This is a genomic window from Streptomyces sp. NPDC101166 (genome assembly GCF_044768125.1).
GTDB lineage: Bacteria > Actinomycetota > Actinomycetes > Streptomycetales > Streptomycetaceae > Streptomyces.
This window is the reverse complement of sequence record NZ_JBIWPF010000005.1, coordinates 282,095-339,244: the sequence shown is the minus strand read 5'-3', so window position 1 is coordinate 339,244 and position 57,150 is coordinate 282,095. Positions and strand designations below refer to the sequence as shown.

Sequence of the window (57,150 nt, the reverse complement as noted above, 5' to 3'; positions counted from 1 at the left end):
GCGGCCCGGCCGATGCGCGCGGGCGCGAAGGACATGCGGTCGGCGACCTGGGCCCAGTCCAGCAGGCCCGTCTCCACCATCGTCTCCTGGACCACCGACAACGCGGTCTCCAGGCCGACCATGCCCATGGCGGCCGCGGCCCACTCGCAGTCCTTGTCCTCGTGCGGGTGCGGGGCGTGGTCGGTGGCGACGATGTCGATGGTGCCGTCGGCGAGCGCCTCGCGCAGGGCGTGCACGTCACGCTCGGTGCGCAGCGGCGGGTTGACCTTGTAGACGGGGTTGTAGGAGCGCACCAGCTCATCCGTGAGGAGGAGGTGGTGCGGAGTGACCTCGGCGGTGACGTCGATGCCGCGGGACTTGGCCCAGCGGACGATCTCGACCGAGCCGGCGGTGGACAGGTGGCAGATGTGGACGCGGGAGCCGACGTGCTCGGCGAGCAGGACGTCCCGAGCGATGATCGACTCCTCGGCCACCGCGGGCCAGCCGCCGAGTCCGAGCTCGGCGGAGACGATGCCCTCGTTCATCTGGGCGCCCTCGGTCAGCCGCGGTTCCTGCGCGTGCTGGGCGACGACCCCGCCGAACGCCTTCACGTACTCCAGGGCGCGCCGCATGATCACGGCGTCGTCGACGCACTTGCCGTCGTCGGAGAACACGGTGACCCCGGCCGCCGACTCGTGCATGGCGCCCAGCTCGGCGAGCTTCCTGCCCTCCAGGCCGACGGTGACGGCGCCGATGGGCTGCACATCGCAGTAGCCGTGCTCCTGCCCGAGCCGGTAGACCTGCTCGACCACGCCGGCGGTGTCGGCGACGGGGAAGGTGTTGGCCATGGCGAACACGGCGGTGTAGCCGCCGCTCGCGGCCGCACGCGTGCCGGTCAGGACGGTCTCGGAGTCCTCACGGCCGGGCTCGCGCAGATGGGTGTGCAGGTCGACCAGGCCCGGCAGCAGGACCTTGCCCGCCGCCTCGACGACCTCCGCGCCCTCGGCGTCGAGGCCGGTGCCGACCGCCGCGACGACCTCGCCGTCGATCATCACGTCCTGCGGCTCGCCGCCGAGCACCTTCGCACCACGGATCAGGATCTTGCTCATGGTCGCTTACTTCTCCTCGGTGGAAGCGGTGGTACGGGCGTGGCTGACGGCGGGTTCGTTGCCGCCCAGGAGCAGGTACAGGACGGCCATGCGGATGGACACCCCGTTGGCGACCTGTTCGACGACGGTGCACCGGTCGGAGTCGGCGACCTCGGCGGTGATCTCCATGCCCCGGACCATCGGGCCGGGGTGCATCACGATGGAGTGCTCGGGCATCCGGGCCATGCGGTCGCCGTCGAGCCCGTAGCGGCGGGAGTACTCGCGCTCGGTCGGGAAGAACGCCGCGTTCATCCGCTCGCGCTGGACGCGCAGCATCATCACCGCGTCGGACTTGGGCAGCGTGCTGTCGAGGTCGTAGGAGACCTCGCAGGGCCAGGTCTCCACGCCGACGGGCACCAGGGTGGGCGGGGCGACGAGGGTGACCTCGGCGCCGAGGGTGTGCAGCAGGTCGACGTTGGAGCGGGCGACGCGGCTGTGCAGGACGTCGCCGACGAGGGTGATGCGCCGGCCGGACAGGTCCTGCCCGAGCCCGGCGTCCCGTCCGACGAGCCGGCGGCGCATGGTGAAGGCGTCCAGCAGGGCCTGCGTGGGGTGCTGGTGGGTGCCGTCGCCGGCGTTGATGACGGCCGCGTCGATCCAGCCGGAGTTGGCCAGGCGGTAGGGGGCTCCGGACGCGCCGTGCCGGATGACGACGGCGTCGACGCCCATGGCCTCCAGCGTCTGGGCGGTGTCCTTCAGGGACTCGCCCTTGGAGACGCTGGAGCCCTTGGCGGTGAAGTTGATGACGTCGGCGGAGAGGCGCTTCTCGGCGGCCTCGAAGGAGATCCGGGTGCGGGTGGAGTCCTCGAAGAAGAGGTTGACCACGGTGCGGCCGCGCAGGGTCGGCAGCTTCTTGATCGGCCGGTCGGCGACCCGGGCCATCTCCTCGGCGGTGTCGAGGATGTGGACGGCGTCGTCGCGGGTGAGGTCGGCGGCCGAGATGAGATGACGCTGCATCTGTCAGGCTCCGTTGAAGACAAGTGAAGACAAGTGAGACAGGGCGGACTTTTCGGGCGCACGGGCGCGCGCAGGCGCGCACGCGGGCCGTACGCCGGACAGCTACTGCTGCGCGCCCGGGGCGGTCTGCTTCGCACCGAGCAGCACGGTGTCGCGACCGTCCTCCTCGGCGAGCTGGACCTTGACCGTCTCCCGCAGCGACGTGGGGAGGTTCTTGCCGACGTAGTCGGCGCGGATGGGCAGTTCGCGGTGGCCGCGGTCGACCAGGACCGCGAGCTGCACCGCGCGCGGGCGCCCGATGTCGTTCAGGGCGTCGAGGGCGGCGCGGATGGTGCGGCCGGAGAAGAGCACGTCGTCGACGAGGACGACCAGCTTGCCGTCGATGCCGTCACCGGGGATCTCGGTGCGGGCCAGCGCGCGCGGCGGATGCATGCGCAGGTCGTCCCGGTACATGGTGATGTCGAGCGAGCCGACCGGAATCTTCCGTTCGGTGATCTGCTCCAGCTTGGCGGCGAGCCGCCGGCCGAGGAAGACACCCCGGGTCGGGATGCCGAGGAGCACCACGTCGTCGGCGCCCTTGGCGCGCTCCACGATCTCGTGGGCGATACGGGTCAGCACCCGTGCGATGTCAGGGCCTTCGAGGACGGGCCTCGCCTCTGACGCTTGCGTGTCCTGCTGCTTGTCCATACGAAACGGACCTCCTTCTCCGCCTCACGGGACGGACCTTAAAGGACGTCGGATTTGCGCCATCCACCGTAGCAGGCCCCGGGGACGCCCCCGATCACCCCCTTGGCCTAATCGGCCATCGATACCACGGAAGCGTCGGGGTGGACCATTCGGCTTGACGCAGAAGAATCACGCTGCGTAACCTCACAGTGAGTTACCAACCGCGCGGCATGGAAACCAAGCCCAGTCGCGTCGACCCAGTGCCGGGAGCCATATGTCCAGCGAATACGCCAAACAGCTCGGGGCCAAGCTCCGGGCGATCCGCACCCAGCAGGGCCTTTCCCTCCACGGTGTCGAGGAGAAGTCCCAGGGACGCTGGAAGGCGGTCGTGGTCGGGTCCTACGAGCGCGGCGACCGCGCCGTGACCGTGCAGCGGCTCGCGGAGCTGGCCGATTTCTACGGCGTCCCCGTGCAGGAGCTCCTGCCCGGCACCACCCCGGGCGGCGCGGCGGAGCCCCCGCCGAAGCTGGTCCTGGACCTGGAGCGGCTGGCCCACGTGCCGGTGGAGAAGGCCGGCCCCCTTCAGCGGTACGCGGCGACGATCCAGTCCCAGCGCGGTGACTACAACGGCAAGGTGCTCTCGATCCGCCAGGACGACCTGCGCACGCTCGCCGTCATCTACGACCAGTCGCCCTCGGTCCTCACCGAGCAGCTGATCAGCTGGGGCGTCCTGGACGCGGACGCGCGTCGCGCCGTCTCCCACGAGGAGGGCTGAGCCCCAGCGGGCCCAGCAGAAACGTACCGCCGGGGTGGCCGGAACCTTATGGTTCCCGCCACCCCGGCGGTTTTCGTGCGGGTCGCCACTCTCTCGCGCGAGCTGCGGGCCGTGTGGGGCCGAGCGCGCGGTTGCCCACGCCTCTTCCAGGGCGCGCCTACTCCCGGCGCAGCGAGGGCTTGAGCTCCTTCAGACGGCCGAGGAGGCCGTTGACGAACGAGGGGGACTCGTCCGTGGAGAACTCCTTCGCCAGCTGCACCATCTCGTCGAGGACGACGGCGTCCGGCGTCTCGTCGACCCAGACCAGCTCGTAGGCGCCGAGCCGCAGGATGTTGCGGTCGACGACCGGCATCCGGTCCAGCGTCCAGCCGACCGAGTACTGGGCGATCAGCTCGTCGATGCGCTTGGCCTGCTCGGCGTAGCCCTCGACCAGCTGCATCGTGTACTCGCTCACCGGTGGCTGCCGGGTGTCGGCCCGGGAGAGCCGGATCCAGTCCGCGAGGACGGTCAGGACGTCGACGCCACGCTGGTCGCCCTCGAAGAGGATCTGGAAGGCGCGCTTGCGGGCCGTGTTGCGGGCGGCCACGGTTAGCTGTTCACCCGGCCGAGGTAGTCGCTCGTGCGGGTGTCGACCTTGATCTTCTCACCGGTGGTGATGAAGAGCGGGACCTGGATCTGGTGGCCGGTCTCCAGGGTGGCGGGCTTGGTGCCGCCGGTGGAGCGGTCGCCCTGGACGCCCGGCTCGGTCTCCTGCACGACCAGCTCGACGGCGGCCGGCAGCTCGACGAAGAGCACCTCGCCCTCGTGCTGGGCGACGGTGGCGGTGAAGCCCTCGATCAGGAAGTTGGCGGCGTCGCCGACGGCCTTGCGGTCGACCATCAGCTGGTCGTAGGTCTCCATGTCCATGAAGACGAAGTACTCGCCGTCCATGTACGAGAACTGCATGTCGCGCTTGTCGACAGTGGCCGTCTCGACCTTGACGCCGGCGTTGAACGTCTTGTCGACGACCTTGCCGGAGAGCACGTTCTTGAGCTTGGTGCGCACGAAGGCCGGGCCCTTGCCGGGCTTGACGTGCTGGAACTCGACGACGGACCAGAGCTGGCCGCCTTCGAGCTTGAGCACCAGGCCGTTCTTGAGGTCGTTCGTGGAAGCCACGGTTGCGGAATCTCCTGGACTGACGTGGACGACCCCGGGCCACGCGTCCAGCCGATGAGCTAGAGCGCGAGCAGCTCCTTGGTCGTGATGGTGAGTAGCTCGGGTCCGCCGTCCGCCTCTGGGCGCACGACGAGCGTGTCATCGATCCGGACGCCGCCCCGCCCCGGGAGGTGGACCCCGGGTTCGACGGTGACCGGCACGCAAGCGTCCAGTTTACCCATGGCCGCGGGAGCCAACTGCGGGTCCTCGTCGATTTCGAGTCCGACCCCGTGCCCGGTGAGCGCCGGGAGGCGTTCCGAGTAGCCCGCGCAGTCGAGGACCTGGCGTGCGGCGCGGTCCACGTCCCGGTGCGCGGTGCCCGGCACCAGGCTCTCACGGCCGGCCCGCTGGGCGGCGAAGACCAGGTCGTACAGCTCGATCTGCCAGTCCGCGGGAGAGGTGCCGATGACGAAGGTGCGGCCGATCTCGCAGCGGTAGCCGCGGTAGGCGGCGCCGAGACAGACGGAGAGGAAGTCGCCCTCCTCCACCCGCCGGTCGGTGGGCCGGTGCCCGCGCCGCCCGGAGTTCGGTCCTGTGCCCACGGACGTGGGGAAGGCGGGCCCGTCGGCGCCGTGGTCGACGAGGCGGCGCTCCAGTTCGAGGGCGAGGTGGCGTTCGGTGCGGCCGACGAGGATCGACTCCAGCAGTTCCCCCAGTGCCTGGTCGGCGATCTCGGCGCCGATGCGCAGGCAGGAGATCTCCTCCTCGTCCTTCACCACCCTGAGCTGTTCGACCGCGCCGCCCAGGTCGGCGAGCCGGATCCGGGGGGCGACGGAGCGCAGGGCGCGGTGCCGGGTCACCGTCAGGTGGTGCTCCTCGACGGCGAGGCAGTCGCCGCCGGCGCCGCCGGCCGCGAGGAGGCCCACGGCGGCCACGGCGGGGTCGCCGCCGGCGCCGGGAAGGGTGTGCGCCTTCAGGCTGTCGTCCGGCCGGGCCTCGGCGGGGCGGTCGTCCGGCGGGCCGGTGCACACGAGGAGGTCCTCGTCACCGCCCAGGAGCAGGACGGCTCCCTGCGGGGCCGCGCCGGCGAGGTACCTGACGTTGGCGGGGCGGGAGATCAGCGCTGCCGTGTTGCCGGACGCGTGGCAGCGTTCTTTCAGTCGTGTGCGACGGGTCGCGTACACCTCTGACATGTGTCGAGCCTAGGAGCGGTGGCCGGAAACCGCCGGTCGGGCTGCGCCGAGCGGGGAGCGGCGGCACGTCCTACCACTTCGGAGGGCTGGCGATCGCCCTCGCCAGCACGTCGTCCAGGACCCTCGCCGTGGTGGGCACGTCGAGCTGGGAGTTGTCGATGATCGGCAGCCCGGAGCCGTACCAGCCGGCCATCCGGCCGTGGATGCGGGCCACCTCCTCGTCGGTGAGGCGGCGGTTGCCGGAGCGTTCGGCGTTGCGCTCCAGGACCACCTCCAGGCCGGGGAGGAGGACGACCGGCAGCAGCCCGGGGCCGACGTGCCGCTTCCAGCCGCCGAGGCCGACGGCGGGGCGGTCGGGGAAGATCGCGTCGTCGAGGACGCAGGAGATCCCGTTGGCGAGGAAGTTCCGCGCGGCGAAGCCGCAGGTGCGGCGGGCCAGGCGGTACTGGGCCTCGGAGTGGTCGTTCCAGCCCGACTGGGGGTCGGCGAAGCCGGAGCGGACCCACTCGCGGACGTCGTCGAGGCTGATGTGGGCGGTGGGCACCCGGCGGTGGTCCGCCCAGTACTTGGCGACGCTGGTCTTCCCCGCGCCGGCGGGCCCGATGAGGAGCACCGCGAGGGTGGTCGCCGCCGGATCGGGGGCGGCCGCGGCGGGCGGCACGCTGGGCATGGGCACGGGCCCGCCCGGCGGCAGGGGCACATGCCCGGTGACGTCGCCGCCCTGCGCGACGGTCACGTGCGGCGGCACGGACGGCTGTGCGGGGCCCGGCTGCGGCGCGGGCGCCTGCGGCATGGGCGGCTGCGGCATGGGCGTGTGCGGCACAGGCGGCACGGAGGGCTGCGGCTGGGGCATCGGCGGCACGGAGGCCTGAGCGGCGGTGGGGGCGCCGCCGAAGACCGGCCCCCCGGCGAAGCAGGGGCCGGGCGGAACCGTCGGCGGCACGAAGGCGCCGGGCTGAGACGCGGTCACGTCCGGCTGGTGTCCGTCGACCGGCGGGGCGGCCGGTGGGGGCGGCGTGGGTGGGGGCCAGGTGGGGGCTGGTCCGTGCCCCGGCTGGTGGGGCGGCGGCAGCGGAGAACCCACTGCGTGCTGCATCCGGTGCCACTCCGTCTCGTACAGGCAATGGGCGCTGGCGTAGGGCAAGGACCCCTCGGGGGGGGCGGAACCCCCGCTTCGCTCCGAACGGTACCGCCCCTGGCCTTCGTTTGGTGAACGGCCGGGGGCGGTCCGAAGTGCCCGTCGCGCACAGCGAATCGGGCGTAAGCGGATCGCTCGGACTACTCGCCCACTTCACCGTAGGCGGCGAGCAGGATCGCCGGGTCGGGGCCCTCCAGTACGGTCGGCTTGGCGAGACCGTCGAGGACGATGAAACGCAGCAGGTTGCCGCGCGACTTCTTGTCGACCTTCATCGTCTCCAGCAACTTCGGCCACTGGTCGTAGCGGTAGTGCAGCGGGAGGCCCACCGACTCCAGCACCGTGCGGTGCCGGTCGGCCGTGGCGTCGTCCAACCGGCCCGCGAGACGGCCCAGTTCGGCGGCGAAGTGCATGCCGACGGAGACGGCCGCGCCGTGCCGCCACTTGTAGCGCTCGTTCTTCTCGATGGCGTGGGCGAGCGTGTGCCCGTAGTTGAGGATCTCCCGCAGGCCCGACTCCTTCAGGTCGGAGGAGACGACCTCCGCCTTGACCCTGATGGAGCGTTCGATGAGCTCGGCGGTGTGCGGACCGGCCGGGGTGCGGGCGGCCTCGGGGTCGGACTCGACGAGGTCGAGGATCACCGGGTCGGCGATGAAGCCGGCCTTGATGACCTCCGCGAGCCCGGAGACGTAGTCGTTGACCGGGAGGGAGTCCAGCGCGGCCAGGTCGCACAGGACGCCGGCCGGCGGGTGGAAGGCGCCGACGAGGTTCTTGCCCTCGGCGGTGTTGATGCCGGTCTTGCCGCCGACGGCCGCGTCGACCATGGCGAGCACGGTGGTCGGGACGGCGATCCAGCGCACCCCGCGCAGCCAGGTCGCGGCGACGAACCCGGCGAGGTCGGTGGTGGCGCCGCCGCCGACGCCCACGACGACGTCGGTGCGGGTGAACCCGGACTGGCCGAGGGCCTTCCAGCAGTAGGCGGCGACCTCTGCGGTCTTGGCCTCCTCGGCGTTGGGCACCTGGATGGCGACGGCCTCGTAGCCCTGCTCGGCCAGATCGGCGCGGAGCGCCTCACCGGTCTCGGCGAGGGCCTCGGGGTGGATCACGGCGACCCGCCTGGCCTTCTCGCCGATCAGCCCGGCGAGTTCGCCGAGCAGCTGACGGCCGACCAGGACGTCGTACGCCTCGGAGCCCGCGCTCGCGCCGACCCGGATCCGCGTCACTGACTCGCTCATGCTTCTTTCAACTCCAGTGCGTCCAGGGCGGCTTGCGTGACCTCTTCGGGCGTGCGGCCGTCCGTCGGCAGGACGGCCGTGGCGACCTCCTCGTACAGGTGCCGCCGTGCCTCCATCAGCTCGCGCCACTGCTTGCGCGGGTTGACGGCGAGCAGCGGGCGGGCCGTGTTGAGGCCGGTGCGCTTGACGGCCTCCTCGACGTCCATCGACAGGTACAGCACGCGCTGCCCGGCCAGCAGGCCGCGCGTGTCCTCGTCGAGGATCGCGCCGCCGCCGAGCGAGAGGACGCCGTCGTGCTCGGCGAGGGCGCGGCGCACGGCCCGCTTCTCGGCGGCACGGAAGGCGGCCTCGCCCTCCTCGACGAAGATGTCGGCGATGGCGCGGCCCTGCTCCGCGACGATGTCGGCGTCGGTGTCCCGGTAGCCGGCCCCGAGCCGTTCGGCCAGCATCAGCCCGACGGTGGACTTGCCGACGCCCATCGGCCCGACCAGGACGACCAGCGGCCCGCTCATCGGATGTGCAGGTTGTCGAGGTACGAGCGCACGTTGCGGCGGGTCTCGGGCACGCTGTCGCCGCCGAACTTCTCCGCCACGGCGTCCGCGAGGACCAGTGCGACCATGGCCTCGGCGACGATGCCGGCGGCCGGCACCGCGCACACGTCGGAGCGCTGGTGGTGGGCCTGGGAGGCCTCGCCGGTGGACACGTCGACGGTCCGCAGGGCCCGGGGCACGGTGGCGATGGGCTTCATCGCGGCGCGCACCCGCAGCAGTTCGCCGGTGGTCAGGCCGCCCTCGGTGCCGCCGGAGCGGCCGGTGGCGCGCTTGATGCCCTCGTCCGTGGTGACGATCTCGTCGTGGGCCTTCGAACCGGGCACGCGCGCGAGGTCGAAGCCGTCGCCGACCTCGACGCCCTTGATGGCCTGGATGCCCATGAGGGCGGCGGCGAGCCGGGCGTCGAGCCTGCGGTCCCAGTGCACGTGCGAGCCGAGGCCCACGGGCACGTCGTAGGCGAGCACCTCGACGACGCCGCCGAGGGTGTCGCCGTCCTTGTGGGCCTGGTCGATCTCCGCGACCATCGCCTTCGAGGCGTCGGCGTCCAGGCAGCGCACCGGGTCGGCGTCGAGCTTCTCGACGTCGGCGGGGGTCGGGTAGACGCCATAGGGCGCCTTGGCCGCGGCCAGCTCGACGACGTGGGAGACGATCTCGATGCCGGCCGTCTCCTTCAGGTACGACCGGGCGACGGCGCCGAGCGCGACGCGGGCGGCGGTCTCGCGCGCGGAGGCGCGCTCCAGGATCGGGCGGGCCTCGTCGAACCCGTACTTCTGCATGCCGGCCAGGTCGGCGTGGCCGGGGCGGGGGCGGGTCAGCGGCGCGTTGCGGGCGAGTCCGGCGAGCACCTCGGGGTCGACCGGGTCGGCCGCCATGACCTGCTCCCACTTGGGCCACTCCGTGTTGCCCACCATGATGGCGATCGGGGAGCCGAGGGAGAGTCCGTGCCGGACGCCGCCGAGGAAGGTGATCTCGTCCTGCTCGAACTTCATCCGCGCACCGCGCCCATACCCGAGCCGGCGCCTCGCCAGATGGTCGGCGACCATCTCCGTGGTGATCGGCACGCCGGCGGGAAGGCCCTCCAGCGTCGCCACGAGTGCGGGACCGTGGGACTCCCCCGCGGTCAGCCAGCGCAACCTGCTCAACGGTGCTCCTCAGTGCTCGCGCCTGGTACTGCCCTGCGTACGCGGATACTCGCGTACGGCAACGGCGGGACCGGGTGCGCGACCCTGGTCCGCCACCTACGATCCTCCCACGTCCGCGGCCCCGTCCCGGCCGCCGGTCCATCAGGCGGACGGCGGCCCGGCCGGGCCGGGTTCACCGCGCGTCGTCGCGCCGGTTCTGCGGGGCGTACGCGCCGAGGAAGTCCGCGCCGCTCGGGCCGTTCGCGGCCGCCGGCTGGGGGGCGGGGGCCGCCTGGTTCTGCTGGGCCTGCTGGTTCTGCGGGGCGTACGCACCCAGGAAGTCCGCGCCGCTCGGGCCGTTCGCGGCCGGCGGCTGCGGGGCGGGGCCCTGCTGGTTCTGCGGGGCGTACGCGCCAAGGAAGTCCGCGCCGCTGCGCTGTCGCTGCTGGGCGGCGACGTGCACGGCGACGCCGGCCCGCACCGCGCGCCGGTGGTCGATCTTGCGCTTCAGCTTCAGGATCCACGAGGCGACCACGATGAGCAGGATCAGTCCGATCACGGCGATCTGCGCCCACTCGGGCAGGAACCGCAGGAAGAACTCGAAGATCTCGCCCTTGACGGACGCCAGAGGCACCCCGCTGGACACGTTGGTCATGTACCTGACTCCCCCTTGACCGCGCTCCGCCCCCTGCGGAACTCAGCGGATCCTAGCGGGTGGAGAGCGCCTGCTCCCCCGCTTTTCGCATCGCCTCCAGCGGAGCCTGCGCCCGCCCGGTCATCTGCTCCACCTGGAGCACCGCCTGGTGCACGAGCAGGTCCAGCCCGCTGACGACCGCGCCGCCGAACATCGACCAGCGGGCGGCCAGTTCGGTGGGCCACGGCTCGTACAGCACGTCGAAGAGGGTGGCGGGCCGCTCGGGAACCGAGGCGGCGAGCGCGTCCGTGGTCCCCGCCGGAGTGGTGGCGACGACGAGTGGGAAGGCGAGCGCCTCGGCCGCGTCCGCCCAGTCGGCGGTGCGGACCTCGACGTCGAGGCGCTCGCCCCACTCACGCATCTCGGCGGCCCGTGCCTCGCTGCGCACATAGGCGACGACCTCGCCGGAGCAGACGCGGGACAGGGCGGCCAGGGCGGAGGAGGCGGTGGCTCCGGCGCCGAGGACCGCGGCCGAGTCGACCCGCTCGACACCGTGCTCGCGCAGCGCGGCGACCATGCCGGGGATGTCGGTGTTGTCGCCGACGCGGCGGCCGTCCTCGGTGAACACCAGGGTGTTGACCGCCTCCACGGCGGCCGCGGTCTCGCTGACCTCGTCGAGCAGCGGGATGACCGCCCGCTTGAGCGGCATGGTCAGCGACAGTCCCGCCCACTCGGCGTCGAGGCCGTCGAGGAAGGCGGGCAGCGCCGCCTCGTCGACCTCGAAGCGCTCGTACGTCCACTCCGTGAGCTCCAGCGCCCGGTAGGCGGCGCGGTGCAGCACCGGGGACAGGGAGTGGGCGATGGGACTGCCCAGCACCGCGGCCCGGTGCCGGCGGGCGTGCTGCGTCCTGGCTGCGTCGCTCATGGCCTCAGTTCTTCTTGGCGCTTTCGTTGAACTTGTCCTTCAGCCGCTCGAATTCCGCGTAGGTCTTGGCGAATTCGGTCTTGTTCTGGCCGTCGGTAGCCACGAAGTAGATCCAGCCGTCGCTCGTCGGATTCAGCGCCGCCGCGAGTGCGTCCGCCCCGGGATTCCCGATCGGCCCCGGCGGCAGGCCCCGCTGCGTGTACGTGTTGTACGCGTCCTGGTTGCTGTTGATCTCGGACTCGCTGATGTGGATGTTGCTCTCGTTCTTCAGGTAGTTGAAGGTCGAGTCGAACTGCAGCTTCTGGTTGGTCTCGGTGTTCGTGGGCTTGAGACGGTTGTAGACGACCTCGGCCATCTTGCGGAAGTCGTCGTCGGTCTTGCCCTCGGCCTGGACGAGGCTGGCGACTGTGATGACCTGCAGCGGGTTCTCCAGGTCGAGCGCCGCGGCCTTGGCCTGGAGGTCGAACTTGCCGTAGGCGGCGTCGGCCCGCCCGATCATCTCCTTGAGCACCACCGCGGGCTTCATGCCCTTCGCCGCGGCATAGGTGCCCGGGCAGAGGAAGCCCTCCAGCGGGTCCTTGATGTCCTTGTCGCTGTTCGCCCACTCGGGCAGTCCGAGATTCTTGTACTCCTTCTCCGCCACCTTTCGCGTGGTGCCGGAGGCGAGACCGAGTTTCTGGTCGATCACCTTGTAGATCTGAATGTTGCGCTGGCCGGGCGCGACGATCATATTGGCCTGACTCTTCGGGTCGAGCATCATTTCCACGGCGCTCTTCGCGGACATCTGCTTCTTCAGGATGTACGCGCCGGCCTGGATGTTCCCGCCGTCGGGATTCTGCGTCATCGCGGAGACGAACGCGTCCACGCTCTTGACGACACCCGCGTCCTTCAGCCGGCGGCCGATGTCGGCGCCGCCCGCACCCTTGGGGATCTCGATGCTCACGGCCTGCCCGGTGCCCTCGCCCGTGTAGTCCGGGGCCGTGCCGTAACGATTCTGGTAGAACTGGTAGCCGAAGTATCCGACGCCGCCGATACCGCCGCCGAACACGAGCACGACGAACAGGCAGGCGAATCCATTGCGGCGCTTCTTGCCCTGGGGATCCTTGCCCTTGCCCGCCACGCCGCCGCGGCCCCGGCCGCGCCCGCCCCGGCCGCCCGGCTCGTCGTCGTCCTCGTCGGCATCGCCGCCCGGGTCGCCCTGCTCGCCGCGACCGGGCGGGCCGGCCGTCTGCGCCGTGCCCGGCCCGTCGCCCGCGAAGAAGGGGTGCGCGTCCTCCTCCGGGCCGGACGCGAACTCCGACTGCTCCTCGGGGCCTGGCTCGGCCCGCCGGCGTGCGGGCGGCTCAGGTGGCGGATAGGCGTCCGGTGTGCCGTAGAGGTCCGGCTGCTCGGCGCCGTAAGCGGTTGCCTGCTGGCCGTACGGATCCCCGGGATCGGCCGCGTAGGGCACGTGCGCGTGCGTGCCGGTGCCGTCCCAGCCGCCCTCCTGGTACGCCTGCGGTCCGCCGTGCTGGGCGAACTGCTGGTTCTGGTCCGGGTATTGACCCGGCCCGGGGTACTGCTGCTGGCCCTGACCGGCGTAGTGCTGAGGGTCGTAGGGCTGCTGGTGCTGCTGACCGTACGCATGCTGGTCGTACTGCTGCGCCTGTCCGTCGCCCCAGTCGCCGTATCCCGGCTGCTGCGGCTGCTGCGGCTGCTGCGGGTAGTGCTGCGGCTGGCCGCCGTAGGCAGGCTGATGGCCGGCGTGGGCCTGCTGCCCTTCCCATCCGCCGTCCCCGTACAACGGGTCCTCGGGATGCCACGGTTCGGAGCCTGGGCCCCGGCCATACTCAGTCATCGATCCCCTAGAGCCGCGAGGCGGCGGTCGCGCGGCTTGTGGACCGGGCAGCCGTTCCGCCTCTCTTTGTGCGGCGGCTGTTCGAACACCGCCGCATCGCGCGGAACGTTACCGTATCGCGATCAGATGACCACTTCGACGCCCTCACCCGGTGCTGTACCTGACACCCGTTCGGATTCGAGCGCCTGTTGGAGGATGATCACAGCGGCTGCCTGGTCGACGACGGAGCGTCCCTTCTTGGACTTCACCCCGGCGGCGCGCAGTCCCTGACTGGCCGTCACGGTCGTCATCCGCTCGTCCACGAGCCGGACCGGCACCGGTGCGATCCCCTTCGCCAACTCCTGTGCGAACGCACGGACCTTGACCGCGGCCGGGCCCTCGCCCCCCTTGAGGGAGCGGGGCAGACCGACGACGACCTCGATCGGCTCGTACTCCTCGACCAGTTGCCGCAGCCGCCGGTGAGCGGCCGGCACATCCCGGCCGGGGACCGTCTCGACCGGGGTGGCGAGGATCCCGTCGGGGTCGCAGGAGGCGACGCCGATCCGGGCGTCCCCGACGTCGATCGCGAGGCGACGGCCGCGGCGCATGCCCCGGCCGTCCCCGCTCGTCATCGTGACGTCGCTCACTTGGCAGTTTCCGCCACGAGGCGCTCGACGGCGTCGACGGCGTCGACGACGGCCGCCGGGTTCTGACCGCCGCCCTGGGCGACGTCCGGCTTGCCGCCACCGCCTCCGCCGAGCGTCTTGGCGGCGGCCCGCACGAGATCGCCGGCCTTCAGACCGCGCTCGCGGGCGGCCTCGTTGGTGGCGATGACCGTGAGCGGCTTGCCGCCCGCGACGGTGAACAGGGCCACGACGGCGGCCCGCCCGCCCTGGATGCGACCGCGCACGTCCAGGACCAGCTTGCGCAGGTCGTCGGCGGTCGTGCCGTCGGGCACCTGTCCGGCCACCAGAGCGACGCCACGTACGTCCTTGGCGGAACCGGCGAGACCGGCGGCGGCCTGGAGGACCTTCTCGGCGCGGAACTTCTCGATCTCCTTCTCGGCGTCCTTCAGCTTGCCGAGCATGGCCGAGACCTTCTCCGGGAGCTCCTCCGGACGGCCCTTGATCAGCTCCTGGAGCTGGGCCACGACGGTGTGCTCACGGGCCAGGAAGTTGTAGGCGTCGACGCCGACGAGAGCCTCGATACGGCGCACGCCCGAGCCGATCGACGACTCGCCGAGCAGCTTCACCAGGCCCAGCTGGGCGGTGTTGTGCACGTGCGTGCCGCCGCACAGCTCCTTGGAGAAGTCGCCGATGGTGACGACACGGACCCGCTCGCCGTACTTCTCGCCGAACTCGGCGATGGCGCCCTGCTTCTTGGCCTCGTCGATGCCCATGACCTCGGCCTGGACGTCCAGGTCGCGGGCGAGCACCTCGTTGATCTTCTGCTCGACGTCGGTCATCACGGCCGTCGGAACGGCGGACGGCGAGCCGAAGTCGAAGCGGAAGCGGCCGGGCTGGTTCTCCGAACCGGCCTGGGCGGCCGTCGGGCCGAGCGCGTCGCGCAGGGCCTGGTGGGTGAGGTGCGTGGCCGAGTGGGCGCGGGCGATGGCCGTACGGCGGCGGCCGTCGATCGAGGCCAGGGCCTTGGCGCCGACGGTCACCTCACCGAACTGCACGACCCCCTTGTGGACGTACACGCCGGGGACCGGCTTCTGGCAGTCGCGGATCTCGATGACCGCGCCGGAGTCCACCTTGATCTTGCCGGTGTCGCCGATCTGGCCGCCGCCCTCGGCGTAGAACGGGGTGCGGTCCAGGACGATCTCGACCTCGTCGCCCTCGGTGGCGGCCGGCGAGGAGACGCCGTCGACGAGGATGCCGACGACGGTGGACTCGCTCTCGGTGTCGGTGTAGCCGATGAAGTCGGTGGCGCCGGCCTGGTCGGCGATCTCGCGGTAGGCGCCGGTGCCGGCATGCCCGGTCTTCTTGGCCTGGGCGTCGGCCTTGGCGCGCTCCCGCTGCTCCTTCATCAGGCGCCGGAAGCCGTCCTCGTCCACGGAGAGGCCCTGCTCGGCGGCCATCTCCAGGGTGAGGTCGATCGGGAAGCCCCAGGTGTCGTGGAGCAGGAAGGCCTTGTCGCCGGGCAGGACCGTGCCGCCGCCGGCCTTGGTGTCCGTGACGGCCGTGTCGAGGATGTTGGTGCCGGCCTTCAGCGTCTTGAGGAAGGCGTTCTCCTCGGCGAGGGCGACCTTCTCGATGCGCTCGCGGTCGGTGATGAGCTCGGGGTACTGCTGGCCCATCATGCCGATCACGGTGTCGATCAGGTCCTTGACGACCGGGCCGGTGGCGCCGAGCAGGCGCATGTTGCGGATGGCGCGGCGCATGATGCGGCGCAGCACGTAGCCGCGGCCCTCGTTGCCGGGGGTGACGCCGTCGCCGATGAGCATCACGGAGGTGCGCATGTGGTCGGTGACCACACGCAGGGAGACGTCCGAGTCGTGGGCGTCGCCGTAGCGGACACCGGTCAGCTCGGTGGCCTTGGCGATGACGGCCATCGAGGTGTCGATCTCGTACATGTTCTGCACGCCCTGCAGAATCATGGCGAGGCGCTCGAGACCGAGGCCGGTGTCGATGTTCTTGCTCGGCAGCTCTCCGAGGATCTCGAAGTTGTCCTTGCCGATGCCCTCGCCCCGCTCGTACTGCATGAAGACGAGGTTCCAGATCTCCACGTACCGCTCGTCGTTGACGGCGGGGCCGCCCTCGACGCCGAACTCGGGGCCGCGGTCGTAGTTGATCTCGGAACAGGGGCCGCAGGGACCGGGGACGCCCATGGACCAGTAGTTGTCCTTCATGCCCAGGCGCTGGATGCGCTCCTTGGGCACGCCGACGACCTCGTGCCAGATGCGCTCGGCCTCGTCGTCGTCCTTGTAGACGGTGATCCACAGGCGCTCGGGGTCGAGCCCGTAACCGCCCTTGTCCTGGGGCGTGGTGAGCAGCTCCCAGGCGTACTCGATGGCGCCCTGCTTGAAGTAGTCGCCGAAGGAGAAGTTGCCGCACATCTGGAAGAACGTGCCGTGCCGGGTGGTCTTGCCGACCTCTTCGATGTCGGGGGTGCGCACGCACTTCTGCACACTGGTGGCGCGCGCCCACGGCGGCTTGACCTCGCCGAGGAAGTACGGCTTGAAGGGGACCATGCCGGCGGGGACGAGGAGCAGAGTCGGGTCGTCCGCGATGAGCGACGCCGAAGGCACGACGGTGTGCCCGCGCTCCTCGTAGAAGCTCAGCCAGCGGCGGCGAATCTCGGCCGACTCCATCAGTGGTCCTCATTCCGGTTGTACGAGTGCTTCGTCTGCGAGGGCGTCGGGGCGCCGACGCGCTTGGGGTGACTGCGGTCGTGCTCGATGGCGGCGAGCCGCCGGGGCGCGGGGAGTTCGGGGTCCTCGTGGATGCCGAGGGCCTCCTCCAGCTCGGCCTCCCGCTGGGCCATGTTGTCGCGGACGTCGAGCGCGAAGCCCACCGCGCGGTCCTTGAGGCGCGCTCCCGTCTCGAGTGCCTTGTTCGCCGCGGTCGCGGCGAGGCTCTCGGGGGTCAGCTGCCTCAGCTTGCGGTTGACCTTGGTGGTGGCCCACACGCCGGCGGCGACGCCGGAGGTGAACCAGAACGTACGACGGAACATCGCGGGGTCTCAGTCCCTACTTTCCACGGAGGTTCCACCGGCCGCGCCGCGACGCCGGGACGGTCCGGCCCACGATCACGGTCCGGCGGGACTCCTTGGCGGGTACGTCGTCCTTGCGGCCGCCGAGAGCACGGCGCACGCCGTAGCCGAAGGCGGCGACCTTCACCAAGGGGCCGCCGAAGGTGGAGGCGACCGTGGTGGACAGGGCGTGGGCGTTCGACGTGACTTCCTGGACGTCGGAGGCGATCGCGTCGACCCGGTCGATCTGGGTCTGCGCGGAGCGCACCGCCGAGGAGGCCTCCGCCAGCAGCGGGACGGCCTGGTCGGTCACGTCGGCGACCAGTTTGGTGGTAGCCCTGAGCGTCTGGGCCAGCCTCGCCAGCGCGAGCGCGAGGAAGGAGACCAGAATCGCCCAGAACACGGCCACCAGGATCCCGGCCACCTCACCACCGGACACCGCGCACCTGCTTCCGCTCTCGGCGACAATCAACGACATCGATCAGGGTTCCGAGCCTATCGCGCCGACGCCGCCGTTCCGTACTGGATAAGGGGGCCCTCGTAGTGTGCGCGCCCCGGGGTGCGCGAAGGCCCGCCGCCTCGCCCGCCCCGAGGGGCAGGGAGACGACGGGCCAGGGCGCGGAGGTCCTACGGCCTGCTGGGGATCAGCGGGCGTAGTACTCGACGACGAGCTGCTCGTCGCAGATGACCGGGATCTCCTTGCGGTTCGGCTCGCGGTCCAGGCGGAACGCCAGGGCCTTGAGGTTCACCTGGAGGTAGCGCGGGGTCTCGCCCTCGGGGGCGAAGCCGCCCTCACGGGCGATGGAGAAGAGGGTCTTCTCGCGGCTGCGCTCGCGGACCATCACGACGTCGTCGGGACGGACGCGGAACGAGGGCTTGTCGACCTTCTGGCCGTTGACCTCGATGTGGCCGTGGACGACCATCTGGCGGGCCTGGTAGATCGTGCGGGCGATGCCCGAACGCAGGACGAGGGCGTCGAGACGACGCTCCAGCTCGATGATCAGGGCCTCACCGGTCTTGCCCTGGACCTTGGAGGCACGCTCGTAGGCGCGGACGAGCTGGCGCTCGGACACGTCGTACTGCGCGCGCAGACGCTGCTTCTCGAGCAGACGGACCTTGTAGTCCGAGTTCTGCTTGCGGCCGCGGCCGTGCTCGCCCGGCGGGTAGGGGCGGGCCTCGAAGTACTTGACGGCCTTCGGGGTCAGCGCGATGCCGAGGGCACGCGACTTCTTGACCTTGGGGCGGGACTGGTTCGCCACGATCTCTCATTTCTCAGTGTTCGGCTCGTCAGGGTTGAGGGAGGTCGCATCCGCAGCCGGGGAAACCCTTCGCGCCCTGGTGGACGCGTTGGGCAGCCGCTCCCTGGTCTGGGCACATACGTGCAGCACGCGAGTGGCCCACCTACCGTGAAGGTGGTGGGCTGCCCGCGACACCATTCGAACGGTGCGCGACGCTCCTGGAACCCGCTGGGGGTTCCGGCTGGCCGTCCCGTTCTGACAGCACGGGACACAGCACTTCCGGAGAGTTTACAGGGTGGTCAGGACCGCTTCCGACCGAGGTGCTTCCTGGTCCACTCCACGGCGTCCGCGTACCGGGCCTCCGAGCCGTGCCGAGTCGGGGCGTAGTACTCGCGGTCCTTGATCTCGTCCGGCGCGTACTGCTGCGCCGCGATGCCCTCGGGCAGGTCGTGCGGGTAGACGTAGCCCTGGGCGTGCCCCAGTTTGGCGGCGCCCTTGTAGTGCCCGTCCCGCAGATGCGGCGGCACCGGACCGGCCAGGCCCTTGCGCACGTCGTCCAGGGCGGCGCCGATCGCGGTGGTCGCGGAGTTCGACTTGGGGGCCAGGGCGAGCGCGATGGTGGCGTGGCTGAGGGTGAGCGCGGCCTCGGGGAAGCCGATCATGGCGACGGCCTGGGCGGCGGCGACCGCGATGGGCAGGGCGTTCGGGTCGGCGAGGCCGATGTCCTCGCTGGCGGAGATCATCAGGCGGCGGGCGATGAACCGGGGGTCCTCGCCGGCCTCGATCATGCGGGCCAGGTAGTGCAGGGCGGCGTCGACGTCGGAGCCGCGGATGGCTTTGATGAGGGCGCTGGCGACGTCGTAGTGCTGGTCGCCGGCGCGGTCGTACTTCACCGCGGCCCGGTCGACCGTCTCCTCCAGCGTGGCGAGGGCGATCCCTGTCTCGCCCTTGTCGAGGGCGGCCCCGGCCGCCGCTTCCAGGGCGGTGAGGGCGCGCCGGGCGTCGCCGCCGGCGATCCGCAACAGATGCTCCTCGGTGTCCTCGGGGAGGGTGACGGCGCCCCCGAGACCGCGTTCGTCGGTGAGGGCGCGCCGCAGCAGACCGCGCACGTCGTCGTCGGTGAGGGGTTCCAGGGTGAGCAGCAGCGAGCGGGAGAGCAGCGGGGAGATGACCGAGAAGTACGGGTTCTCGGTGGTCGCCGCGATCAGCGTCACCCAGCGGTTCTCGACCGCAGGCAGCAGGGAGTCCTGCTGGGCCTTGCTGAAGCGGTGGATCTCGTCGAGGAAGAGGACGGTCTCCTTGCCGTAGGCCCCGGTGGCGCGGCGGGCGCCGTCGATGACCGCGCGGACCTCCTTGACGCCGGCGGTGATCGCGGAGAGCTCGACGAAGCGCTTGTCGGTGGCCTTGGAGACGACGTACGCCAAGGTGGTCTTGCCGGTGCCGGGCGGGCCCCAGAGGATCACCGAGGAGGGCCCGGCGGGGCCGCCCGCGCCCTCGCCGACGAGGCGGCGCAGGGGTGAGCCGGGTTTGAGCAGATGCTGCTGGCCCACGACCTCGTCGAGGGTGCGCGGACGCATCCGCACCGCCAGGGGGCTGCCGGCGGGCTCCTTCTCCTGGCGGTCTTCTGCTGCGGCGGTGAACAGGTCGGGCTCCACGCTGAAACCCTAAAACACCGCACTGACAATCCCTCCGGGACGGTCAGCTGGTCCAGAAGTCCCACCAGCGGGTGAGGACCAGCATGCCGATGATGCCGATGTGCAGTACCGGCAGGACCCAGGTGAACTCGCCGAAGAAGCCCTTCAGCCAGCGCGGGGCCGGGAGGAAGTCGTTGCGGATGTTGAACGAGGTCACGTACCAGAACATGATGATCGTCGCGACCCAGGCCAGTGAGCACCACAGGCACAGCGCGTTGATCCGGTACAGCGACTGGAACATCAGCCAGGCGCAGAAGGAGACGCCGAACAGGGTGCCCGCGTTGAAGGTCAGCCAGTACCAGCGGGGGAAGCGGGCCCGGGCGAGCAGGCTGATGCCGACGCAGACGACGATGCCGTAGGCGACGAGGCCGAGCATCGGGTTGGGGAAGCCGAAGACGGACGCCTGCTTGCTCTCCATGACGCTGCCGCAGGAGACCACGGGGTTCAGGCTGCAACCCGGCGTGAACGTCTCGCCTGCGACCTTGGCCTCGAGCAGCTTGAACTTGTCGATCGTGATGACCCACGCGGCGAGCAGACCGGCCGCGCCGGTGATCATCAGCAGCAGGGCGAACGCGCGGCTGCCGCCGGCCGTGCCCGGCGCGGTCGCCTCGGCGCGCTCCGGCTCGGGTTCGGTGTCCACGGCTTTCACTGTCGTCTTGCTCATCACGCCGATTCCGTCACTTGAGAGTTGGACGTTCCTCTGACAGGGCTCATTGTGCCGCACCCGGGCGTGAGTCCACCGTTCGGTGGACATAAAGAGGGATCGTCCGACGGGATGAATTCGCGCCCGCCGAGTTGACGTGGGAAGGGGCGCGCGGGGGCCAGGACTCCCCCGCGCGCCCGTCCCCTCAGCCCAGCCTCGACTCCAGCTCGGCCACGATCTCGTTCACGCCGACCGCCGTCTGCTCCCCGGACTCCATGTCCTTCAACTGCACGACACCCTCGGCGAGATCCCGCTCCCCGGCGACGATCGCGTAGCGCGCCCCGCTCCGGTTGGCGTTCTTCATCGCCCCCTTGAGTCCCTTCGCACCGTAGGAGAAGTCGGCCGCGACACCGAGCTTGCGCAGTTCGGTGACCTTGGCGAACAGCACCCGGCGGGCCTCCTCGCCGAGCGGCACCGCGAACACGCTGGTGGACGCGGGGAGTTCGAGCTCGACGCCCTCCGCCTCCAGGGCGAGGACCGTGCGGTCGACGCCGAGCGCCCAGCCCACGGACGGCAGCGCGGGACCGCCGATCATCTCCGACAGCCCGTCGTAGCGGCCGCCGCCGCCCACCGCGGACTGGGAGCCCAGACCGTCGTGGACGAACTCGAAGGTCGTACGGGTGTAGTAGTCCAGGCCGCGGACCAGCTTGGGGTCGTCCTCGAAGGAGACGCCCGCCGCGGTGATCAGCTCGCGGACCTCCTCGTGGTAGGCCTTGCACGCGTCGCACAGGTAGTCACGCAGCAGCGGGGCGTCCGTCAGCTGCTTCTGGACGTCCGGACGCTTGTCGTCGAGGACGCGCAGCGGGTTGATGTCGGCCCGGCGCAGCGTGTCCTCGTCGAGGTCCAGTCCGCGCAGGAAGTCCTGGAGCGCGGCCCGGTACACCGGCCGGCACTCCTTGTCGCCGAGGCTGTTGAGCAGGATGCGGAAGTCGCGCAGGCCCAGCGAGCGGTACGCCTGGTCGGCCAGGATGATCAGCTCGGCGTCGAGGGCGGGGTCCTCCGCGCCGATCGCCTCGGCGCCGACCTGGGAGAAGTGGCGGTAACGCCCCTTCTGCGGGCGCTCGTAGCGGTAGTACGAGCCGGAGTACCAGAGCTTGACCGGGAGGTTGCCGGCCTTGTGGAGGTTGGCCTCCAGCGCGGCGCGCAGCACGGAGGCGGTGCCCTCGGGGCGCAGGGCGAGCTTGGTGCCGCCCTTGGTCTCGAAGGCGTACATCTCCTTGGTCACGATGTCGGTGGACTCGCCGACTCCGCGCGCGAAGAGTTCCACGTTCTCGAAGCCGGGCGTCTCGATGTAGCCGTATCCGGAGTTGCGCAGCGGCGCGGCGATCGCCTCACGGACGGCGAGGTACTGGGCGGAGTCGGGCGGCAGAAGGTCGTACGTGCCCTTGGGGGCCTGAAAGGTGCTCACGGAAGGTCTCTCGTCACATTCCTCGTCGGGGAGCCCGAGGTGCTCCCTGGCCGTCGGCCGCCACCTGCCGCAGATACGGGTTGGCGGCGCGCTCCTGGCCGATGGTCGTCTGGGGGCCGTGGCCGGACAGCACCACGGTCGAGTCGTCGAGCGGCAGGCACACGCGTGCCAGCGAGTCGAGCATCTCGGCCATGTCGCCGCCGGGCAGGTCGGTGCGTCCGATGGAGCCGGCGAACAGCAGGTCGCCCGAGAAGAACACGGACGGGATGTCCGCGGTCTCGGGCATCCGGAAGGTCACCGACCCCTTGGTATGGCCCGGCGCGTGCGCGACGGACAGCTCCAGGCCCGCCAGCTCCAGCTTCGCGCCGTCGGACAGCTCCCGGACGTCGTCCGGCTCCCCCACCGTCAGCTCGCCCATCAGCGGCATTCCGATGGACCGCCCGAGCGCCTTCTCGGGGTCGCTCATCATGAACCGGTCCTCGGGGTGGATCCAGGCGGGCACGTCGTGCGCGCCGCACACGGGGACGACCGAGGCCACGTGGTCGATGTGGCCGTGGGTGAGGACGACGGCGACGGGCTTGAGCCGATGCTTTCTGATCGCTTCCTCGACTCCGGGGGCCGCCTGATGGCCCGGGTCGATGATCACGCACTCCTCACCGGCGGCGGGGGCGACGAGATAACAGTTCGTCCCCCAGGCCCCGGCGGGGAACCCGGCAATGAGCACGATCGTCCTTCGTTTGTATCGGTACGGGTGGCTTGCGAGCGACTGCGCCCGTCGTCAGAGCCTACCGGCGCTGCCGTTTCCTCAGCGAACCCATATACGGTACGGGGCACACGCAGGCGGACGGCTCACAAGACGCACGCGTACCCGTCGATGTACGAGACGCATGAGGAGAGAACCCGGTGGTCACCCAGGAACAGCGCAAGCGGCAGCTCGCCCGGGAGAAGTTCTTGCGGCAGCAGCAGCGCCGCACGGCCGCGCGGCGCAAGGCGCGTGTGCGCAACTCGGTGATCGCGTCCGTGCTCGGCGTGATCGTGGTGGGCAGCCTGACGCTCTACACCACGGGCGTCCTCAAGGACGACGACAAGACGAAGGCCAGCTCCGAGGCCAGCCCCGCCCCCTCGCCCAGCAAGGCCAAGGACCCGTGCGCGAAGCCGGCCGCCGGCTCCGTCAAGAAGGAGACCTGGAAGAAGGAGCCGGCGGTCACCGTCGACAAGTCGGCGAAGTACACGATGAAGCTGGACACGACCTGCGGCGCGATAGACATCGCGCTGAAGGCCTCGGCGGCCCCGCACACCGTGAACTCCTTCGACTTCCTGGCCTCCAAGGGGTACTTCGACCACACCAAGTGCCACCGGCTGACCACCAACGGGATCTACGTCCTGCAGTGCGGCGACCCGACGGGCAGCGGCAGCGGCGGTCCGGGCTACACCATCCCGGACGAGAACCTGAAGGACGCGAGCCTGAAGAACAACGTCTATCCGGCGGGCACGGTCGCGATGGCGAACACCTCGCAGCCCCACACGGGCGGCAGCCAGTTCTTCCTCGTCTACCAGGACAGTCCGCTGCCGCCCAGCTACACACCGTTCGGTACGGTGTCCGAATCGGGCATGGCGGTGCTGAAGAAGATCGCCGCCGCGGGTGAGAACACGGGAGCCGGTGACGGCGCCCCGAACGCGACGGTCGTGATCGACAAGGCGACGGTCTCGAAGTCCTGACGTCAAGCGTGCCGACCGGGCAATTTCGGTGGCGCTGGATGCGGACAGGCGGCCCGCCGGTCGCCTATGTTGGCCGTGACGAAACTGTGGACGATGCCCGGGGGCTCGAAAGCCCCTCGTCGGCATCATGTGGAGGAGGCGCTGTGAGCAGCGACCCGTGGGGCCGCGTCGACGAGACGGGGACCGTGTACGTGCGTACGGCCGACGGCGAGCAGGTCGTCGGTTCCTGGCAGGCGGGCTCCCCCGAGGAGGCACTTGCCTACTTCGAGCGCAAGTATGAGGGCCTGGTTGTCGAGATCGGCCTCCTCGAGAAGCGAGTCCAGACCACCGACCTGTCGGCGAAGGACGCCCAGGTCGCCATCGACCACATTCGCGAGCAGGTCGACGCGCATCACGCGGTCGGCGACCTGGACGCGCTGCGGACACGGCTGGACAAGCTGGTGGCAACGGTGGACGCGCGCCGCGAGGAGCGCAAACAGCAGCGCGCCAAGCAGTCCGACGAGGCCCGCAAGGCCAAGGAGGACCTGGTCACGGAGGCGGAGCAGCTGGCGCAGTCCGACCAGTGGCGGGCGGCCGGTGAGCGGCTGCGGGCCCTGGTGGACACCTGGAAGGGGTTGCCGAGGCTCGACCGCAAGTCGGACGACGAGCTGTGGCACCGGTTCTCGCACGCCCGCTCGGCGTTCTCCAAGCGGCGCAAGGCCCACTTCGCGCAGCTCGACGCGCAGCGCGAGGAGGCCCGCCGGACCAAGGAGCGGCTGGTCTCCGAGGCCGAGGCGCTGTCCGGTTCGACGGACTGGGGCCCGACGGCGGCGCGTTACCGCGAGCTGATGGCGGAGTGGAAGGCGGCGGGCCGCGCCCAGCGCGAGCACGAGGACGATCTGTGGAACCGCTTCCGCGGCGCCCAGGACGTCTTCTTCGCCGCCCGCAGCTCGGTCTTCGCCGAGCGGGACGCCGAGCAGTCGGAGAACCTGAAGCTGAAGGAGGAGCTGGCCGGCGAGGCCGAGAAGATCCTCCCGGTGACGGATCTGAAGTCGGCGCGGGCAGCGTTCCGTTCGGTCAACGAGCGGTGGGAGGCCATCGGCCATGTGCCGCGCGACGCCCGGCCGAAGGTCGAGGGCCGGATGCACGCGGTGGAGCGGGCGATCCAGGAGGCCGAGGAGGCCGAGTGGCGCCGGACGAACCCGGAGGCGCGTGCGCGTGCCGCGGGTCTGACCGGTCAGCTCCAGGCCGCCGTCGACAAGCTGAAGGGCCAGATCGAGCAGGCGCGCGCCCAGGGCAACACCGCGAAGGCGGAGAAGCTGGAGCGCGAGCTGGAGGGCCGTCAGGCTCTGCTGGACCAGGCGCTGAAGGGTCTGCAGGAGTTCGGCGGCTGACACGCACGCGTGAAGAGGCCCCCGCACCTTGGGTGCGGGGGCCTCTTCACGTGCTCTGCGGGCTTATTCGGACGGCCGACGGGCCGAGGTGACCCGGTAGACGTCGTAGACGCCCTCGACGCCGCGTACGGCCTTCAGGACGTGTCCCAGGTGCTTGGGGTCGCCCATCTCGAAGGTGAAGCGGGAGGTGGCGACCCGGTCGCGGGAGGTCTGGACGGCCGCGGAGAGGATGTTGACGTGCTGGTCGGACAGGACGCGGGTGACGTCCGACAGGAGCCGGGAGCGGTCGAGGGCCTCGACCTGGATGGCGACCAGGAAGACCGAGGACTGCGTCGGCGCCCATTCCACGTCGAGGATGCGCTCGGGTTCGCGGGACAGTGACTCCACGTTGACGCAGTCGCTGCGGTGAACCGATACGCCACTACCGCGCGTGACGAACCCGATGATCGGGTCGCCGGGGACGGGCGTACAGCAGCGGGCGAGCTTGACCCACACGTCGTCGACGCCCTTGACCACGACCCCGGGGTCGTTGTTGCTGCGCCGCTTGCGGCCGCGAGTGCGGGACGGCGGGACCGCCTCGTCGATCTCCTCGGTGGCCGCCTCCTCGCCGCCGAGGGCCTGCACCAGCTTCTGCACGATGTTCTGCGCGGAGACGTGGCCCTCGCCGATCGCCGCGTACAGCGCGGAGATGTCCGAGTACCGCATCTCGTGCGCGAGCGTCACCAGCGAGTCGCCGGTGAGGATGCGCTGGATCGGCAGGTTCTGCTTGCGCATCGCGCGGACGATGGCGTCCTTGCCCTGCTCGATCGCCTCGTCGCGGCGCTCCTTGGAGAACCAGGCCCGGATCTTGTTGCGGGCCCGCGGCGACTTGACGAAGTTCAGCCAGTCCCGGGACGGTCCGGCCCCGGCCGCCTTGGAGGTGAAGACCTCCACCAGGTCGCCGTTGTCGAGGGTCGACTCCAGCGGCACCAGACGCCCGTTGACCCGGGCTCCTATCGTGCGGTGGCCCACCTCGGTGTGCACCGCGTAGGAGAAGTCCACCGGCGTGGCCCCGGCCGGGAGCGCTATCACGTCGCCCTTGGGCGTGAAGACGAAGACCTCGTTGCGGGACAGGTCGAAGCGCAGGGACTCCAGGAACTCGCCGGGGTCCTCCGTCTCCTTCTGCCAGTCGAGCAACTGGCGCAGCCACGCCATGTCGTTGAGGTGGTCGTCCTTGCCCTTGCCGGAGGACTTGGGCGCGTCGGTGCGCACCTTGGAGGCGCCGGCGACGGCTTCCTGCTTGTACTTCCAGTGCGCGGCGATGCCGTATTCGGCGCGGCGGTGCATGTCGAAGGTGCGGATCTGCAGCTCGACGGGCTTGCCGTTGGGGCCGATGACCGTCGTGTGCAGCGACTGGTACATGTTGAACTTGGGCATCGCGATGTAGTCCTTGAACCGGCCGGGGACCGGGTTCCATCGCGCGTGCACGGTGCCGAGGGCCGCGTAGCAGTCGCGGACGGTGTCCACGAGGACGCGGATGCCCACGAGGTCGTAGATCTCCGCGAAGTCACGGCCGCGGACGATCATCTTCTGGTAGACGCTGTAGTAGTGCTTGGGGCGGCCGGTGACGGTGGCCTTGATGCGGGCGGCGCGCAGGTCGGCCTGGACCTCGTCGGTCACTATGGCCAGGTACTCGTCGCGCTTGGGGGCGCGTTCGGCGACGAGGCGGACGATCTCGTCGTACATCTTGGGGTAGAGGATCGCGAAGGCGAGGTCCTCCAGTTCCCACTTGATGGTGTTCATGCCCAGGCGGTGGGCGAGCGGCGCGTAGATCTCGAGGGTCTCGCGCGCCTTCTTCTCCTGCTTCTCGCGCTTGAGGTAGCGCATGGTGCGCATGTTGTGCAGGCGGTCGGCGAGCTTGATGACCAGGACGCGGGGGTCCTTGGCCATGGCGACGACCATCTTGCGCACGGTCTCGGCCTGCGCGGCCTCGCCGAACTTGACCTTGTCCAGTTTGGTGACGCCGTCGACGAGGAGGGCGACGGTGTCGCCGAAGTCGCGGCGCAGCTGGTCGAGGCCGTACTCGGTGTCCTCGACGGTGTCGTGGAGCAGGCCCGCCATGAGGGTGGCCGGATCCATGCCGAGTTCGGCGAGGATGGTGGTCACCGCGAGGGGGTGGGTGATGTAGGGGTCGCCGCTCTTGCGCTTCTGGCCGCGGTGCCAGCGCTCGGCGACCTGGTAGGCCTTCTCGATCTGGCGGAGCGTGGCCGTCTCGATCTTCGGGTCGTTGCTGCGGACGATCCGCAGCAGCGGTTCCAGGACCGGGTTGTAGGGGTTGGCGCGCTGGACGCCGAGCCGGGCGAGGCGGGCGCGGACGCGGTTGGAGGAGCCGGAGCGGGCCGGCGGCTGCGCTGCGGCCTGCCGGGAGACGGGCGCGGGCTCGGAGCGCTCGGGCGGGGCCGGCTTGGGGCGGGACTCCCCGGCGGGCTTGTCGACGGGCGCGGAGCGGTCGTGCTCGACCGGCCCGCGGGCGTCGTCGTGCGCGTGCGACGCGGGCGTGGCCGCGGGCGCCGAGGCGGACTCGGGCTTGGCGGCGGTCAGGTGCTGGGCCTCGTCTGGCAAGAGGACTCCTCGTGCGCGATCCGGGTCCCCGGTCAGGCTCCGGAGCACCCATCGTAGCGATGCCGGGCCGCGGGATCGCCTTCAGTCCGGTGTGAGAGCCGTCTACCCGTGCAACACGAGGGGCGGGCGCCGGATTCCTCCGGGCCCGCCCCCTGTTCGTATCGCGTTCGCGTCGCGTTCCGTCTCAGATCGCTGTCTCAGACGGTGAGCAGCGCCTCCAGGGGCGCGTCGGCCAAGGCTGGCTCCAGGCGGGGCCGGCCGTCGAGGAAGCCGAGCTCCATCAGGACGGCGACGCCGGCGACCTGGGCGCCCGCGCGGTGGATGAGCTGGATCGACGCCTCGGCGGTGCCTCCGGTGGCGAGGACGTCGTCGACGATCAGGACACGGTCGTCGGCGGTGAGGTCCTCGGCGTGGATCTCGATCTCCGCCGAGCCGTACTCCAGATCGTAGGCCTGGGCGAGGGTCGCTCCGGGGAGCTTGCCCGCCTTGCGGACCGGTATGAAGCCGATCCCGGCCCGGACGGCGACCGGGGCGCCCAGGATGAAGCCCCGGGCCTCCAGGCCGACGATCTTCGTGGCGCCGGTGCGCACGGCGATCTCGGCGAACGCGTCGGTGAGCGCGGTGAATGCCGCCGGGTCCGCGAGCAGCGGGGTGATGTCCTTGAACATCACGCCCGGCTCGGGGTAGTCGGCCACGTCCCGGATGCGGCTGAGCAGGAGTTCCTTCACGTCGGTCATCGGCGCTTCCCCGAGGGTCGGCCGCGGCCCCGGCTGCGGGACGCGGGCTGGGCGCGCGGGCCGACGACGGCGGCCGCGTCCTCCGGCTCGGCGCCGTGCGCGTCGCCGTCGTGGGACCGGGTGAACTCCTCGTCGCCGGAGGACTGGGCGCGCTTGGCCAGAACCCGCTTCTTCAGGGCCCTCAGCTGCGGCTCGCGCTCCTTGAGGTCGGCGACGAGCGGCGTGGCGATGAAGATCGACGAGTAGGCGCCGGCCGCGAGACCGACGAACAGCGAGAGCGAGATGTCGTTGAGCGTGCCCGCGCCGAGGAAGCCGCCGCCGATGAACAGCAGGCCGGCGACCGGCAGGAGGGCGACCACCGTGGTGTTGATGGAGCGGACCAGGGTGCCGTTGATCGACCGGTTGGCGACCTCGCTGTAGGTGAAGCGGGTCTGCTTCGTGAGGTCCTTCGTCTGCTCCTTGAGGGAGTCGAAGACGACGACCGTGTCGTACAGCGAGTAACCCAGGATGGTCAGCAGACCGATCACGGTGCCCGGGGTGACCTCGAAGCCGACGAGGGCGTAGATGCCGACCGTGATGGTGATGTCGTGGATCAGGGCGACGAGCGCGGCGATGGCCATGCGCCACTCGAACGCGATCGCCAGGTAGATCACGACCAGGACCATGAAGATCGCCAGGCCCTGCCAGGCCTTGGCGGCGATCTGGTCACCCCAGCTGGGGCCGACCAGGTCGGCGGCGATGGCCTCGGAGTCGACCTCGAAGTCCTCGGCGAGGGCCTTCTTGACCTTGTCGGACTCCTTGGTGTCCATGCCGGCGATCTGGATGCGCAGCGAGCCGTCGCCGAGCTTCTGCACGACCGCCTCATGACCGGCCGCCTCCTCGGCGGCGTGCTCCGCCTCGGAGACGGAGACCGAGGTGCCCTTCGCCGTGGTGAAGACGGCGCCGCCCTGGAAGTCGATGCCCATGTTCAGGCCGCGCACCGCCAGGCCGACGATGGCCGTGATGGTGATCAGGATCGAGATGCCGTACCAGAGCTTGCGGTGACCGATGAAGTCGTAGCTGACCTCGCCACGGTGCAGTCGGGCGCCGAGGTTGCCGAGTTTCGACATCGCTCAGGCCTCCTTCGTCTCGACGGGGCCGGCTGCGGGACCGGCGGGACGGCGGGTGCGGCGCAGCGGCGGCTGGGCACCCAGGCTCTTCGGGTCGAGGCCGGACCACTTGTGACCGCCCGAGAAGAACTTGCGGCGCGCCGCCAGCGTCATGAGCGGCTTGGTGAAGAAGAAGACCACGACGACGTCGAGCACGGTGGTCAGACCCAGCGTGAACGCGAAGCCCTGGACCTTGCCGACGGTGACGACGAACAGCACGGCGGCGGCGAGGAACGACACGAAGTCGGAGACCAGGATGGTCCGCCGGGCGCGCGGCCAGGCCCGCTCGACCGCGGGGCGTAGGGAGCGGCCCTCGCGGATCTCGTCCCGGATCCGTTCGAAGTAGACGATGAACGAGTCGGCGGTGATGCCGATGGCGACGATGGCGCCGCAGACGGCCGGCAGGTTCAGCGCGAAGCCGATCGCCGGGCCGAGCAGCGACATCAGGACGTAGGTCAGGGCCGCGGAGACCAGCAGCGAGGCGATCGCGATGGTGGACAGCCCGCGGTAGTAGACCACCAGGTAGAGCACGACGAGGGCGAGGCCGATGGCGCCGGCGAGGAGACCGGCGTGCAGCTGGTCGCCGCCGAGCGCCGCGGTCACCGTCGTGACGCTCTGCTCCTGGAAGGAGAGCGGGAGGGCGCCGTAGGACAGCATGTTGGCGAGGCTCTGGGCCTCTTCCTGGCTGAAGCTGCCGGAGATCTGGGCTTGGCCGCCGGTGATGGCGGAGTTGACGAAGGGGCTGGAGACGACCTCGCCGTCCAGGACGATGCCGAACTGGTTCTGCGGGTCCTGGTTCTGCGCCAGCTTGCCGGTGATGTCGGCGAACTTCTTCGCGCCCTTGGAGTTGAACTCCATGGTGACCTGCCAGCCGGCGGCGGTCTGGGTGTCGTACACCGCCTGGGCCTTCTTGACCTCGGTGCCGTCCACGGCGGCCGGGCCGAGCAGGTACTTGTACCAGATGCCCTTGATCTCGCCGCAGCCGACGGCGGCGGCGCCGGGCTCGGCGTTCTCGCCGGCCTTGGAGCGGACGTCCGGCTTGGAGCAGTCGAGTTTCGCGTACTGCGCCTGCGCCGCCGCGTCGCCGGTGGCGGCGCTCGCGGGGGCCGAGGGGCTGGCGGAGGCGCCGGTGCTCGCCTTGGCGGAGGCGGACGGCGTGGCGTCGGCCTTCAGACCGTCGGTGAGGGCGCGGCCCTGCGGGCTCGCGGAGGCCGAGCCGCCCGACGAGGCCGACGGCGACGCGGGAGAGGAGGCCTTCTCGCCACCGGAGGCGCCGGCGGAGCCGCTGGCGGACGGGCTCGGCGAAGCGCCGGCCGAACCGCTGGCGGACGGGCTCGGCGAGCCGCCGGCGGCCGGGCCGGTGGGCTCGGCGGCCAGGACCGGGCGGAAGTACAGCTTGGCGGTGGTGCCGACCTGCTCCCGGGCTTCCTCGGAGTCGGTGCCCTTGGGGATGTTGACGATGATGTTGCTGTCGCCCTGGGTCTGCACCTCCGCCTCGGTGACGCCCAGGCCGTTGACACGACGGTTCATGATCTCGACCGCGGTGTCCATGTTGGCCTTGTTGATCGCGGACCCCTGGTCGGCCTTCGCCGCCAGCGTGATGCTGGTTCCGCCGGCCAGGTCGATGCCCAGCCTCGGCTTCGTGTGCCCGGAGAGGAACATCCCCCCGGTGAGCGCCACGATGGCGATCAGGATGAGGGCCAGCGAGCGCCCCGGCTTGCTCTGGGCATTCGCGCTCCGGCCCTTCTTAGGTGCTGCCACCTTCTCGTACTCCCTCTCGGGCCGTCTCGCGCCGGGTCAGCGCGGCGGCGGCCATGACATGGTGTCGGGATCCCCTATGTGCGAGATGCGCGCACCCGGGGTGCGCGGGTCCTGCCCGCGCGCCCCGGGGACGTGGCTACTTCTTCGCGTCGGAGTCGCCGTCGGTCTTCTTCGGCTCTTCGTCGGCCTGCTTCGGCTCCGCGACGGCGTCGGCGTCGGCGACCGGCTCCGTGGTCCCGGACGTCTCGTCCTTCTTGCCGAAGTCGACGGGCTTGTCGTCGGAGGCGGCGGCAGCGTCGGCGGAGCCGTCGGTGTCGGAGAGGGAGGAGGCGTCGTCGGGGACGACGTCGGAGTCGGACTTCAGGTCGTGCTCGATGCCGTGGACGATGCGGTTGTACTCGTCGTCGGTGAGGACGGCGCCGATCGCGTTCTTCGCGAAGAGCAGGTCCACCCCCGGGCCGGCGTCGAGGAGGACGGTGTCCTCGTCGACCTCCTTCACCGTCGCGTACATCCCCCCGATGGTGCGGACACCGCTGCCGGGCTGCATGTTGTTGCGCATGTCCACGGCCTGCTGCTGCTTCTTCTTCGCCGACCGGGTCATCAGGAACATGGCCCCGATGAGCACGAGGGGCAGGAAGAGGGTCATGAAACTCACGGGTCGGTTCTTCCTTCACACGACCGCGGTGCTGAGCGGCCTGATGGTTGGGGGAATGTGCGCTGCCGTCAAGGGCGGCATCGGCGGAGTCTAAGCGAGTCCGCGCGCAAGGAACAACGCTCAGCATGGCACCTGGGTTCCTGACCCGGCCAATGGCCTGGCCGATCACCGGCGCCCGCGCGCGTCACCGCCGCCCGAACAGGTCTCGCCGCGCGCGCCCTCATCCCCCGAACAGGTCCTGCTGCCCGTTTCCCGTGCCGGCCGGGCGGGGCGGGGTGAGGCCGAGGTGGGCCCAGGCGGCGGGGGTGGCGACGCGGCCGCGCGGCGTGCGGGCGAGCAGGCCCTCCCGGACCAGGAAGGGTTCGGCGACCTCTTCGACGGTCTCGCGCTCCTCCCCCACCGCGACGGCGAGCGTGGACAGGCCGACCGGGCCGCCGCCGAACAGCTTGAGCAGGGCTTGAAGGACCGCGCGGTCGAGACGGTCGAGGCCGCGGGCGTCGACCTCGTAGACGGCGAGGGCCGCGGAGGCGATCTCACGGGTGATGACGCCGTCGGCCTTGACCTGCGCGTAGTCGCGGACGCGGCGCAGCAGGCGGTTGGCGATGCGGGGCGTGCCGCGGGAGCGGCCGGAGATCTCGGCGGCGCCGTCGGTGTCGATCTCCACGTCGAGGAGGTGCGCCGAGCGGTGGACGACGCGCTGGAGTTCGGCCGGTTCGTAGAACTCCATGTGGGCGGTGAAGCCGAAGCGGTCGCGCAGCGGCGGGGGGAGCAGGCCCGCGCGTGTGGTGGCGCCGACGAGGGTGAAGGGGGGCAGTTCCAGCGGGATGGCCGTGGCGCCGGGGCCCTTGCCGACGATGACGTCGACGCGGAAGTCCTCCATGGCCATGTAGAGCATCTCCTCGGCGGGCCGGGACATGCGGTGGATCTCGTCGAGGAAGAGGACCTCTCCTTCCTGGAGGGAGGAGAGGATCGCGGCGAGGTCGCCGGCGTGCTGGATGGCGGGGCCGCTGGTGATGCGGATGGGGGCGCCCATCTCGGCGGCGATGATCATGGAGAGGGTGGTCTTGCCGAGGCCGGGGGCGCCGGAGAGCAGGACGTGGTCGGCGGTCGCGCCACGCGCGCGTGCGGCGCGCAGGACGAGGTCGAGCTGTTCGCGGACCTTCTCCTGGCCGATGAACTCGCCCAGGTCCTTGGGGCGCAGCGCGGCCTCGACGGCCTGGTCCTCACGGTCGGCGACAGAGCCCACCAGCCGCTCGGAGGCGGAGGTGTCGGTCGTGTCGTCCCAGTTCATGGAGTGTGCCTCGGAGGTCTCGGAAGTCGGCGGGGTGGAGGTTGCCGGGTCGGGTGTGCGTCGTGCTCGGACGGACGGCGGTCCGCTCAGCGGGCGCGGTTGAGGCTCTGCAGGGCCGCCTTGAGCAGCCGGCCCACCTGTGGCGTGCCCTCGGCGGCCTCGGCCTCGGGGGCGACCGCGGCAACCGCCTCGTCGGCCTCCCGGGTGGCGTACCCGAGGCCGATGAGGGCGGCGTGCAGCTGGTCGCGCCAGCTCTGGGTGACCGGGGCGCCGATCGCGGGCGCGCCGACGGGCTCGCCGAGACGGTCCTTCAGTTCGAGCAGCAGCTTCTGGGCGCCCTTCTTGCCGATGCCGGGGACGGCGACGAGCGCCTTCTCGTCTCCGGTGGCGACGGCGGTGCGCAGGGCGTCGGGGCTGTGCACGGCGAGCATGGCCTGGGCGAGCCGGGGGCCGACGCCGCTGGCGGTCTGGAGCAGCTCGAACACCTGACGCTCGTCATCGTCCACGAAGCCGTACAGAGTGAGGGAGTCCTCGCGGACGACCAGGGAGGTGGCGAGTTTCGCCGGCTGGCCCTGGCGCAGCGTGGACAGGGTGTTCGGCGTGCACTGGACGGCGATGCCGATGCCGCCGACCTCGACGACCGCGGAGTCGGGGGCGAGGGCGGCGACCGGTCCGCTGACGAAGGCGATCATGCCGTACGGCCTTTCGATGCTGTGGCTTCGTGCAGGGCGACGGCCTGCTGGAGTCGGTTCTGGGCGGGGGCGCGCCAGATGTGGCAGATGGCGAGGGCGAGCGCGTCGGCCGCGTCGGCGGGCTTGGGCGGTGCGCTCAGCCGCAGCAGGCGCGTGACCATCGCGCCGACCTGGGCCTTGTCGGCGCGCCCGCTGCCGGTGACGGCGGCCTTGACCTCGCTGGGCGTGTGCAGGGCGACGGGGATGCCGCGGCGGGCGGCGCAGAGCATGGCGACGGCGCTGGCCTGGGCGGTGCCCATGACGGTCCGCACGTTGTGCTGGCTGAACACCCGCTCCACCGCGACGTATTCGGGCCGGTGTTCGTCGATCCACTCCTCGATGCCCCGCTCGACGGCGACGAGGCGGTGGCCCAGTTCGGCGTCGGCGGGCGTGCGGACGACGCCCACGCCGAGCATGGTGAGCGGGCGCCCCGCCACTCCCTCGACCACGCCGACACCGCACCGGGTCAGTCCCGGGTCCACCCCCAGTACGCGCACCGACGCCCTCCCATCCCTGGCCGTCCTCGGCCTGTTCGTGCAGGCTATCGGGTCCCACTGACAGAGCGACGGGCCGACGGGGGTGTCCCGTCGGCCCGTCGAGAGTCGCGCGTGCGCCGCGTCGCCTGCGGTGCGCCTGCCTCAGGCGTCGACCTTCTCCATGACCTCGTCGCTGACGTCGAAGTTGGCGAAGACGTTCTGGACGTCGTCGCTGTCCTCGAGCGCGTCGATCAGCTTGAAGATCTTCTTGGCGCCCTCCTCGTCCAGCTCGACCTGCATGGTCGGGACGAAGTTGGCCTCGGCGGAGTCGTAGTCGATGCCGGCCTCCTGGAGGGCGGTGCGGACCGCGACCAGGTCGGTGGCCTCGCTGAGGACCTCGAACGACTCACCGAGGTCGTTGACCTCCTCGGCGCCCGCGTCGAGGACCGCGCCCAGCACGTCGTCCTCGCTCAGCTCGCCCTTGGGGACGATGATGACGCCCTTGCGGTTGAACAGGTACGACACGGAGCCCGGGTCGGCCATGGAGCCGCCGTTGCGGGTCATGGCGACGCGGACCTCGGAGGCGGCGCGGTTGCGGTTGTCGGTGAGGCACTCGATGAGCACGGCGACGCCGTTGGGGCCGTAACCCTCGTACATGATCGTCTCGTAGTCGGCGCCGCCGGCCTCGAGACCGCCGCCGCGCTTGACCGCGGAGTCGATGTTCTTGTTGGGGACCGACTGCTTCTTCGCCTTCTGGACGGCGTCGTAGAGCGTCGGGTTGCCCTCCAGGTCGACACCGCCCATGCGCGCCGCGACCTCGATGTTCTTGATGAGCTTCGCGAAGAGCTTGCCGCGCTTGGCGTCGATCACGGCCTTCTTGTGCTTCGTCGTGGCCCATTTAGAGTGGCCGGACATCTGCCTGTCTCCTTCGCGTAACCCATCCAGATACGAACGCCAGGAATCCTACAAGGACTCCGCCGTTCGGTTCGCGCGGACCATGTCGACGAAGAGGGCGTGCACCCGGTGGTCGCCGGTGAGCTCCGGGTGGAACGACGTGGCGAGCGCGTTGCCCTGACGCACGGCGACGATGTGGCCCTCGTGCTCGGCGAGCACCTCGGCGCCGGCGCCGACGGACTCGACCCAGGGGGCGCGGATGAAGACGCCCTCGACGGGATCGCCCGCGACGCCCTTGACGTCGAGCGCGGCCTCGAAGGACTCGTTCTGCCGCCCGAAGGCGTTGCGGCGCACGATCATGTCGATCCCGCCGACGGTCTCCTGGCCCGAGCGCGGGTCGAGGATCTTGTCGGCGAGCATGATCATGCCGGCGCAGGTGCCGTAGACGGGCATGCCGTCGCGTACACGCGCGCGCAGGGGCTCCATCACGCCGAAGAGGACGGCCAGCTTGGAGATGGTGGTCGACTCGCCGCCGGGCAGGACGAGACCGTCCACCTCGGCGAGTTCCTCGGGGCGCCGCACCGGCCTGGCCACGGCGTCGGCCGCGGCCAGGGCGACGAGGTGCTCCCGTACGTCGCCCTGGAGGGCCAGGACGCCGATGACAGGGACTTCGTGGGACATGGGGCGACTACCAGCCGCGGTTGGCGTAGCGCTCGGTCTCGGGGAGGGTGTCGCAGTTGATGCCGACCATGGCCTCGCCGAGGTTGCGGGACGCGTCCGCGATGATCTTCGGGTCGTCGTAGAAGGTGGTCGCCTTCACGATGGCGGCGGCGCGCTTGGCCGGGTCGCCGGACTTGAAGATGCCGGAGCCGACGAAGACGCCCTCGGCGCCGAGCTGGCGCATCAGCGCGGCGTCGGCCGGGGTGGCGACACCGCCCGCGGAGAACAGCACGACGGGCAGCTTGCCCAGCTCGGCGACCTCCTTGACCAGCTCGTAGGGGGCGCGCAGCTCCTTGGCGGCGGCGTACAGCTCGTGGTTGTCGAAGCCGCGCAGGCGGGCGATCTCGTTCTTGATCTGGCGCAGGTGGCGGACCGCCTCGACGACGTTGCCGGTGCCGGCCTCGCCCTTGGAGCGGATCATCGCGGCGCCCTCGGCGATACGGCGCAGGGCCTCGCCCAGGTTGGTGGCGCCGCACACGAACGGGGTGGTGAACGCGAATTTGTCGGAGTGGTTGACCTCGTCGGCCGGGGTGAGGACCTCGGACTCGTCGATGTAGTCGACGCCGAGGGACTGCAGGACCTGGGCCTCCACGAAGTGGCCGATGCGCGACTTGGCCATGACCGGGATGGAGACGGCCTCGATGATGCCCTCGATCATGTCCGGGTCGGACATACGGGCGACGCCGCCGTCCTTGCGGATGTCGGCCGGGACCCGCTCCAGCGCCATGACGGCGACGGCGCCCGCGTCCTCCGCGATCTTGGCCTGCTCCGGCGTGACGACGTCCATGATCACGCCGCCCTTGAGCTGCTCGGCCATGCCGCGCTTCACGCGCGCGGTGCCGGTCTCGGGAGCCTGGTTCTCGGTGCTGGACACGGGTTGACCTCACTGGGGTGGAAGAGGGTGTGGTGCAGCACCGAGGAAACGGCAGCCGACCAGTCCACAGCAAGGGCCAATGGGAAGGCGGTGGATTTTTTTCGCCGCCAGGCCGGGCCGGCGCGGGACGAGCCAGGCCGGGCCGGCCTCGGTCCGGTCAGGCCCGGTGGGCCCGGTCCGCCCCGCGCATGTCAGACCCGGCCCCGGTCCGGTCAAGCAACCCGGTCGGCCCCGGGTCCGGTCAGGCCCGGTCCGCCCTGGGCAGGTCAGACCCGGTCGGCCCCCGGTCCGGTCAGACCCGGTCGGCCCGGTCCGGTCAGACCCGGGGGCCCCCGGGGAGGTCAGACCCGGCCCGGTCAGACCCGGTCGGGTCAGGCGGCGCGGTCGGCGAGGGCGGCCGGGGGCTCGTCGTCCATCTCGAAGGCCATCGGGAAGGGCGCGTGCCCGGCCAGCCGGAACCAGCGCACCTTGCGGTGCTCGCGCAGCCTGCGGGCCGCGCCGACGGCGTCGTTGTGGAAGCGGCGGGCCATGGGGACCCTGCGGACGGCCTCGGTGAGCTCGCGGGCGGCCTCCTCTCCCCCGGGCGCCTCGCGCACGACCTCCACCTGCTGCGTCTCCGCGAAGACGGCTCGCAGCGCCTGGCTCAGCTCGCTCTCGGCGACCTCCCGCAGCTCCTCCTCGGCCTGCCGGGCGGCGTGCGCGGCCTCGTAGAGCACCATCGAGGCGGCCGGATCGAGCACCCCGGAGGTGGCCAGCTCCTGGGTCACGGACGCTCGGCGCAGCAGTTGCGCGTCCAGTGCGGCGCGGGCGGCGTCGATGCGCGCGTGCAGCCGGTCCAGGCGTCCCGCGGTCCAGCTCAGGTACAGGCCGACGGCCAGGAGGACGACGAGGATCCAGACGACGGTGGTGATCACAGGATCAGTCCCTCGCCAGGCCGAAGCGGGCCATCAGCCCGGGTGAGCCCTTGTCGTCCGTCGCCACCGCCGCCGCTCCCGCCGTCACCGTCTCGTACACCGACAGGATGTCCGCGCCGACGGTCGACCAGTCGAAGCGCCGTACGTGGGCGCTGCCCCGCTCGCGCAGTTCGGCGCGCCGCGCGGGGTCGCCCAGGAGCCGCACCGCGGCGTCGGCCAGCGCGTCGGCGTCCTCGTTGGCGAACAGTTCGCCCGCCGCCCCCTGGTCCAGGACCTGGGCGAAGGCGTCGAGGTCGGAGGCGAGGACCGGGGCCCCGGCCGACATGGCCTCGACCAGGATGATGCCGAAGCTCTCGCCGCCGGTGTTGGGGGCGACGTACAGGTCGACGCTGCGCAGGAAGCGGGCCTTGTCCTCGTCGCTGACCATGCCGAGGAACTCCACACGCGCGCGCAGGTCCTTCGGCAGGCTCTCCACCGCCTCTTTCTCGTCGCCGCGTCCGGCGACCAGGAGCCGGGTGTCCGGCCGCTCGGCGAGGATCTTCGGCAGGGCGCGCATCAGCACCGGCAGGCCCTTGCGGGGTTCGTCGATGCGGCCGACGAAGCCGATGGTGCCGCCCTGCCACTCGGGTCTGGGCTCGGCCTCGGCGAAGAAGTCGACGTCGACGCCGTTGGGGATGACGACCGCGTCCCCGCCGAGGTGTTCGACGAGGGTGCGGCGGGCGTACTCGCTGACCGCGATACGGGCGCTGATCTTCTCCAGGGCGGCCTGGAGGATCGAGTAGGCGGCGATCATCGCTCGGGAGCGCGGGTTGGACGTGTGGAAGGTCGCCACAATGGGTCCCTGCGCCGCCCAGCAGGTGAGCAGGCCCAGTGACGGCGAGGTCGGCTCATGGATGTGGATCACGTCGAAGGCGCCGTCGTGCAGCCATCTGCGGACGCGTGCGGCGCTCAGGAAGCCGAAGTTCAGCCGGGCCACCGAGCCGTTGTACGGCACCGGGACCGCGCGTCCGGCCGAGACGACGTACGGCGGCAGCGGGGTGTCGTCGTCGGCGGGGGCGAGGACGGAGACGTCGTGCCCGAGCCGGATGAAGTACTCGGCGAGATCGCGGACGTGGAACTGGACTCCGCCCGGCACGTCCCAGGAGTACGGGCAGACGATGCCGATCCTCACGGCCGCTCTCCGTCCGACGGACGCGGTTGCAGATCCGCGAGCCAAAGCCGCTGCAGCATGTGCCAGTCCTCCGGGTGGTCGGCGATGCCCGAGGCGAAGGCGTCGGCCAGCGACTGTGTCATGAGGGACGTCCGCTCGGCCCGCGTTCCCGAGCCGGGTACGTCGATCGGGGGATGGACGCGGCCCTTCATGACGGGCGAGTCGTCGTACCAGAGCGTGACGGGGAGCAGGAGCGCGCCGGTCTGCTGGGCGAGCAGCGCGGGTCCCGCGGGCATGCGGGCCGTGTCGCCGAAGAAGTCGACCTCGACGCCGGACGCGGACAGGTCCCGGTCGGCGACCAGGCAGACCAGGCCGCCGTCGCGCAGTCGCCGGGCCAGGGTGCCGAAGGCTGCGCCGCCGCTGTGCGGCAGCACCTCCATGCCGAGGCCCTCGCGATAGGCGACGAAGCGGTCGTAGAGCGTCTCGGGCTTGAGCCGCTCGGCGACGGTGGTGAACGAGATCCGCAGCTTGGTGGTGACCCAGGCGCCGGCCAGGTCCCAGTTGGCCAGGTGCGGCAGGGCGAGGACGACGCCCCGGCCGGTCGCGAGCCCGTCGGTGAGGTGGTGCAGATCCTTGGGCTCGAAGCCGGCCGCTACGCGCTCGGGGCTCCAGGCCGGCAGACGGAAGGACTCCATCCAGTACCGCAGGTAGGAGCGCATGCCGGCACGCGACAGCTCGGTCAGGCGCTCGGGGGTCGCGTCGGGCACCACGCGCGCGTAGTTGCTCTCCAGCCGCCGCACGCCCTTGCCGCGCTGCTTCCAGGTGAGGTCGGCGACGGTGCGGCCGAGGCGCGCCGCGACCGGCTCGGGAAGCTGCTTCACGGTGCTCCAGCCGAGGCCGTACAGCGCGTCGGCGACCTGGTCGCGGGCGTTCACTTGGCCGCCTCGTGCCCCTCGGTCTCCGGCCTGGCCGCCGGTGTCCCGCTCTCCCCGGCTCCCGCCGTCCCGCTCTCCCCGGCCCCCGTCTCCGTTTCCGCGTTCGGGTTCGCCTCCGCGGCCGCAGCCGCGGCCTCCGCCTCCGCCGACTCCCGGCGCACCGTGACCACCCGCTGGATCAGCGTGACCAGGCTGCCGACGGCGACGATCCACAGGGCGACGGGCAGCAGGTACTGGATGCCGGGGACGCCGAACTTGTGCAGGCCGGCGAGACCGGCAGCGACCAGGGAGACGACCAGCCGCTCGGCCCGCTCGACGAGCCCGTTGACGGCCACCGGAAGTCCGATCGACTCGCCGCGCGCCTTGGTGTACGACACCACCTGGCCACTGGCCAGACAGAAGATCGACACCGCGCACAGGGCGTTGTCGTCGCCCAGTCCCGCGTACCAGAGGGCGAAGCCACCGAAGATCGCGCCGTCGGCGACCCGGTCGAGGGTGGAGTCCAGGAAGGCGCCCCAGCGGCTGGAGCGGCCGAGCTGGCGGGCCATGTTGCCGTCGACGAGGTCGGAGAATACGAACAGCGTGATCACGATCGTGCCCCAGAAGAACTCGCCCCGGGGGTAGAAGACCAGCGCGCCCGCGATCACGCCGGCGGTGCCGACCAGCGTCACCGCGTCGGGGCTCACGCCCCGGCGGATGAGAAACGCGGCGAACGGTGTGAGGACACGCGTGAAGAATGCACGCGCGTACTTGTTCAGCATGGCCTTCCCGACGGTCGGTGTGGCCGAGCGGCCCTGATGGCCACCGGCTGGCCCATCGTAGCCACGCACGCGCGTACGCGACCGCCGGGCACCCGCCCCCGTGTCCCGGGCGGCCGCCGCTCCCCGCCGGGCCTCACGACCGTCCGCCGCGCCCCTGCGGAGGGGCCGCACGGCGGAGTCGCGTCGTTCGTATGGACGCGCAGTGACGGGAGTGGAAAGCTCGAAGGACCGCGGGCGTCGCCGGAGCCGCCACCGCGCGCGGAGCCGCCGTGTCCGCGCCCCCGATGACCTCACCGTGCACGGGAGGCAAGAAATGGGCGACAAGGCGAAGGAACACCCCGGAGCCGCCGGCAGGGCTACGGCGGCCGACCATCCCGCGTCCGTACGGAACGTGGTGCTGGTCGGCCCCAGCGGATCCGGCAAGACGACTCTGGTGGAGGCTCTCGCGCTGACGGCGGGAGCAGTGAACCGGGCGGGCCGCGTGGAGGACGGCTGCACCGTCTCCGACTACGACGACATGGAGCACCGCCAGCAACGGTCGGTGCAGCTCTCCCTGGTGCCGGTCGCCTGGGACGGCATCAAGGTCAACATTCTCGACACCCCCGGCTACGCCGACTTCGTCGGGGAGCTCAGGGCCGGTCTGCGGGCAGCGGACGCGGCCCTCTTCGTCGTCTCCGCCTCGGACGGCGTGGACGGCTCGACGCGGATGGTGTGGGAGGAGTGCGCGGCCGTCGGCATGCCCCGCGCGATCGTCGTCACGCACCTGGAGGCGGCCCGCGCCGACTTCGAGGAGATGACGCGGATCTGCGCGGAGACCTTCGGCGGCGACGACCCCGACGCCGTGCTCCCCCTCTACCTGCCGCTGCACGGACCGCAGGCGCCGGACGGGCACGCGCCCGTGACCGGCCTGATCGGGCTGCTGTCGCAGAAGCTGTTCGACTACTCCACCGGGGAGCGCGCGGAGTCCGAGCCCGGCGAGGACCAGCTCCCGCTGATCGAGGAGGCCCGCAACCGGCTGATCGAGGGCATCATCGCCGAGAGCGAGGACGAGACCCTCATGGACCGCTACCTCGGCGGCGAGAAGATCGACGTCAAGACGCTGATCGAGGACCTGGAGCGGGCCGTCGCGCGCGGGGCCTTCTTCCCGGTGCTGGCCGCAGCCCCCGCCGCCGACGGCGCCCGCCAGGGCCTCGGCACGGTCGAACTCCTCGAGCTCGTCACCCGGGGCTTCCCTACGCCCCTGGAGCGCGAGGCGCCCCTCGTCACCACGCGCGGCGGCGAGCGGCGCGCGCTGAACCCGTGCGACCCGGACGGGCCGCTGGTCGCGGAGGTCGTGAAGACCTCCTCCGACCCCTACGTCGGCCGAGTCTCCCTCGTCCGCGTCTTCTCCGGCACCCTGCGCCCCGACGAGACCGTGCACGTCTGCGGGCACGGCCTGTCCGACGACGGCCAGGAGGGCCGCCCCCTGCACGAATCCGACGAACGCGTCGGCGCCCTCTCCGCGCCCTTCGGCAAACAGCAGCGGGCGCTGACCCACTGCATCGCGGGCGACCTCGCGTGCGTGGCGAAGCTGAGCCGCGCGGAGACCGGCGACACGCTCTCGGCCAAGGACGACCCGCTGCTGATGGAGCCCTGGCAGATGCCCGACCCGCTGCTGCCGCTGGCCATCAGGGCGCACAGCAAGGCCGACGAGGACAAGCTCTCCCAGGGCCTGTCCCGGCTGGTGGCCGAGGACCCGACGATGCGGCTCGAACAGAACCAGGACACCCACCAGGTGGTCCTGTGGTGCCTGGGCGAGGCCCATGCCGACGTCGCGCTGGAACGCCTGCGCAGCCGCTACGGCGTGCAGGTCGACGTGGTCCCGCACCAGGTGTCCCTGCGGGAGACGTTCGCCGGCAAGTCCGCCGGGCGCGGCCGGCACGTCAAGCAGTCCGGCGGGCACGGGCAGTACGCCATCTGCGAGATCGAGGTGGAACCGCTGCCGGGCGGCTCGGGCATCGAGTTCGTCGACAAGGTCGTCGGCGGGGCGGTGCCGCGCCAGTTCATCCCGTCCGTGGAGAAGGGCGTACGGGCGCAGGCCGCCAAGGGCGTCGCCGCGGGGCATCCGCTCATCGACGTCCGGGTGACCCTCCTCGACGGCAAGGCGCACTCGGTGGACTCCTCCGACGCCGCGTTCCAGACGGCCGGCGCGCTCGCGCTGCGGGAGGCCGCGGCCGACGCGAAGATCCATCTGCTGGAGCCGGTGGCCGAGGTGAGCGTGCTGGTCGGCGACGAGTACGTGGGCCCGGTGATGAGCGATCTGTCCGGCCGGCGGGGCCGGGTGCTCGGCACCGAACAGACGAGCGGCGGCCGCACCCTGGTCCGGGCCGAGGTGCCCGAGATCGAGATCGGCCGGTACGCGGTCGACCTGCGCTCCCTGTCGCACGGCACGGCCCGCTTCCGCCGCTCCTACGCCCGGCACGAGCCGATGCCGGCCCAGGTCGCCGAGCGGGTGAGGCAGCAGACGCAGGACGCATAGGGAACTTCCCCCTCCGCTTCGGCGGGCGGCTTCGGCCGTCCGCCGACGGCCGCCGACACCGGCGGATACGCTGATGACCTGATCAACAGGTGTGCGGAGCACGGAAGTCGGGAAGGCCGCAGAAGCGGGAACAGCGGCGATGGGGGCGGGAATGACCGTTGACAGCAGCTACGCGGACATCTTCGGACCACAGGTGCCGCAGACGGGCGACGGAGGGCAGACGCCGACCTTCGCCCTGGCCTCGGCGGCCTACCGGGACGACCCCGTGGCGGCCATCAAGAACGCCGACAACGAATGGCACCAGTCGAAGGTCAACCCCGGCCGCAGCTGGGCCCGCATCTTCCGGCCCAACCTCGGCGAGGCCTTCTCCCAGGCGGTGATCGACCGCATGCTCGGGGTCGGCCGCGCACCGCTCATCCAGTCCTTCGGCGCCGAACCGCAGGTCGTCGTCGAGCACTGCCTCGCCGCCAACGGCATCCGCCGCCGCCGAGACCAGCAACTCACCGGCATCATGGCCGTGTTCGGCCTGCTCTTCCTGCCCGGCCTGCTCGTCTGGCTGCTGGTCTTCCAACTGCGCACCACCATGGAGAAGGCCGGCGGCCGACGCGTCTCCGGCCTCGCCACCGGCCTGCTCGTCGCCGTCGGCGCACTCGCCGTGATCTTCCTGCTCCGGATGCCGTTCACCGGCTTCTGGGGCTGGTACGCGCGCGGGGCCGTCGTCGCACCCGTCGTCGGCTGGTTCCTGGCCAAGCGCATCTGCGAACGCACCGCCGTGGACCTGCGCGACCGCTGGGCCGGCCTCCTCGCCGGCAGCAGCATCGGCGCCAAGGTCCCCGAAGCCGTGCCCACCAGCCCCAACCACACCGCCGCCGAACAATTGCGCCAGTCCCTGGCCCGGCTCAGCGCCGAACAGCAGTCCAACTCCGTCTTCTACGCGGGCCCCAAGGGCATACTCGGCATGGGAACCCGCTGGGGCGCCTGGCACCTCGCGGAGGAACTCGTCCCCACCGACCCCAACAAGGGCATCCACGAGTTCCGCAGCTGGACCGTCATCAGGGCCATCCACGACCAACTCACCGTGCTCAACCGGCAGAGCCTGAAGACCGGCGGCTTCCCCCCGCCCTCGGTCCGGCACTGGATCGTCACCCCCGTCGGCGAGAAGGCCACCGCGGTGGCCCGGCCCGACGGCACGGACGTCGAGGCCTACCAGGTCAAGCCCAAAGCCATCGAGAAGATCTGCGACCAGCAGCAGTTCGGCGGCGGCGACCGCCACTACCTCGGCGTCCAATGGCCCCTGTGGGACGGCCAGTTGATCATCACCATGCTGATCACCGTGACCGTGCTCCACGAGACGCTGCGCATCGAGGTCACCGGCCACGCCCTCGGCCCCGTCAACGGCCTGTTCACCACCAAGCCCGAGGCCCCCAGCAAGGAAGTCGCCAAGACCGTCCGCTTCTGGGAGACCCGCACGGTCACCCTGCCGCTCGTCACCCCCGACGAAGTCGTACGCCTCGCCGCGCGCGCCACCATCAGCTGGTACCCGCCGCTGCTCAAGTGGCTCGGCGGCTCCATCGGCCTGCCCGAACCCTTCGGCCTGCGGCACGCCTGGGCCGACCAGCCCTGGCGGCACCGCTTCATGGCCGACGACGCCCTGCGCGCCGCCGCCCCGGTGCTGCGGGTGGTGCACACGGCAGCGCTCAAGGTCCTCAAGGAACACGACGTCGACATCGAGAAGTTCAGCTCCCGCTCCTCGGTGCTGAGCGGCGCCGTCCAGGACGTCTCCCCCCGGAAGGCCGACACCTACGACGCGTGAACCCGCGACGGCGCGGCGCGGAGCGTCACGCCGTCGGCCACGCCTCCGCGAGCATCTTGCGGGTGTCCGCCAGCAACTGCGGCAGCACACGCGTGTGCCCGACCACCGGCATGAAGTTCGTGTCCCCGCCCCACCTCGGCACGATGTGCTGGTGCAGATGGGCCGCGATGCCCGCGCCCGCCACCGCGCCCTGGTTCATGCCGATGTTGAAGCCCTGCGCACCCGACGCGGTGCGCAGCGCCGTCATCGCCTGCTTCGTCAGCTCGCCCAGCTCCGCCGTCTCCAAAGCGGTCAGATCGGTGTAGTCGGCGACATGGCGATAGGGCACCGTCATCAGGTGACCGCCGTTGTACGGGTACAGGTTCAGCACCGCGTACACATGCTCGCCGCGCCGCACGACCAGCCCGTCCTCGTCGGACTTCGCCGGAATCGAGCAGAAGGGACAGCCGTCGTCCGCCCCCGGACCGCTCGGCTTGTTCTCACCCTGGATGTACGCCATCCGGTGGGGCGTCCACAGGCGCTGGAACGCGTCCCGCGTCCCCACTCCGATCTGCTGCTCCGGCTCACTCGTCATGCAAGGCAGCATATGGCTTCGCCCGATCGCGGCGTGTCGCCGGGGCGGCGGGAGCCCGGTCACCGGCCAAGCTGACCCGGTGGACGACGACAACCGCGCGGCCCGCTGGGAGCAGCGCACCGAGATCCCCCTCTTCCTGGCCTCGCTGCTCTTCCTCGCGGCCTACGCCACCCGCGTCCTCGCCGTGGGCCTCCCTGGGTGGCGGGACCTGTGCGGCTTCACCCTCATCGCGCTGTACGTCGTGTTCGCTGCGGACTACGCCGTGCGCTGGCGGCTCAGCGGGCAGGGTCCGCGCTTCGTCACCACGCATCTGCTGCACACGGTCGTGGTCATCCTGCCGCTGCTGCGCCCGGTGCGGATCGTCCCGCTGTACGACGTGATCCAGCGCCGGCGCGGACAGCCCCGGCTGTCGCTGTACGCGCGTGTGATCTCCTACGCCGGCCTGTCCACCGTGCTGCTCGGCTTCGCCGGGGCGCTGGCGGTCTACCAGCAGGAACGCGGGGCGCCCGGGGCGACCATGCGGACCTTCGGGGACGCCGTGTGGTGGGCCGCGGCGACTCTGAGCACGGTCGGCTACGGCGACATCACCCCGGTGACCACGCTCGGGCGGACCATCGCGACGGGGATGATGGCCGGCGGACTGGCTCTCCTGGGCGCGGTCACAGGGTCGTTCTCGTCCTGGGTGATGCAGACCTTCACACGCGAGAGCGACGCGCAAAAGCCCCCGGGGGGCTGAGCTCCCGGGGGCCTTCGCCGACGTGGGGCGGGATCAGACCTGCGTCCGCTCCTCGACGACCTTCGCGATCTTGGCGATGGCCTCGTCGAACGCGATGCCGTTCTCCTGCGAGCCGTCACGGTAGCGGAAGGACACCGTGCCCGCGTTCATGTCGTCGTCGCCGACGATCACCATGAACGGCACCTTCTGCTTCTGCGCGGTGCGGATCTTCTTCTGCATCCGGTCCGAGGAGGAGTCGACGTCGACCCGCAGCCCCTTCTTCTTCGCCGCGGCGGCGAACTTCTCCAGGTACTCCACGTGCGCGTCGCCGACCGGGATGCCGATCGCCTGCACCGGCGCCAGCCAGGCCGGGAACGCGCCCGCGTAGTGCTCCAGGAGCACCGCGAAGAACCGCTCGATGGAGCCGAACAGCGCGCGGTGGATCATGACCGGCTGCTGCTTGGCGCCGTCCGCGCCGGTGTACTCCAGGTTGAAGCGCTCCGGCAGGTTGAAGTCGAGCTGGATGGTCGACATCTGCCAGGTCCGGCCGATGGCGTCGCGCGCCTGGACGGAGATCTTCGGGCCGTAGAACGCGGCGCCGCCCGGGTCCGGGACCAGCGGCAGCCCCTGCTTCTCGGCGACCTGACGCAGCGTCTCGGTCGCCTCCTCCCAGGCCTCGTCGGAGCCGACGAACTTCTCCGGGTCCTTGGTGGACAGCTCCAGGTAGAAGTCCTCCAGGCCGTAGTCGCGCAGCAGCCCGAGGACGAAGGTGAGCGTCTTGTCGAGCTCGGCCGACATCTGCTCACGGGTGCAGTAGATGTGCGCGTCGTCCTGGGTGAAGCCACGCGCACGCGTGAGGCCGTGCACGACGCCGGACTTCTCGTACCGGTACACGGTCCCGAACTCGAACAGGCGCAGCGGCAGTTCACGGTACGAACGCCCGCGCGCGTCGAAGATCAGGTTGTGCATCGGGCAGTTCATGGGCTTGAGGTAGTAGTCCACGCCCTCGTCGAGCTGCATGGGCGGGTACATGCCGTCGGCGTACCAGTCCAGGTGGCCCGAGGTCTCGAAGAGCTTCCCCTTCGTCGCGTGCGGGGTGTAGACGAACTCGTAGCCCTCCTCCTCGTGCCGGCGGCGCGAGTAGTCCTCCATCACACGGCGGACGATGCCGCCCTTGGGGTGGAAGACCGCGAGGCCGGAGCCGATCTGCTCCGGGACGGAGAACAGGTCGAGTTCGCTGCCCAGCTTGCGGTGGTCGCGCTTCTCGGCCTCGGCGAGGAAGTCCAGGTACGCCTTCAGCTCGTCCTTGGAGGGCCAGGCGGTGCCGTAGATGCGCTGGAGCATCGGGTTCTTCTCGCTGCCGCGCCAGTAGGCGGCCGCGTTGCGCATCAGCTTGAACGCCGGGATCAGCCGGGTCGAGGGCAGGTGGGGACCGCGGCACAGGTCCTTCCAGCACAGCTCGCCGGTCTTGGCGTCGAGGTTGTCGTAGATCGTGAGCTCGCCGCCGCCGACCTCGACGTCCGCGCCGTCGTCGCTCGAAGCGGACCCCTTGAGGCCGATCAGCTCCAGTTTGTACGGCTCGTTCGCGAGTTCCTCACGGGCGGCCTCGTCGGTGACCACGCGGCGGGCGAACTTCTGGCCCCGCTTCTGGATCTCCTGCATCTTCTTCTCGACGGCCTTGAGGTCCTCGGGCGTGAACGGCTTCTCGACGTCGAAGTCGTAGTAGAAGCCGTCCTTGACCGGCGGGCCGATGCCCAGCTTGGCCTCGGGGAAGAGCTCCTGCACGGCCTGCGCCATGACGTGCGCGGTGGAGTGGCGCAGGATGTTCAGGCCGTCCTCGGAGGTGATCTCGACGCCCTCGACGGTCTCGCCGTCCCGCAGCTCGTAGGTGAGGTCCCTGAGCTCGCCGGCCACCCGCGCGGCGACGACCGAGCGCTCGCCGGCGAAGAGGTCGGCGGCCGTGGTGCCCGTCGTCACCGTGCGCTCTTCCCGCTCGGAATCGCGTTGGATGATCACACGGACGTCTGACACCGGTCTCTCCTGACTGAAGATGGACTGCGACGCCATACCGGGAGCGCGCGCATGACCGGATCGTACCGAGCCGGGCCGCCCGATCGCGAAACGGATATCTCCACGACCCCGCACGAGGGACGGAACACCCCCCGCGGCCCCCTCAGTCCCCGCCGCACGCCTCCTCGAAGAACGCGGTGATCTCGGCCGTCTCCTGCAGGGACTTCATCAGGCGGTCCCGCTCCGCCTCGTCCACCTGGACGGGGACGACGTCCTGGGCGCCGGTGATCCTGCGGAAGCCGCCCCGGCTCTCCAGCCGCCCCTGCACCCGCACGGGCAGCCCGACGAGATGGGCCTGCCCGGCGATGCGGTAGTCCTCCTCGTCGAGGCTGAGACGGACGTGCGGGATCTCCGCGCCGGCGAGGACCCGCAGCCGTACGCTGCCCTCGCCGCGCGGTCCGGCTCTGCGCATCCGCACCACGGTGCCGGTGATCCGCACGGGCACGGAGGGTTCCTCGCGCAGGTAGCGGGCGCCGGCCTCGCGCAGGACGGGCAGATCGCCGGGCGAGAACTCGATCGGCTCGGCGTCCGCCGCGCAGCCCTCGGGGACGCCCGCCGCCGGCGCCCAGGCGACGGCGACGCGGGCTCCCTCGGTGCCGTGGACGAGGGCGATCAGCGCCTCGGTCAGCTCCCGGCTGGCGCCGGCCTCCACCGCGCCGTCGAAGGCGTCCATGCCGCCGGCGGCGCGCTGGTAGTCGATGGCCTCGCGGACGGCGTACAGGGCCTGGTGGAGGCGGACGGCGAGAGGGCGCCCGGTGGCCACCGGCACGAAGGCGGTCAGCCGGCGCCCCTCGGCGGCGGCGCCGACGAGAACGCTGTCCAGCGTGGCGGCGGCGGTGCGCCGGTGCCGCGCGCCGTAGTAGCCGGCACGCGCGTGCGTGGCGAGCGCGCCGGCGAGGAGGATCTGCCGGGCGGCGCCGCGCAGTTGCTCGTCGGCGGCCCAGGAGGCGGCCCCGGCGGCGCCGGCCGCGCCGGCGGTCCCGGCGGGTCCGGCCGGGGCGTCGCGCCACCAGCGGATCTCGTCACTGGGGACGGCCAGGGCGACGAGGACCTCGCGGGCGGCGGGCGTCTGGCTGCGGGCCAGCGCCTGGAGGGCCTCGCCGAGCAGGTCGTCGCTGTCGGGGAAGGCACGGCTCTCGGGCACGAGCAGGCTGGTGGCGGCGCCGCCCGGGCCGGGCGGGGTCCAGCGGCCGTAGTGCCCGGCGGCGCCGCCGCGCCGCTGCCAGCCGTGCCGGCGCAGCAGTGCGCCGAGGACGGCGGGGTCGACGTCGGCGGGCTCGGGCGGGCGGCTCCAGCCGGGCTCCGGGCGGGCGCGGCCGGGATCGGCGGGGTGCGGTCGTGCCGGCCGCGGGGGCTCTTCGATCGGACGGTGGGTCATGGTCTGCCTCCCGTCCCGACCCTGGTCATGATCTCGCACAGGGCCCGGTCGTCGAAGACGCGGGCGGTCGGTATCCGCACGGTGGTCCGGGTGCGGCCGGTGACCGGGTGCCCGGCCAGGTTGACCCAGTAGCAGCAGTGCCTGAGGTCGAGACGGTCGTGGCCCGCCCGCAGCCACTGGTCCTGGAGCCGCGGCACGAGCATCACCACGAGGATCTTGTGCACGGACACCGGGGTCCGGGCGAGCTTCCTGAGGTGGTCGTTGTCGAGCGTGAAGGAGAAGGTCCGGCCGGGCGGGTTCGGCGGGACCTGGTAGGTGGCTTTCAGCTGCACCTTGATGGTCACCTCGTCGTCGACGGTGTGTCCGGGGGCGCTGTGGCTGACGTGCCAGTCGATGCCGTTGTCGGGAAAGGGCTGGGAGAGCGAGCAGCCCGCGGCCGCGGCGACCGCGTGCAGATAGGCCACCTGCAGTGTCTCCATGCAGGCGGTGGTGGCGAGTGTGCCGCGCTGGGGGCCCGTGAGTTCGGGCAGCAGCCCGCCCCGTTCGGGCTGCGCTATCGCCATGGACAACAGCCTCTCGTGCACAGCGGATCCCGCTCGGGAATCCGGGTGAAAGTCCTTGCCGAGCCTCTGAACTGCAAAGACCCGTACCTCTGTTGTGTCCTACCGGCGTACGGCGCAAACAGCACGGGTATCACCCAAGCGGTAGAAGACGGGCTGTCAGCTGCCGTTGGTGAACGAGGGGTTGAGTTGGTATGACGTGCTGGTACGAGGGCCCTCTGGCCGCCTTCGACACGGAGACGACGGGCGTTGACGTGGAGTCCGACCGGATCGTGTCGGCCGCGCTCGTCGTGCAGGACGCGCCCGGCGTCCGGCCGCGGGTGAGCCGCTGGCTGGTGAATCCGGGTGTGCCGGTGCCCGCCGAGGCGACGGCGGTGCACGGGCTGACGGAGGACCATCTGCACCGCAACGGCCGCTGGCCGGCGCCGGTGATGTTCGAGATAGCCGAGCTGCTCGCGGAACAGGCGTCGGCGGGGCGGCCGTTGGTGGTGATGAACGCGCCGTTCGACCTGACGCTGCTCGACCGTGAGCTGCGCCGGCACCGGGCTTCGTCGCTGGGGCACTGGCTGGAGCCGGCGCCGCTCAGGGTGCTGGACCCGCGGGTCCTGGACAAGCATCTGGACCGCTACCGCAAGGGGCGTCGCACGCTGACCGACCTGTGCGCGCACTACGAGGTGGCGTTGGCCGACGCGCATGACGCGGCGGCGGACGCGACGGCCGCGCTGGAGGTCGTGCGGGCGCTGGGCCGGCGGTTCGCGGCGCGGCTGGAGCGGCTGTCCCCGGCCGAGTTGCACGCGTTGCAGACGGCGTGGCACGCGGCGCAGGCGCGGGGGCTCCAGGCGTGGTTCGCGCGCAGCGGCTCCCCGGAGACGGTGGACACGTCGTGGCCGCTGCGCCCGGTGCTGCCGGCGGCCGCATGAGCGTGAGAGGGGCACGCGTCGGGCTGGAAGGGCGGCATCGGAGAGCGGGGCGGCATGAAGAAGGCCGGCCCGCGTGTGCGGACCGGCCTTTCCCGGTGGGCGATACTGGGTTCGAACCAGTGACCTCTTCGGTGTGAACGAAGCGCTCTCCCACTGAGCTAATCGCCCGGGAACGCACTGAACAATACAGGTCCCCCGGGGTGTCCTTCAAACCGCTCGCAGGTACGCGTCGAGCCCGCGCCGTCCGGCGCGCATCATCAGCCGGTGGTTGGCGCGGAAGAGGGGCCGCCCGGGTACGGCGAGCCTCCTGAGCATCGGCTTCGCCACGTCGACGACCTGGTCGTAGCGGGCGAGGGCGCCCGTGCCGCGCGGGGTGACCGTCCAGCGGGCCCAGCCGTCGATGTCGCCGGTCATCGCGATCTCGAGCACTCCGGCCGCCGGATCGCGACGCGCCTCGCGCGCGGTGAAGGTGATGTCGTACGGCAGGAGGGAGCGGATGCGGATGACTCCCGTGGTGTCGTCGATCCGGGTGACCTCGCGGACCTGGGGCCACCAGCGCGGGTAGTCCTCGGGGCGTTCCAGGGCGCCGTACACCGCTTCGGGGGGTGCGGGCAGGAACCAGAGGCTGCGGAAGCGGTAGTGGGTCCAGTCCATGGGGCGAGTGTGCCGTGCGCGGCAGCCGGCGGCTCGGCGCGGGGGCTCTGAGTACGTTCTGAGTAGCCGTGCTCATGCCGTGCGGCGTGACGGCGGCCACACTCCGAAGCATGACGCACATACCGCCTCCGGCCGAGGAGCTGCGACTCCTCGACACCGAGCTGTGGCAACTGGACGCCCGCCGGACGCAGTTGCTGGCGCGCCGCGCCTGGCTGCTGGCCGCGTTGCAGGCACAGCCGCCCGTGGCTGCCGCGGCCCGTACGACGGTGGCTCCCCCAGCGGGTCCGGCCCGTACGACGGTGGCTGCCGAAACGACCGCTCCGCGGGTGCAGAACGTCCTGCTGATGCTCGGCGGTGTCCTGCTCACGATCGCCGCGGTGGCGTTCACCCTGGTCAGCTGGGGCCATTTGGGGATCGCCGGGCGGGCCGCGGTGCTGGGCTCGGTCACGGTGGCCGTGCTGGCCGCGCCGCTGCCGCTGCTGAAGCGCGGCCTGCGCTCGACGGCGGAGTCGGTGGCCGGTCTGGGGCTGGCGCTGACGGTGCTGGACGCCTACGCGTTGTACGAGGCGGCCCTGGGCGGCGTCGACGCGACGGCCTACACGGCCGGTGCGTCGGCTGTGCTGGCGGGATCGTGGGCGGCGTACGGCCGGGGTCTCGGCGCGCTGCGCCTGCCGGTTCCTGCGGCGCTGGCCGTGGCTCAACTGCCCTTGCCGCTGTGGGCGGTGGCGTCGGGCGCAAATCCGTACGCGGTCGCGGCGGCGCTGTTGGCGACGTCCGCCGCGGACGCGGCGGTGGCGCCGCGTGCGGTCGTCCGCGCGGTCCGCGTCACCGCAGTCGCCGGTGCGCTCGCCCTGGGCGGCGGGGGCGTTGTGACGGCCGGTTCGCTGGCGTGGACGGCTGCCGGTCCGGGCGCCGCCGCCCGTGCGGCGGCGCTCCTCGTCTTCGCGGCGGCTGTCGCGCTGGTCGTGGCGCGGTCGCTGCCGAAGCCCGGGGCGGCGCGGGGGCTCGCGCTGGCCGGGGGTCTGCTGCTGGTGACGGCGGCAGGCGCTCCGCTGCGGGTGTCGCTGCCCGCCGGTTGGGCGGTTCCGGCTCATCTGGCCTGCGCCGTCGCGCTGGTGGCGGCGGTCCGGGGCCGGTTCGCGGAGCCGGTGCGGGAGGGGCTGGTGCGGGCGGGCGCCGTGGTGCACGCGTTGGCGCTGCTGTGGGCGGCGCCGCTGGTCGTGGTCACGCTGCTGGGTCCGCTGGGCTGGGTGGAGCGGCCGTGGTCGGGTGTGCCGTCCGACGCGCGCGCCGCGGTGACCGGCGACCTGCCGTGGCCGGCGTACCCGGTCCAGGCGGTCGTCGTGCTGGCGGTCGTCACCGCCGTCCTGGTGGTGGCCGCACGGCAGGAGGCCTGGGGCGCGTGGGCGCGGACCGGTGCGCTGGGGCTGGCCTGGACGGTGGGGATGGTGCTGCCGGCGACGCTTCGACTGCCGTACGCGGTGGGCCTTGTGATGGTGGGCGGTGTGGCGGTGGCGGCGGCTTTCCTGTCCGTGCCGTGGTTCGCTCTGGCCGCCTCCGTCCCTCTCGCCTTCCTGTCGCTGGCGACACAGTCGGCGACGCTGGCGGTGCTGTCGGCGCTGACCGTGCTGTGCGCCGTGGCCTCGCGCCGGCCGGGCTTCGCGCCGGTCATGTTGCCGGCGGCGCTCGGGTACGCGGCCGCGCTGGCGGGTGCGGGGGGCACGGCAGCGCACTGGCAGCCCGCGCACACCGCCGTGCTGGTCCTCGTGGTGCCCGTGGCCGCGGCCGTGCTCGCCGCACGGCTGGGCGGGCGCCCGGCGGGGGTGCCGGTCGAGGTGACGGGCGCCGCCGTCGCGCTGCTCGCCGTGGGGCTCGCCGTGACCGATCCGCCGATGGTGGCGCTGGTGCTAGGGCTGTGCTCGGTGATCGCCGCGGGCACGGCGGTCCGCGCCGACCGCCGCGCCGTGGGGTACGCGGCGGCCGTCCTGGCCGTGGCGGCCGCCTGGGTCAGGTTCGCCGCCTGGGACGTCACCACCCCGGAGGCGTACACCCTGCCGGTGACCGTCCCGGCGCTGCTGGTCGGCGCCTGGCGCCGCCGTCGCGATCCGGAGACGTCGTCATGGACGGCGTACGGTCCCGGGCTGGCCGCCACGCTGGCGCCGAGTTCGGCGGCGGTGTGGGGGGACACGCACTGGGCGCGTCCGCTGCTGCTGGGCGCGGCGGCCCTGCTGGTGACGCTGCTGGGCGCCCGGCACCGCCTCCAGGCGCCGCTGGTCCTCGGCGGTTCGGTGCTGGTCCTGGACGCCCTGCACGAACTGGCACCTTTCCTCGTGCAGGTGGCCGACGCGCTCCCCCGCTGGGCGCCTCCCGCACTCGCCGGACTGCTGCTGCTCGCGGTCGGCGCGACCTACGAGCGGCGGCTCCGGGACGTCCGGCGGGTGCGGGAGGTCCTGGGGAGGATGGGTTAGGGCCTGACAGTCCGCGCGTGCCTGACAGTTCTCGCGGCCCTGACGGCCCTGACGGCCGTGGCGGTCATGACGGCATCCGGTCGCCGAGGAGGGCGAGGTTCTCGATGGCGGCGAGGCCGTAGAGCGCGGTGTCGTTGGTGGACACCCAGGCGGCCTCGCTGCCCGGCACCAGGGCGGCGGGGCCGTTGAGCGGCTCCGTGCGCCAGGGCGCGGACTCCTTGTAGCCGTCTGAGTTGTAGAACTTGTCCCACGCGCGTGCGGCGAGTTTCTTGTCGCCGGTCTGGACGGCGGCATAGGCGTCGAGGCGCGAGTGGCCCTGGAAGAGCAGCAGACTGCCGAAGTCGGAACCGTAGCGTGCCTTCTGCTCGGCCTTGGTGGCGTTGAAGTAACGGCAGTAGTCGAAGTAGGCCTCGTCGAACTTCGGCATGTCCACGAGGTGGATCAGTTCGGCGCACAGTTCGTTGAGGCCGAATACGGCGGAGAGGTGCGAGACGCTGACGACCGGCTTGTCGGCGGTGGCGAACCGGCCCGTGTCGAGGTCGTACAGGCCGTTGCCCTGCACGAAGCCGTTCGGCTGGGCGGCGATGGTCTCCATGGTCGACAGGACGCGCGCCTTGGCCTTCTCCCACTTGGGGCCCTTTCGTTCCCACTCGGTGAGCCAGGCCGAGACCAGGCCGCTCCAGTCGGTGCCGAAGCCGATCGACAGGGCATGCCGGTCGGGTGTGTAGGGCTCGGTGCGGATCTTGCGGATGGGGTCCAGGACGAGGAAGGTCTCGTCGGAGTCGACGTTGGCGTGCATGAGGTCGCCGACGCGTTCGTCGGCGGTGAGGAAGTAGTAGTAGCGGCGGTAGGTGGTGTTGGCGATGCGCTGCTGCTTGGCGCTGTCGGCGTAGTGCTGGACGCCGTGCCGGGTGCCCAGGCCCGCCCACTTCCCGAGGTGGTAGACGTCGACCTCGCCGGTGTGCCGGGTCATCGCCTCGGCGAAGCGGAAGATGTCGGCGCGGCCGCTGCGCAGGTACGCGTACCAGAGCCACAGGTCGGGCGAGAGCTCGGAGTTGTCCCAGGCGTAGCCGCCGATGTCGTACCGCCACTGGTGCCTGACGGTGTCGTAGGTGTGCATGATGTCGCCGTGGTCCCAGTAGCCGTACCAGCGGCGCTGCTCCACCTGGTCCTTGTAGTAGGTGAAGAGGAAGTCGAGGTGGTCCTCGATCTTCGCCTTGGCCGGGGTGGAGCGGTCCGGTTCCGAGTAGAGGCCGGGGCCGAAGACCTTGGCCTTGATGAGCTGCTTGGGCGGGGCGGCGAGCTGCGGCGGCACGCGGACCGACTCGACCTGGGCGGCGAGCGTCTCGGGGGCGGGGGTGGACTCGTTGGCCCAGAAGAGCAGTTCGGAGGTACGGGCGATCCCGTAGGGGGTGCCGAAGCCGGGCTCGTAGTCCTCATAGGTGATGTTGAGGCCTTCGAGCTGTTCGGGGAAGGTGTCCTGGCCCATGCCGTCGTGGTAGAAGCGCAGGTCCATGGGCTGGGCCTCGGGTGACCAGAGCCAGAGGGTGACCTCGGCCTCGTCGGTGTGGGCGTCACGGATGTCGAGCTGGGAGGGGTGGCTCTCCCAGAAGTCCCTGAGGCCGAACGAGAGGCCGCCGCTGACTCCGCCGACGTACCCGAAGCCGGAGGCGCGTCTGCCGCCGCCGGCGGCGATCCAGCCGTGCCCCTTCTTGGTGCGCTTGCGCAGGGTGAAGCCGTCGGCGGAGAGCTGGGAGAGGGTGTAGTCGCCCCATTCGGGGATGTACTGCAGCCGGGTGGTGACGCGTTGGTCCCAGGTGGCGGGGTCGGGGAGCTTCTGGCCGGCGTACTGGGCGGCCTGGACCGCCGCACCGGGGTCGCGGCGCAGGCCGGTGACGCCCTTGACGGCTTCGCGCAGCAGACCGGTTCCCTCGCCGCCGATGCGGATGTGGCGGTCGTAGGACTGGTCGCGCATCGGGACGGTGAAGCGGACGCCGAGGCCGCGGATGAAGTCGCCCTCGGCCTTGCCGGGTTCCTGCTTCCCGTCGAAGGTGACGGTGTGCACCATGCGGAAGGAGTCGGCGCCGGCGTAGAAGTAGAGGCGGATGGAGAACGGCAGCCAGCTTCGGCTGCCCCTGCGGTGCTTGCCGTCGACCCGGACGACCGCGCGGACCGGGCCGTCCTGTTCCACGGTGACCTCGTCGATCGCGCCCTCGAACTGCTCGGTCCTGACCTTGCCCTGTTCGTCGTCCTCGATCTCGGGTTGCCGGATCATGACCAGCCGGCCGTTCCTGGCGATCTCGGTGGAGCCGCGGGTGACGGACTTGACCAGCGTGGGGCCGGACTTGCCGATCTTCGCGGTGATGACACCGGTGGAGACGGTGACGAGACCGGTGTTCGTGGTGACCGTGACCTTCTTCGCGGGGGCGGCGGGCGCGCCGGCGGTGAGCGTGAGCTTGCCGGAGCCCGAACTGACCGCGTGGGCGGTCCACTTGAGGGAGCCGTCGGGCCAGTAGGCGATCGGCCAGGACTGGACGGGGACGGTCTTGCCGCCGGCGTCGGTCAGGGCGAAGGTCTGGTCCTCCTGGTACGCGCCCATCGGCCAGGGCACACCGAGGGTGGAGCCGGGGGAGGCGCCGAGGCCGCCGTCCTCCAGCCAGTCCAGGGTGACCGGGTCGGTGTCCGCGTCCGCCGCTCGCGGAGCGGCCTGCGCGGTCCTGGCCCCTGGCGCC

The 57,150-nt window shown here is 71.3% G+C and carries 51 protein-coding genes and 1 tRNA gene (2 of these 52 only partly in view); 8 read left to right on the top strand and 44 right to left on the bottom strand.

Annotation, left to right across the window (positions count from 1 at the left end; translation table 11 throughout):
- The 3 genes from ACIRS4_RS12475 to pyrR all read right to left on the bottom strand — a co-directional run.
- Positions 1-1,088, bottom strand: the 5' portion of a protein-coding gene (locus tag ACIRS4_RS12475) for a dihydroorotase (RefSeq protein WP_404193839.1). 199 nt of this gene lie to the left of the window's left edge; 1,088 of the gene's 1,287 nt are visible here — the first part of the coding sequence; its start codon is at positions 1,086-1,088; the stop codon falls past the left edge of the window.
- A 6-nt stretch (positions 1,089-1,094) separates the two neighbouring features.
- The gene (locus ACIRS4_RS12470; protein WP_404193837.1) at positions 1,095-2,084 is read right to left on the bottom strand and encodes an aspartate carbamoyltransferase catalytic subunit; all 990 of its coding nucleotides are present in this window, start codon (positions 2,082-2,084) and stop codon (positions 1,095-1,097) included.
- A gap of 102 nt (positions 2,085-2,186) precedes the next feature.
- Complete coding sequence (gene pyrR / locus ACIRS4_RS12465) at positions 2,187-2,771, bottom strand: bifunctional pyr operon transcriptional regulator/uracil phosphoribosyltransferase PyrR (protein ID WP_130444521.1); 585 nt, start codon at positions 2,769-2,771, stop codon at positions 2,187-2,189.
- A gap of 253 nt (positions 2,772-3,024) precedes the next feature.
- Between pyrR and bldD the strand changes: the two genes are divergently transcribed.
- Positions 3,025-3,525: a transcriptional regulator BldD gene (gene bldD / locus ACIRS4_RS12460; RefSeq protein ID WP_020128858.1), complete on the top strand. Its 501-nt coding sequence runs from the start codon at positions 3,025-3,027 to the stop codon at positions 3,523-3,525.
- Between the two features lie 157 nt (positions 3,526-3,682).
- Here bldD and nusB read toward each other — a convergent pair whose 3' ends face one another.
- From nusB to ACIRS4_RS12365, 19 genes are all read right to left on the bottom strand, one after another.
- Positions 3,683-4,111: a transcription antitermination factor NusB gene (gene nusB, locus ACIRS4_RS12455; protein ID WP_404193833.1), complete on the bottom strand. Its 429-nt coding sequence runs from the start codon at positions 4,109-4,111 to the stop codon at positions 3,683-3,685.
- A gap of 2 nt (positions 4,112-4,113) precedes the next feature.
- The gene (efp, locus tag ACIRS4_RS12450; RefSeq protein WP_037742222.1) at positions 4,114-4,680 is read right to left on the bottom strand and encodes an elongation factor P; all 567 of its coding nucleotides are present in this window, start codon (positions 4,678-4,680) and stop codon (positions 4,114-4,116) included.
- Positions 4,681-4,739: 59 nt separating this feature from the next.
- On the bottom strand, positions 4,740-5,852 hold the full coding sequence (locus tag ACIRS4_RS12445; protein WP_404193830.1) for a M24 family metallopeptidase: 1,113 nt from the start codon (positions 5,850-5,852) through the stop codon (positions 4,740-4,742).
- Between the two features lie 70 nt (positions 5,853-5,922).
- Entirely contained in the window at positions 5,923-6,948 is a 1,026-nt protein-coding gene (locus tag ACIRS4_RS12440) for an AAA family ATPase (protein WP_404193828.1), read from the bottom strand.
- A 182-nt stretch (positions 6,949-7,130) separates the two neighbouring features.
- A complete protein-coding gene (aroB, locus tag ACIRS4_RS12435; RefSeq protein WP_404193825.1) occupies positions 7,131-8,222 on the bottom strand; it encodes a 3-dehydroquinate synthase in 1,092 nt (363 codons plus the stop codon).
- On the bottom strand, positions 8,219-8,734 hold the full coding sequence (locus ACIRS4_RS12430) for a shikimate kinase (RefSeq protein WP_404193823.1): 516 nt from the start codon (positions 8,732-8,734) through the stop codon (positions 8,219-8,221). Before ACIRS4_RS12430 ends, aroB begins: the two co-directional genes overlap by 4 nt.
- Positions 8,731-9,915, bottom strand: a complete 1,185-nt coding sequence (gene aroC / locus ACIRS4_RS12425) for a chorismate synthase (RefSeq protein ID WP_404193820.1) — start codon at positions 9,913-9,915, stop codon at positions 8,731-8,733. Before aroC ends, ACIRS4_RS12430 begins: the two co-directional genes overlap by 4 nt.
- A gap of 172 nt (positions 9,916-10,087) precedes the next feature.
- Entirely contained in the window at positions 10,088-10,549 is a 462-nt protein-coding gene (locus tag ACIRS4_RS12420) for a hypothetical protein (protein ID WP_404193817.1), read from the bottom strand.
- 52 nt (positions 10,550-10,601) lie between these two features.
- Positions 10,602-11,453, bottom strand: coding sequence for a shikimate dehydrogenase (locus ACIRS4_RS12415; RefSeq protein WP_404193814.1), 852 nt, complete (start codon positions 11,451-11,453; stop codon positions 10,602-10,604).
- Positions 11,454-11,457: 4 nt separating this feature from the next.
- Complete coding sequence (mltG, locus tag ACIRS4_RS12410; RefSeq protein ID WP_404193812.1) at positions 11,458-13,290, bottom strand: endolytic transglycosylase MltG; 1,833 nt, start codon at positions 13,288-13,290, stop codon at positions 11,458-11,460.
- A 122-nt stretch (positions 13,291-13,412) separates the two neighbouring features.
- Entirely contained in the window at positions 13,413-13,877 is a 465-nt protein-coding gene (gene ruvX, locus ACIRS4_RS12405; protein ID WP_130444670.1) for a Holliday junction resolvase RuvX, read from the bottom strand.
- Positions 13,878-13,912: 35 nt separating this feature from the next.
- The gene (gene alaS / locus ACIRS4_RS12400; RefSeq protein ID WP_404193809.1) at positions 13,913-16,585 is read right to left on the bottom strand and encodes an alanine--tRNA ligase; all 2,673 of its coding nucleotides are present in this window, start codon (positions 16,583-16,585) and stop codon (positions 13,913-13,915) included.
- Positions 16,585-16,947, bottom strand: a complete 363-nt coding sequence (locus ACIRS4_RS12395) for a hypothetical protein (protein ID WP_404193806.1) — start codon at positions 16,945-16,947, stop codon at positions 16,585-16,587. Before ACIRS4_RS12395 ends, alaS begins: the two co-directional genes overlap by 1 nt.
- 16 nt (positions 16,948-16,963) lie before the next feature.
- Complete coding sequence (locus ACIRS4_RS12390) at positions 16,964-17,404, bottom strand: DUF948 domain-containing protein (RefSeq protein ID WP_130444501.1); 441 nt, start codon at positions 17,402-17,404, stop codon at positions 16,964-16,966.
- A 205-nt stretch (positions 17,405-17,609) separates the two neighbouring features.
- Positions 17,610-18,224, bottom strand: a complete 615-nt coding sequence (gene rpsD / locus ACIRS4_RS12385; RefSeq protein WP_015661793.1) for a 30S ribosomal protein S4 — start codon at positions 18,222-18,224, stop codon at positions 17,610-17,612.
- Positions 18,225-18,502: 278 nt separating this feature from the next.
- Positions 18,503-19,858 (bottom strand): replication-associated recombination protein A, encoded by a 1,356-nt coding sequence (locus tag ACIRS4_RS12380; RefSeq protein ID WP_404193804.1) that lies wholly within the window; start codon positions 19,856-19,858, stop codon positions 18,503-18,505.
- A gap of 43 nt (positions 19,859-19,901) precedes the next feature.
- The gene (locus ACIRS4_RS12375; RefSeq protein WP_404193801.1) at positions 19,902-20,561 is read right to left on the bottom strand and encodes a vitamin K epoxide reductase family protein; all 660 of its coding nucleotides are present in this window, start codon (positions 20,559-20,561) and stop codon (positions 19,902-19,904) included.
- 184 nt (positions 20,562-20,745) lie between these two features.
- The gene (gene hisS, locus ACIRS4_RS12370) at positions 20,746-22,008 is read right to left on the bottom strand and encodes a histidine--tRNA ligase (protein WP_404193798.1); all 1,263 of its coding nucleotides are present in this window, start codon (positions 22,006-22,008) and stop codon (positions 20,746-20,748) included.
- A 13-nt stretch (positions 22,009-22,021) separates the two neighbouring features.
- Positions 22,022-22,732, bottom strand: a complete 711-nt coding sequence (locus tag ACIRS4_RS12365; RefSeq protein ID WP_402157294.1) for an MBL fold metallo-hydrolase — start codon at positions 22,730-22,732, stop codon at positions 22,022-22,024.
- Between the two features lie 179 nt (positions 22,733-22,911).
- Here ACIRS4_RS12365 and ACIRS4_RS12360 point away from each other — a divergent pair, with 179 nt between their 5' ends.
- Complete coding sequence (locus ACIRS4_RS12360) at positions 22,912-23,727, top strand: peptidylprolyl isomerase (RefSeq protein ID WP_404193794.1); 816 nt, start codon at positions 22,912-22,914, stop codon at positions 23,725-23,727.
- Between the two features lie 143 nt (positions 23,728-23,870).
- Positions 23,871-25,100: a DUF349 domain-containing protein gene (locus ACIRS4_RS12355; RefSeq protein ID WP_404193791.1), complete on the top strand. Its 1,230-nt coding sequence runs from the start codon at positions 23,871-23,873 to the stop codon at positions 25,098-25,100.
- 63 nt (positions 25,101-25,163) lie between these two features.
- Here the strand turns inward: ACIRS4_RS12355 and ACIRS4_RS12350 are convergent, their stop codons facing one another.
- The 15 genes from ACIRS4_RS12350 to pgsA all read right to left on the bottom strand — a co-directional run bounded on the left by ACIRS4_RS12350 (position 25,164) and on the right by pgsA (position 40,748).
- The gene (locus ACIRS4_RS12350; protein WP_404193789.1) at positions 25,164-27,701 is read right to left on the bottom strand and encodes a RelA/SpoT family protein; all 2,538 of its coding nucleotides are present in this window, start codon (positions 27,699-27,701) and stop codon (positions 25,164-25,166) included.
- A 197-nt stretch (positions 27,702-27,898) separates the two neighbouring features.
- A complete protein-coding gene (locus ACIRS4_RS12345) occupies positions 27,899-28,438 on the bottom strand; it encodes an adenine phosphoribosyltransferase (RefSeq protein WP_404193786.1) in 540 nt (179 codons plus the stop codon).
- Complete coding sequence (gene secF / locus ACIRS4_RS12340; protein ID WP_404193784.1) at positions 28,435-29,547, bottom strand: protein translocase subunit SecF; 1,113 nt, start codon at positions 29,545-29,547, stop codon at positions 28,435-28,437. Before secF ends, ACIRS4_RS12345 begins: the two co-directional genes overlap by 4 nt.
- Before the next feature lie 3 nt (positions 29,548-29,550).
- Positions 29,551-31,347 carry a protein translocase subunit SecD gene (gene secD / locus ACIRS4_RS12335; protein WP_404193781.1) on the bottom strand — a complete coding sequence of 599 codons (1,797 nt, stop codon included), beginning with the start codon at positions 31,345-31,347 and terminating at the stop codon, positions 29,551-29,553.
- Positions 31,348-31,483: 136 nt separating this feature from the next.
- Positions 31,484-32,002 (bottom strand): preprotein translocase subunit YajC, encoded by a 519-nt coding sequence (gene yajC / locus ACIRS4_RS12330; RefSeq protein WP_404193779.1) that lies wholly within the window; start codon positions 32,000-32,002, stop codon positions 31,484-31,486.
- 220 nt (positions 32,003-32,222) lie between these two features.
- Complete coding sequence (gene ruvB, locus ACIRS4_RS12325; protein ID WP_404193776.1) at positions 32,223-33,293, bottom strand: Holliday junction branch migration DNA helicase RuvB; 1,071 nt, start codon at positions 33,291-33,293, stop codon at positions 32,223-32,225.
- An 86-nt stretch (positions 33,294-33,379) separates the two neighbouring features.
- Positions 33,380-33,985, bottom strand: a complete 606-nt coding sequence (ruvA, locus tag ACIRS4_RS12320; protein ID WP_404193773.1) for a Holliday junction branch migration protein RuvA — start codon at positions 33,983-33,985, stop codon at positions 33,380-33,382.
- Positions 33,982-34,521: a crossover junction endodeoxyribonuclease RuvC gene (gene ruvC / locus ACIRS4_RS12315; RefSeq protein WP_404193770.1), complete on the bottom strand. Its 540-nt coding sequence runs from the start codon at positions 34,519-34,521 to the stop codon at positions 33,982-33,984. The genes ruvA and ruvC overlap by 4 nt, the downstream gene beginning before the upstream one ends.
- A 141-nt stretch (positions 34,522-34,662) precedes the next feature.
- On the bottom strand, positions 34,663-35,415 hold the full coding sequence (locus ACIRS4_RS12310; RefSeq protein ID WP_404193767.1) for a YebC/PmpR family DNA-binding transcriptional regulator: 753 nt from the start codon (positions 35,413-35,415) through the stop codon (positions 34,663-34,665).
- A gap of 48 nt (positions 35,416-35,463) precedes the next feature.
- Positions 35,464-36,075 carry a pyridoxal 5'-phosphate synthase glutaminase subunit PdxT gene (gene pdxT / locus ACIRS4_RS12305; protein ID WP_404193764.1) on the bottom strand — a complete coding sequence of 204 codons (612 nt, stop codon included), beginning with the start codon at positions 36,073-36,075 and terminating at the stop codon, positions 35,464-35,466.
- A 7-nt stretch (positions 36,076-36,082) separates the two neighbouring features.
- On the bottom strand, positions 36,083-36,988 hold the full coding sequence (gene pdxS, locus ACIRS4_RS12300; protein WP_351097265.1) for a pyridoxal 5'-phosphate synthase lyase subunit PdxS: 906 nt from the start codon (positions 36,986-36,988) through the stop codon (positions 36,083-36,085).
- Positions 36,989-37,359: 371 nt separating this feature from the next.
- Positions 37,360-37,902, bottom strand: a complete 543-nt coding sequence (locus ACIRS4_RS12295; RefSeq protein WP_404193762.1) for a hypothetical protein — start codon at positions 37,900-37,902, stop codon at positions 37,360-37,362.
- Positions 37,903-37,906: 4 nt separating this feature from the next.
- Entirely contained in the window at positions 37,907-39,073 is a 1,167-nt protein-coding gene (locus ACIRS4_RS12290) for a glycosyltransferase family 4 protein (RefSeq protein ID WP_404193759.1), read from the bottom strand.
- A complete protein-coding gene (locus ACIRS4_RS12285) occupies positions 39,070-39,987 on the bottom strand; it encodes a phosphatidylinositol mannoside acyltransferase (protein WP_404193756.1) in 918 nt (305 codons plus the stop codon). The genes ACIRS4_RS12290 and ACIRS4_RS12285 overlap by 4 nt, the downstream gene beginning before the upstream one ends.
- Positions 39,984-40,748 carry a phosphatidylinositol phosphate synthase gene (pgsA, locus tag ACIRS4_RS12280; RefSeq protein WP_404193753.1) on the bottom strand — a complete coding sequence of 255 codons (765 nt, stop codon included), beginning with the start codon at positions 40,746-40,748 and terminating at the stop codon, positions 39,984-39,986. The genes ACIRS4_RS12285 and pgsA overlap by 4 nt, the downstream gene beginning before the upstream one ends.
- A 313-nt stretch (positions 40,749-41,061) precedes the next feature.
- Here pgsA and ACIRS4_RS12275 point away from each other — a divergent pair, with 313 nt between their 5' ends.
- Together ACIRS4_RS12275 and ACIRS4_RS12270 are read left to right on the top strand one after the other, a co-directional pair.
- On the top strand, positions 41,062-43,266 hold the full coding sequence (locus tag ACIRS4_RS12275) for an elongation factor G-like protein EF-G2 (RefSeq protein WP_404193750.1): 2,205 nt from the start codon (positions 41,062-41,064) through the stop codon (positions 43,264-43,266).
- Between the two features lie 151 nt (positions 43,267-43,417).
- Positions 43,418-45,079 carry a hypothetical protein gene (locus tag ACIRS4_RS12270; RefSeq protein ID WP_404193748.1) on the top strand — a complete coding sequence of 554 codons (1,662 nt, stop codon included), beginning with the start codon at positions 43,418-43,420 and terminating at the stop codon, positions 45,077-45,079.
- A gap of 25 nt (positions 45,080-45,104) precedes the next feature.
- Here the strand turns inward: ACIRS4_RS12270 and ACIRS4_RS12265 are convergent, their stop codons facing one another.
- Positions 45,105-45,665, bottom strand: coding sequence for an HIT family protein (locus ACIRS4_RS12265; protein ID WP_404193745.1), 561 nt, complete (start codon positions 45,663-45,665; stop codon positions 45,105-45,107).
- 67 nt (positions 45,666-45,732) lie between these two features.
- On the opposite strand from ACIRS4_RS12265, the gene ACIRS4_RS12260 reads away from it, so the two are divergent.
- Positions 45,733-46,389 carry a potassium channel family protein gene (locus ACIRS4_RS12260; RefSeq protein WP_404193742.1) on the top strand — a complete coding sequence of 219 codons (657 nt, stop codon included), beginning with the start codon at positions 45,733-45,735 and terminating at the stop codon, positions 46,387-46,389.
- Positions 46,390-46,422: 33 nt separating this feature from the next.
- On the opposite strand, the gene thrS is transcribed toward ACIRS4_RS12260, so the two are convergent.
- The 3 genes from thrS to ACIRS4_RS12245 form a co-directional block, all read right to left on the bottom strand.
- On the bottom strand, positions 46,423-48,399 hold the full coding sequence (gene thrS / locus ACIRS4_RS12255) for a threonine--tRNA ligase (protein WP_404193739.1): 1,977 nt from the start codon (positions 48,397-48,399) through the stop codon (positions 46,423-46,425).
- Positions 48,400-48,541: 142 nt separating this feature from the next.
- On the bottom strand, positions 48,542-49,816 hold the full coding sequence (locus ACIRS4_RS12250; RefSeq protein ID WP_404193736.1) for a hypothetical protein: 1,275 nt from the start codon (positions 49,814-49,816) through the stop codon (positions 48,542-48,544).
- On the bottom strand, positions 49,813-50,379 hold the full coding sequence (locus tag ACIRS4_RS12245) for a DUF4365 domain-containing protein (protein WP_404193733.1): 567 nt from the start codon (positions 50,377-50,379) through the stop codon (positions 49,813-49,815). Before ACIRS4_RS12245 ends, ACIRS4_RS12250 begins: the two co-directional genes overlap by 4 nt.
- Positions 50,380-50,570: 191 nt before the next feature.
- Between ACIRS4_RS12245 and ACIRS4_RS12240 the strand changes: the two genes are divergently transcribed.
- Positions 50,571-51,296 carry a 3'-5' exonuclease gene (locus ACIRS4_RS12240; protein ID WP_404193730.1) on the top strand — a complete coding sequence of 242 codons (726 nt, stop codon included), beginning with the start codon at positions 50,571-50,573 and terminating at the stop codon, positions 51,294-51,296.
- Positions 51,297-51,392: 96 nt separating this feature from the next.
- Here ACIRS4_RS12240 and ACIRS4_RS12235 read toward each other — a convergent pair.
- Positions 51,393-51,464, bottom strand: a tRNA-Val gene (locus ACIRS4_RS12235).
- 39 nt (positions 51,465-51,503) lie between these two features.
- Entirely contained in the window at positions 51,504-51,950 is a 447-nt protein-coding gene (locus tag ACIRS4_RS12230) for an SRPBCC family protein (protein WP_404193727.1), read from the bottom strand.
- Positions 51,951-52,060: 110 nt separating this feature from the next.
- Between ACIRS4_RS12230 and ACIRS4_RS12225 the strand changes: the two genes are divergently transcribed.
- Positions 52,061-54,418: an SCO7613 C-terminal domain-containing membrane protein gene (locus tag ACIRS4_RS12225; RefSeq protein WP_404193724.1), complete on the top strand. Its 2,358-nt coding sequence runs from the start codon at positions 52,061-52,063 to the stop codon at positions 54,416-54,418.
- A 64-nt stretch (positions 54,419-54,482) separates the two neighbouring features.
- Here the strand turns inward: ACIRS4_RS12225 and ACIRS4_RS12220 are convergent, their stop codons facing one another.
- On the bottom strand, positions 54,483-57,150 hold the 3' portion of the coding sequence (locus ACIRS4_RS12220; RefSeq protein ID WP_404193722.1) for a Tat pathway signal sequence domain protein. It continues 71 nt past the right edge of the window; only the last 2,668 of its 2,739 coding nucleotides appear in the window; its start codon lies off the right edge, out of view — the gene reads right to left on this strand; its stop codon occupies positions 54,483-54,485.

Coding starts and splice junctions, on each gene's coding strand:
- ACIRS4_RS12275 (WP_404193750.1), top strand. CDS start 41,062: ATGGGCGACAAGGCGAAGGAACACCCCGGAGCCGCCGGCAGGGCTACG.
- ACIRS4_RS12445 (WP_404193830.1), bottom strand. CDS start 5,852: ATGTCAGAGGTGTACGCGACCCGTCGCACACGACTGAAAGAACGCTGC.
- bldD (WP_020128858.1), top strand. CDS start 3,025: ATGTCCAGCGAATACGCCAAACAGCTCGGGGCCAAGCTCCGGGCGATC.
- ACIRS4_RS12415 (WP_404193814.1), bottom strand. CDS start 11,453: ATGAGCGACGCAGCCAGGACGCAGCACGCCCGCCGGCACCGGGCCGCG.
- ACIRS4_RS12345 (WP_404193786.1), bottom strand. CDS start 28,438: ATGACCGACGTGAAGGAACTCCTGCTCAGCCGCATCCGGGACGTGGCC.
- ruvA (WP_404193773.1), bottom strand. CDS start 33,985: ATGATCGCCTTCGTCAGCGGACCGGTCGCCGCCCTCGCCCCCGACTCC.
- ACIRS4_RS12250 (WP_404193736.1), bottom strand. CDS start 49,816: ATGACCCACCGTCCGATCGAAGAGCCCCCGCGGCCGGCACGACCGCAC.
- ACIRS4_RS12395 (WP_404193806.1), bottom strand. CDS start 16,947: ATGTTCCGTCGTACGTTCTGGTTCACCTCCGGCGTCGCCGCCGGCGTG.
- ACIRS4_RS12470 (WP_404193837.1), bottom strand. CDS start 2,084: ATGCAGCGTCATCTCATCTCGGCCGCCGACCTCACCCGCGACGACGCC.
- pdxT (WP_404193764.1), bottom strand. CDS start 36,075: ATGTCCCACGAAGTCCCTGTCATCGGCGTCCTGGCCCTCCAGGGCGAC.
- alaS (WP_404193809.1), bottom strand. CDS start 16,585: ATGGAGTCGGCCGAGATTCGCCGCCGCTGGCTGAGCTTCTACGAGGAG.
- pgsA (WP_404193753.1), bottom strand. CDS start 40,748: ATGCTGAACAAGTACGCGCGTGCATTCTTCACGCGTGTCCTCACACCG.
- ACIRS4_RS12430 (WP_404193823.1), bottom strand. CDS start 8,734: ATGAGCGGGCCGCTGGTCGTCCTGGTCGGGCCGATGGGCGTCGGCAAG.
- ACIRS4_RS12310 (WP_404193767.1), bottom strand. CDS start 35,415: ATGTCCGGCCACTCTAAATGGGCCACGACGAAGCACAAGAAGGCCGTG.
- ACIRS4_RS12420 (WP_404193817.1), bottom strand. CDS start 10,549: ATGACCAACGTGTCCAGCGGGGTGCCTCTGGCGTCCGTCAAGGGCGAG.
- ruvX (WP_130444670.1), bottom strand. CDS start 13,877: ATGCGCCGCGGCCGTCGCCTCGCGATCGACGTCGGGGACGCCCGGATC.
- mltG (WP_404193812.1), bottom strand. CDS start 13,290: ATGACTGAGTATGGCCGGGGCCCAGGCTCCGAACCGTGGCATCCCGAG.
- ACIRS4_RS12270 (WP_404193748.1), top strand. CDS start 43,418: ATGACCGTTGACAGCAGCTACGCGGACATCTTCGGACCACAGGTGCCG.
- aroB (WP_404193825.1), bottom strand. CDS start 8,222: ATGAGCGAGTCAGTGACGCGGATCCGGGTCGGCGCGAGCGCGGGCTCC.
- ACIRS4_RS12265 (WP_404193745.1), bottom strand. CDS start 45,665: ATGCTGCCTTGCATGACGAGTGAGCCGGAGCAGCAGATCGGAGTGGGG.
- ACIRS4_RS12375 (WP_404193801.1), bottom strand. CDS start 20,561: ATGAGCAAGACGACAGTGAAAGCCGTGGACACCGAACCCGAGCCGGAG.
- ACIRS4_RS12440 (WP_404193828.1), bottom strand. CDS start 6,948: ATGCAGCACGCAGTGGGTTCTCCGCTGCCGCCGCCCCACCAGCCGGGG.
- ACIRS4_RS12245 (WP_404193733.1), bottom strand. CDS start 50,379: ATGGCGATAGCGCAGCCCGAACGGGGCGGGCTGCTGCCCGAACTCACG.
- ruvB (WP_404193776.1), bottom strand. CDS start 33,293: ATGAACTGGGACGACACGACCGACACCTCCGCCTCCGAGCGGCTGGTG.
- ACIRS4_RS12230 (WP_404193727.1), bottom strand. CDS start 51,950: ATGGACTGGACCCACTACCGCTTCCGCAGCCTCTGGTTCCTGCCCGCA.
- ACIRS4_RS12225 (WP_404193724.1), top strand. CDS start 52,061: ATGACGCACATACCGCCTCCGGCCGAGGAGCTGCGACTCCTCGACACC.
- ACIRS4_RS12240 (WP_404193730.1), top strand. CDS start 50,571: ATGACGTGCTGGTACGAGGGCCCTCTGGCCGCCTTCGACACGGAGACG.
- secF (WP_404193784.1), bottom strand. CDS start 29,547: ATGTCGAAACTCGGCAACCTCGGCGCCCGACTGCACCGTGGCGAGGTC.
- pyrR (WP_130444521.1), bottom strand. CDS start 2,771: ATGGACAAGCAGCAGGACACGCAAGCGTCAGAGGCGAGGCCCGTCCTC.